This is a genomic window from Lachnoanaerobaculum sp. MSX33 (assembly GCF_000512995.1).
GTDB lineage: Bacteria > Bacillota > Clostridia > Lachnospirales > Lachnospiraceae > Lachnoanaerobaculum.
In genome coordinates, this window is sequence record NZ_AZXX01000082.1 from 1 (window position 1) to 57,671 (window position 57,671).

At 38.7% G+C, this 57,671-nt stretch carries 50 protein-coding genes (1 of these 50 running past the window's edge); 25 read left to right on the forward strand and 25 right to left on the reverse strand.

Translation table 11 applies throughout. The annotated features are described in order from the left end of the window. Window positions 1-67: 67 nt before the first annotated feature. The 4 genes from HMPREF1495_RS09095 to HMPREF1495_RS09110 form a co-directional block, all read right to left on the reverse strand. Window positions 68-709, reverse strand: coding sequence for a GNAT family N-acetyltransferase (locus HMPREF1495_RS09095; protein WP_034214039.1), 642 nt, complete (start codon window positions 707-709; stop codon window positions 68-70). Further along, a complete protein-coding gene (locus HMPREF1495_RS09100; protein ID WP_034214041.1) occupies window positions 687-1,205 on the reverse strand; it encodes a peptidylprolyl isomerase in 519 nt (172 codons plus the stop codon). Before HMPREF1495_RS09100 ends, HMPREF1495_RS09095 begins: the two co-directional genes overlap by 23 nt. A 168-nt stretch (window positions 1,206-1,373) precedes the next feature. Next, complete coding sequence (pyk, locus tag HMPREF1495_RS09105; protein WP_034214043.1) at window positions 1,374-2,810, reverse strand: pyruvate kinase; 1,437 nt, start codon at window positions 2,808-2,810, stop codon at window positions 1,374-1,376. A gap of 115 nt (window positions 2,811-2,925) precedes the next feature. Beyond that, window positions 2,926-3,747: a rhomboid family intramembrane serine protease gene (locus HMPREF1495_RS09110; RefSeq protein ID WP_034214046.1), complete on the reverse strand. Its 822-nt coding sequence runs from the start codon at window positions 3,745-3,747 to the stop codon at window positions 2,926-2,928. Window positions 3,748-4,229: 482 nt separating this feature from the next. Between HMPREF1495_RS09110 and aroF the strand changes: the two genes are divergently transcribed. The 11 genes from aroF to HMPREF1495_RS09165 all read left to right on the forward strand — a co-directional run bounded on the left by aroF (window position 4,230) and on the right by HMPREF1495_RS09165 (window position 18,645). Further along, window positions 4,230-5,243, forward strand: a complete 1,014-nt coding sequence (gene aroF / locus HMPREF1495_RS09115; protein WP_034214049.1) for a 3-deoxy-7-phosphoheptulonate synthase — start codon at window positions 4,230-4,232, stop codon at window positions 5,241-5,243. 1 nt (window position 5,244) lies between these two features. Continuing rightward, on the forward strand, window positions 5,245-6,708 hold the full coding sequence (trpE, locus tag HMPREF1495_RS09120) for an anthranilate synthase component I (protein WP_034214052.1): 1,464 nt from the start codon (window positions 5,245-5,247) through the stop codon (window positions 6,706-6,708). After that, window positions 6,705-7,271 carry an anthranilate synthase component II gene (locus HMPREF1495_RS09125; RefSeq protein WP_034214055.1) on the forward strand — a complete coding sequence of 189 codons (567 nt, stop codon included), beginning with the start codon at window positions 6,705-6,707 and terminating at the stop codon, window positions 7,269-7,271. The genes trpE and HMPREF1495_RS09125 overlap by 4 nt, the downstream gene beginning before the upstream one ends. A gap of 231 nt (window positions 7,272-7,502) precedes the next feature. Continuing rightward, a complete protein-coding gene (gene trpD / locus HMPREF1495_RS09130; protein ID WP_034214057.1) occupies window positions 7,503-8,519 on the forward strand; it encodes an anthranilate phosphoribosyltransferase in 1,017 nt (338 codons plus the stop codon). Beyond that, complete coding sequence (gene trpC, locus HMPREF1495_RS09135) at window positions 8,512-9,315, forward strand: indole-3-glycerol phosphate synthase TrpC (RefSeq protein WP_034214059.1); 804 nt, start codon at window positions 8,512-8,514, stop codon at window positions 9,313-9,315. Before trpD ends, trpC begins: the two co-directional genes overlap by 8 nt. Continuing rightward, window positions 9,302-9,913 carry a phosphoribosylanthranilate isomerase gene (locus tag HMPREF1495_RS09140; protein ID WP_034214062.1) on the forward strand — a complete coding sequence of 204 codons (612 nt, stop codon included), beginning with the start codon at window positions 9,302-9,304 and terminating at the stop codon, window positions 9,911-9,913. The genes trpC and HMPREF1495_RS09140 overlap by 14 nt, the downstream gene beginning before the upstream one ends. Continuing rightward, window positions 9,900-11,090 carry a tryptophan synthase subunit beta gene (gene trpB, locus HMPREF1495_RS09145; protein ID WP_034214064.1) on the forward strand — a complete coding sequence of 397 codons (1,191 nt, stop codon included), beginning with the start codon at window positions 9,900-9,902 and terminating at the stop codon, window positions 11,088-11,090. The genes HMPREF1495_RS09140 and trpB overlap by 14 nt, the downstream gene beginning before the upstream one ends. Beyond that, window positions 11,083-11,853 carry a tryptophan synthase subunit alpha gene (gene trpA, locus HMPREF1495_RS09150; protein WP_007595226.1) on the forward strand — a complete coding sequence of 257 codons (771 nt, stop codon included), beginning with the start codon at window positions 11,083-11,085 and terminating at the stop codon, window positions 11,851-11,853. Before trpB ends, trpA begins: the two co-directional genes overlap by 8 nt. A gap of 229 nt (window positions 11,854-12,082) precedes the next feature. After that, on the forward strand, window positions 12,083-16,345 hold the full coding sequence (locus HMPREF1495_RS09155; RefSeq protein WP_034214068.1) for a 2-hydroxyacyl-CoA dehydratase: 4,263 nt from the start codon (window positions 12,083-12,085) through the stop codon (window positions 16,343-16,345). Between the two features lie 111 nt (window positions 16,346-16,456). Continuing rightward, entirely contained in the window at window positions 16,457-17,881 is a 1,425-nt protein-coding gene (locus HMPREF1495_RS09160; RefSeq protein WP_034214072.1) for a putative DNA modification/repair radical SAM protein, read from the forward strand. Further along, the gene (locus HMPREF1495_RS09165) at window positions 17,881-18,645 is read left to right on the forward strand and encodes a TIGR03915 family putative DNA repair protein (RefSeq protein WP_034214075.1); all 765 of its coding nucleotides are present in this window, start codon (window positions 17,881-17,883) and stop codon (window positions 18,643-18,645) included. Before HMPREF1495_RS09160 ends, HMPREF1495_RS09165 begins: the two co-directional genes overlap by 1 nt. Before the next feature lie 87 nt (window positions 18,646-18,732). On the opposite strand, the gene HMPREF1495_RS09170 is transcribed toward HMPREF1495_RS09165, so the two are convergent. From HMPREF1495_RS09170 to HMPREF1495_RS09200, 7 genes are all read right to left on the reverse strand, one after another. Continuing rightward, window positions 18,733-20,415, reverse strand: a complete 1,683-nt coding sequence (locus HMPREF1495_RS09170) for a peptide ABC transporter substrate-binding protein (protein ID WP_034214078.1) — start codon at window positions 20,413-20,415, stop codon at window positions 18,733-18,735. A gap of 196 nt (window positions 20,416-20,611) precedes the next feature. After that, window positions 20,612-22,264 (reverse strand): peptide ABC transporter substrate-binding protein, encoded by a 1,653-nt coding sequence (locus tag HMPREF1495_RS09175; RefSeq protein WP_034214081.1) that lies wholly within the window; start codon window positions 22,262-22,264, stop codon window positions 20,612-20,614. A 26-nt stretch (window positions 22,265-22,290) separates the two neighbouring features. Then, window positions 22,291-23,952 carry a peptide ABC transporter substrate-binding protein gene (locus tag HMPREF1495_RS09180; RefSeq protein ID WP_034214083.1) on the reverse strand — a complete coding sequence of 554 codons (1,662 nt, stop codon included), beginning with the start codon at window positions 23,950-23,952 and terminating at the stop codon, window positions 22,291-22,293. 45 nt (window positions 23,953-23,997) lie between these two features. Next, window positions 23,998-25,050: an ABC transporter ATP-binding protein gene (locus HMPREF1495_RS09185; RefSeq protein ID WP_034214087.1), complete on the reverse strand. Its 1,053-nt coding sequence runs from the start codon at window positions 25,048-25,050 to the stop codon at window positions 23,998-24,000. A gap of 2 nt (window positions 25,051-25,052) precedes the next feature. After that, window positions 25,053-26,051: an ABC transporter ATP-binding protein gene (locus HMPREF1495_RS09190; RefSeq protein WP_034214089.1), complete on the reverse strand. Its 999-nt coding sequence runs from the start codon at window positions 26,049-26,051 to the stop codon at window positions 25,053-25,055. A 12-nt stretch (window positions 26,052-26,063) separates the two neighbouring features. Continuing rightward, window positions 26,064-27,110, reverse strand: coding sequence for an ABC transporter permease (locus HMPREF1495_RS09195; protein WP_034214092.1), 1,047 nt, complete (start codon window positions 27,108-27,110; stop codon window positions 26,064-26,066). Window positions 27,111-27,165: 55 nt separating this feature from the next. Next, the gene (locus HMPREF1495_RS09200) at window positions 27,166-28,083 is read right to left on the reverse strand and encodes an ABC transporter permease (RefSeq protein WP_034214095.1); all 918 of its coding nucleotides are present in this window, start codon (window positions 28,081-28,083) and stop codon (window positions 27,166-27,168) included. A 440-nt stretch (window positions 28,084-28,523) separates the two neighbouring features. Here HMPREF1495_RS09200 and HMPREF1495_RS09205 point away from each other — a divergent pair, with 440 nt between their 5' ends. From HMPREF1495_RS09205 to HMPREF1495_RS09255, 11 genes are all read left to right on the forward strand, one after another. Then, a complete protein-coding gene (locus HMPREF1495_RS09205) occupies window positions 28,524-28,835 on the forward strand; it encodes a hypothetical protein (RefSeq protein ID WP_034214098.1) in 312 nt (103 codons plus the stop codon). 2 nt (window positions 28,836-28,837) lie between these two features. Continuing rightward, the gene (locus HMPREF1495_RS09210) at window positions 28,838-29,905 is read left to right on the forward strand and encodes a V-type ATPase subunit (RefSeq protein ID WP_034214101.1); all 1,068 of its coding nucleotides are present in this window, start codon (window positions 28,838-28,840) and stop codon (window positions 29,903-29,905) included. Further along, a complete protein-coding gene (locus tag HMPREF1495_RS09215) occupies window positions 29,902-31,827 on the forward strand; it encodes a V-type ATP synthase subunit I (RefSeq protein ID WP_034214103.1) in 1,926 nt (641 codons plus the stop codon). Before HMPREF1495_RS09210 ends, HMPREF1495_RS09215 begins: the two co-directional genes overlap by 4 nt. A 34-nt stretch (window positions 31,828-31,861) precedes the next feature. Beyond that, complete coding sequence (locus tag HMPREF1495_RS09220) at window positions 31,862-32,287, forward strand: ATP synthase subunit C (RefSeq protein WP_007595196.1); 426 nt, start codon at window positions 31,862-31,864, stop codon at window positions 32,285-32,287. 10 nt (window positions 32,288-32,297) lie between these two features. Further along, window positions 32,298-32,606: a V-type ATP synthase subunit F gene (locus HMPREF1495_RS09225; protein WP_007595194.1), complete on the forward strand. Its 309-nt coding sequence runs from the start codon at window positions 32,298-32,300 to the stop codon at window positions 32,604-32,606. 65 nt (window positions 32,607-32,671) lie between these two features. Next, the gene (locus HMPREF1495_RS09230) at window positions 32,672-33,253 is read left to right on the forward strand and encodes a V-type ATP synthase subunit E (protein ID WP_034214106.1); all 582 of its coding nucleotides are present in this window, start codon (window positions 32,672-32,674) and stop codon (window positions 33,251-33,253) included. Beyond that, window positions 33,253-35,019 carry a V-type ATP synthase subunit A gene (locus tag HMPREF1495_RS09235; protein ID WP_009663263.1) on the forward strand — a complete coding sequence of 589 codons (1,767 nt, stop codon included), beginning with the start codon at window positions 33,253-33,255 and terminating at the stop codon, window positions 35,017-35,019. The genes HMPREF1495_RS09230 and HMPREF1495_RS09235 overlap by 1 nt, the downstream gene beginning before the upstream one ends. A gap of 10 nt (window positions 35,020-35,029) precedes the next feature. Then, complete coding sequence (locus HMPREF1495_RS09240) at window positions 35,030-36,457, forward strand: V-type ATP synthase subunit B (protein ID WP_034214108.1); 1,428 nt, start codon at window positions 35,030-35,032, stop codon at window positions 36,455-36,457. A gap of 2 nt (window positions 36,458-36,459) precedes the next feature. Next, complete coding sequence (locus tag HMPREF1495_RS09245; protein ID WP_034214110.1) at window positions 36,460-37,077, forward strand: V-type ATP synthase subunit D; 618 nt, start codon at window positions 36,460-36,462, stop codon at window positions 37,075-37,077. Then, window positions 37,077-37,763 (forward strand): TIGR01906 family membrane protein, encoded by a 687-nt coding sequence (locus HMPREF1495_RS09250; protein ID WP_034214112.1) that lies wholly within the window; start codon window positions 37,077-37,079, stop codon window positions 37,761-37,763. The genes HMPREF1495_RS09245 and HMPREF1495_RS09250 overlap by 1 nt, the downstream gene beginning before the upstream one ends. A gap of 116 nt (window positions 37,764-37,879) precedes the next feature. Then, window positions 37,880-39,556: an alpha-glucosidase gene (locus tag HMPREF1495_RS09255; RefSeq protein ID WP_034214115.1), complete on the forward strand. Its 1,677-nt coding sequence runs from the start codon at window positions 37,880-37,882 to the stop codon at window positions 39,554-39,556. A 55-nt stretch (window positions 39,557-39,611) separates the two neighbouring features. Here the strand turns inward: HMPREF1495_RS09255 and HMPREF1495_RS09260 are convergent, their stop codons facing one another. The 7 genes from HMPREF1495_RS09260 to HMPREF1495_RS09290 form a co-directional block, all read right to left on the reverse strand. Beyond that, the gene (locus HMPREF1495_RS09260; RefSeq protein ID WP_034214116.1) at window positions 39,612-39,950 is read right to left on the reverse strand and encodes a type II toxin-antitoxin system RelE/ParE family toxin; all 339 of its coding nucleotides are present in this window, start codon (window positions 39,948-39,950) and stop codon (window positions 39,612-39,614) included. Further along, entirely contained in the window at window positions 39,940-40,200 is a 261-nt protein-coding gene (locus tag HMPREF1495_RS09265) for a type II toxin-antitoxin system Phd/YefM family antitoxin (RefSeq protein ID WP_007595179.1), read from the reverse strand. Before HMPREF1495_RS09265 ends, HMPREF1495_RS09260 begins: the two co-directional genes overlap by 11 nt. A 93-nt stretch (window positions 40,201-40,293) precedes the next feature. Then, the gene (gene malQ / locus HMPREF1495_RS09270) at window positions 40,294-41,787 is read right to left on the reverse strand and encodes a 4-alpha-glucanotransferase (protein ID WP_034214119.1); all 1,494 of its coding nucleotides are present in this window, start codon (window positions 41,785-41,787) and stop codon (window positions 40,294-40,296) included. Window positions 41,788-41,863: 76 nt separating this feature from the next. Further along, on the reverse strand, window positions 41,864-42,724 hold the full coding sequence (locus HMPREF1495_RS09275) for a carbohydrate ABC transporter permease (protein WP_007595175.1): 861 nt from the start codon (window positions 42,722-42,724) through the stop codon (window positions 41,864-41,866). Further along, window positions 42,724-43,761 (reverse strand): carbohydrate ABC transporter permease, encoded by a 1,038-nt coding sequence (locus HMPREF1495_RS09280; protein ID WP_034214122.1) that lies wholly within the window; start codon window positions 43,759-43,761, stop codon window positions 42,724-42,726. Before HMPREF1495_RS09280 ends, HMPREF1495_RS09275 begins: the two co-directional genes overlap by 1 nt. Before the next feature lie 124 nt (window positions 43,762-43,885). Further along, window positions 43,886-45,238, reverse strand: coding sequence for an ABC transporter substrate-binding protein (locus HMPREF1495_RS09285; protein WP_034214124.1), 1,353 nt, complete (start codon window positions 45,236-45,238; stop codon window positions 43,886-43,888). 56 nt (window positions 45,239-45,294) lie between these two features. Further along, complete coding sequence (locus HMPREF1495_RS09290; RefSeq protein WP_007595171.1) at window positions 45,295-46,959, reverse strand: glycoside hydrolase family 13 protein; 1,665 nt, start codon at window positions 46,957-46,959, stop codon at window positions 45,295-45,297. Between the two features lie 245 nt (window positions 46,960-47,204). Between HMPREF1495_RS09290 and HMPREF1495_RS09295 the strand changes: the two genes are divergently transcribed. The 3 genes from HMPREF1495_RS09295 (at window position 47,205) to HMPREF1495_RS09305 (ending at window position 49,747) form a co-directional block, all read left to right on the forward strand. Then, on the forward strand, window positions 47,205-48,317 hold the full coding sequence (locus HMPREF1495_RS09295; protein WP_034214127.1) for an ABC transporter ATP-binding protein: 1,113 nt from the start codon (window positions 47,205-47,207) through the stop codon (window positions 48,315-48,317). 94 nt (window positions 48,318-48,411) lie between these two features. Continuing rightward, window positions 48,412-49,266, forward strand: a complete 855-nt coding sequence (locus tag HMPREF1495_RS09300; RefSeq protein WP_034214130.1) for a PucR family transcriptional regulator — start codon at window positions 48,412-48,414, stop codon at window positions 49,264-49,266. Further along, window positions 49,259-49,747 (forward strand): hypothetical protein, encoded by a 489-nt coding sequence (locus HMPREF1495_RS09305; protein WP_034214133.1) that lies wholly within the window; start codon window positions 49,259-49,261, stop codon window positions 49,745-49,747. Before HMPREF1495_RS09300 ends, HMPREF1495_RS09305 begins: the two co-directional genes overlap by 8 nt. A gap of 47 nt (window positions 49,748-49,794) precedes the next feature. Here HMPREF1495_RS09305 and HMPREF1495_RS09310 read toward each other — a convergent pair whose 3' ends face one another. The 7 genes from HMPREF1495_RS09310 to HMPREF1495_RS09340 form a co-directional block, all read right to left on the reverse strand. After that, a complete protein-coding gene (locus tag HMPREF1495_RS09310) occupies window positions 49,795-51,744 on the reverse strand; it encodes a PTS beta-glucoside transporter subunit IIBCA (RefSeq protein ID WP_034214135.1) in 1,950 nt (649 codons plus the stop codon). 262 nt (window positions 51,745-52,006) lie between these two features. Further along, on the reverse strand, window positions 52,007-52,903 hold the full coding sequence (locus HMPREF1495_RS09315; protein WP_034214138.1) for a sugar ABC transporter substrate-binding protein: 897 nt from the start codon (window positions 52,901-52,903) through the stop codon (window positions 52,007-52,009). Then, window positions 52,900-53,610, reverse strand: a complete 711-nt coding sequence (locus HMPREF1495_RS09320) for a response regulator transcription factor (RefSeq protein ID WP_007595162.1) — start codon at window positions 53,608-53,610, stop codon at window positions 52,900-52,902. The genes HMPREF1495_RS09315 and HMPREF1495_RS09320 overlap by 4 nt, the downstream gene beginning before the upstream one ends. Before the next feature lie 18 nt (window positions 53,611-53,628). Further along, on the reverse strand, window positions 53,629-55,353 hold the full coding sequence (locus tag HMPREF1495_RS09325; protein WP_034214140.1) for a cache domain-containing sensor histidine kinase: 1,725 nt from the start codon (window positions 55,351-55,353) through the stop codon (window positions 53,629-53,631). Between the two features lie 157 nt (window positions 55,354-55,510). Further along, entirely contained in the window at window positions 55,511-56,557 is a 1,047-nt protein-coding gene (locus tag HMPREF1495_RS09330; RefSeq protein ID WP_034214143.1) for a substrate-binding domain-containing protein, read from the reverse strand. A 73-nt stretch (window positions 56,558-56,630) separates the two neighbouring features. Next, window positions 56,631-57,626 (reverse strand): ABC transporter permease, encoded by a 996-nt coding sequence (locus tag HMPREF1495_RS09335; RefSeq protein WP_007595156.1) that lies wholly within the window; start codon window positions 57,624-57,626, stop codon window positions 56,631-56,633. Between the two features lie 2 nt (window positions 57,627-57,628). Beyond that, window positions 57,629-57,671 carry the end of a sugar ABC transporter ATP-binding protein gene (locus tag HMPREF1495_RS09340; protein WP_034214146.1) on the reverse strand. The gene runs 1,487 nt beyond the window's last position, so only the last 43 of its 1,530 coding nucleotides appear in the window; the start codon falls outside the window, past its right edge — the gene reads right to left on this strand; it ends in the stop codon at window positions 57,629-57,631.

The window sequence follows — 57,671 nt, forward strand, 5'->3', positions numbered from 1 at the left end:
ATTTATGCTTGACACAGTTAGGTTTTTCTAATCTACATATACAATTAAACATCACTCTATTAAAATCCTACTTTTTGCTGAAGCTTTCATTTATTATCACACCAAGTTTTTTAGCAAAATTAATCGATGCTATGTTTGATTTGTCTATTTGTGCATATACATCAATTATTTTTAACGACTCTCTTAAGTAATCCAGTAAGTACCTGCAAACTTTAAATGTATATCCGCACCTTCGGTATCTTTCTTCAGTCATATATGAAATATAACATTTTCCGTCTTTATTGTAAAACCCTGCCATGCCCATAAGCTCATTAACATTTTCAAATACATATAAGCCATAGCCGTAGAAATCATAGTGAAGAGAAATATATTCCAGTAAGTCATTTTTTGTTTTAAAAGGAAATCCCTTAAAACAGGATAAAATTTCAAAGTCGTCGGGTCTCATCTCACGAATATTTATGCCTTCCACTTTGCCTATATCAAAAGGCATACCCAGAGTTCTGTAGGCAACCTTCTTTATATATTCCTCATCAATGTCTTCAAGACTTTCCACTGCATATTTTGAAACCGATATATCTATATCTTCTTTACCGAGTATAGCAATAGTGGCTTTGTGAGAGTTAAATGCCTCCCACAAAGCCACATTTTCATCTGATATCAATATATCACAATGCTGTCCTGAAACATTAACACTTTTCAGGAGCTTCATAAGTCTCGCCGAATGTATCCACTGTCATAGTTGCAATCTTCTGCTCTGTATTCGGTCTGTCATTGTAATCTGTATCTGCAGCCGCTATTTTATCCACTACATCCATTCCCTCAATTACCATTCCGAATGCAGCATATGCTCCGTCTAAATGAGGTGCATCCTGATGCATTATAAAGAACTGTGAACCTGCCGAATTTGGGCTCATAGCTCTTGCCATTGATATAACTCCCCTGCTATGTGCCAAGTCATTTTGGAATCCGTTCTGATTAAACTCTCCCTTAATTTGATAATCCGGACCACCCATTCCGTTTCCCTGTGGGCATCCGCCCTGTATCATAAATCCTGAAATTACTCTGTGGAATGTAAGTCCGTCATAGAACTTCTCATTGATCAGGCTGATAAAATTTCTTACAGTGTTTGGAGCCACCTCAGGATAAAGTTCGATTTTGATTACTGAGCCGTCTGTCATTGTCAATGTTACTATTGGGTTTTTCATGTTTTCTCTCCTTTATAATCCCAATAAAGTCACCCGAATGTATACATTCTTGTGACTTTATTTATAGGACCTCTACGGTCATTCATTTATCTGTATTTTACCATAACTCTACTTATTTTTGTATAAAAAAGTATGATATTTTATTGTATTTTTTATTTTATCTATTAATTATTTTACTATTTCTACCTGCATTGTATTTGTATATTTTGCAGGTCCTCTCTCAATTTTCTCAGGTATGATGCCTGCTGTAATTACTACAAGATCATTTTCTTTAATGTATTTTCCTGATTTTAATGTCTCAACTGAAGATGATATAAGCTCATCCGTAGTATCCGCTCTCTTTGCCCATACAGGAACTACACCGTAGAAAAGCTGCATCTGACGAACCGTTGAAATACTTGGGCTCATTCCGTAAACAGGTATACTTGATCTCCACTTTGAAAGCATTCTTGTTGTAAATCCTGTAATTGAAGGTGCTATTATTGCCTTAGCATCCAATTGGTCTGCTGTATATACTGCAGCATATCCGACCTGATTTGAAATATTCTTCTTGTCCATCTTATTTACTTTTCTGCCTCTGTAAAGTGCATGATCAAGATGTATCTCCGTCTCTTTTGCTATCTTTACCATCATCTTGAGAGCTTCAAGAGGGTACTTACCCATTGCGGACTCACCTGAAAGCATTATTGCGTCAGTACCGTCATATATGGCATTTGCAACGTCTGAAACCTCGGCTCTTGTAGGTCTTGGATTTCTTATCATTGAATCAAGCATCTGTGTAGCTGTAATTACAGGCTTTCCTGCTACAGAACATTTTTCAATGAGCTTTTTCTGTATAAAAGGCAATTTTGCGGCATCTATCTCAACACCCATATCACCTCTTGCAACCATGATACCGTCGCTTGCTTCGATGATGTCGTCCATGTTGTCGATGCCTTCCTGGTTTTCAATCTTTGAAATAATCTGGATAGTTGAACCCTTCTCCTTTAATATTTCTCTAATCTGACGAACTGCATCTCCGTTTCTTATAAAAGAAGCCGCAATAAAGTCAAATCCGTTGTCACAGGCAAACTTTACATCTTCAATATCCTTCTGTGTAAGTGCAGGCAACTTTATAGAAACTCCCGGTACATTCACACCCTTTTTCTCTCCAAGCTCACCGCCGTTTAGAATTTTGGTATGTATATCTGATCCTTCAACAGATATTACCTCAAGCTCGATAAGACCGTCATCTATAAGTATTCTGTCTCCCGCCTTTACATCATCGTTAAGACCGCTGTAATTGATAAAGCCTTTCTTATCATTTCCTACACATTCGTTTATTGTGAGTGTATATTCATTTCCCGCTACTAATGTTACCTTCTGACCGCCTTCAAGTAAACCGGTTCTTATTTCAGGGCCCTTTGTATCAAGAAGAGCCGCAACCTGCTTTCCTGTCTCTTCTCTTACTTCTCTCAATATATTCAGTCTGCCAAGATGCTCCTCATTATCACCATGTGAAAAATTGAATCTGGCAACATCCATTCCTGCAATTGCCATATCTTTCATAAGTTTTTTATCGTTTGTGTTTGGACCCATGGTACAGATAATCTTTGTTTTCTTCATTTCTTTTCCTCTTTATTTTTATAAGCGTAAATACTACCACTCATTTTTAAATGTATCAAGATATATTTAAAAATGAGCGGCAAACCAATAATACTTCAAAATACGGATGTAAACTCTATTCCACATGAATATGTGTATATAAATGATCTGAGCAATACTCCAAATTTCCCTTACATTTAGAACAGAATCTAAACTCCAATGTATCGTCATCTTTTTCGGTTCTTCCACAAACCGCACATTTGTGTATAGACTCCCCTGCCGGTCTTATCTTGGCCGCCTTTTTAAATTTCACCTGTCTGGCTACATTCTTCGGAGATATTCTATACCAATTTCTTGTTAATAAATAGAATATTACAAAGTTTAGAAGGCTGAGTCCTATGGATGCCTTTGTAATGACGCCACCTATTATAAAGCTATAGACTTCAATTAGTAAATATACAAATGCTAAATATTTTGCCTTTATAGGTAATACAAAGTAAACATAGAAACTCATCTCAGGATAAGTTACGGCAAAAGCCAAAAATATCGACATATTAAGGCTGTCCGGTGTTAAAGGATAATAACTTACAAGATCTCCATATATTGCATATAGTACAAATGCTCCAACTATAAGCAAGAAATATCCCATAAACATATATAGGTTAAATCTAAAACTTCCCCAAACTCTTTCAAGATTGCTTCCGAGATTATAATACAAGTACAGCATTATAGCTCCGAAAAATATACTTTGATCCGGTGCATATAATGTCCATGTAAGAATTCTCCACACCTGTCCCGAGAGTATTTTAGGTATATCAAGTGACAAATAATTATAATATATTTCTATATTTATCAAAGATATGGCAAAACCGATACTATATAATACAGTCAGATGCATCATCAAATTTTTGATAGCGTATCTGCCGATTTTTCTTTCCAATTTTTCTAAAAAACCCATCTTACTCCTTTCTAACATCTATCTTTTTTTATGGACTTTATATATCAAAGCTTTCCGCCTGATAATACGCGCCTATTATAACATTTATACTACTTGTATGTAAATGATTTGAGTTTTAGTATACACCTAAAAATATTTTTGTTGACATAAGAAAATTTTTGTATTAGAATTCAGAAAAATAATCAAACCGTTGATATGGAGATAAAGTTAGTCATGACTTCACAGAGAGTCCGGGAAGGTGCGAGCCGGATAAGAAACAGTCTAGCAAATGGACCATGGAGGGTGTAGTCAAATGCTTCGGCAAAGTATACTACAACGTACGCATACGTCAGTTGCAAGGGATATGTAGGTATCTTAAAGTGCACAGGTCATGCTGTGAATCAAGGTGGCACCGCGATTTTTTATTGTTGAAATTTCGTCCTTGACAAATATTAACCTTTTTAGGTTTTTATTTGTCAGGGACTTTTTTATTAGGAGGACTTATGGTTTTTATATTAAAAGCAGGCATCAGTGAAGAGTCAATACAGAATTTCAGAAAAGAATTTGAAGATATAGGATTTGATACAATATACGCACCCGGAACAGAACATACAGCAGTTTGCTTAATCGGAAATACTTCAAAAATAGATATGGACACTATAGTGGAAACTCATCCGATAGTTGCCTATGGCAAGAGGGTTACGGAAACCTATAAGGCGGCAGGCAGAACCGTTCATCCCGATGATACCGTCATAAAGGTAAATGATGTAAATATAGGTACCGGAACTTTCACCGTTATTGCAGGACCTTGCAGTGTGGAAACAAGCGAGCAGATTACAATGGTTGCAAGAAGTATCAAAACAAGTGGAGCTGTAATACTTCGTGGAGGCGCATTTAAACCCAGAACTTCTCCTTATGCTTTCCAGGGACTTGGCAAGGAAGGGATCGACTTTTTGGAAAGTGCCAAGGACGCAGTCAATATTCCGATTATCTCTGAGGTTATGAATCAGACACAGTTACCGCTGTTTGAGAATGTTGACATTATTCAAATCGGTGCAAGAAATATGCAAAACTTTGATTTACTTAAAGAAGTCGGAAAGTTGAAAAAACCTATACTTCTAAAGCGTGGGCTTTGCAACACTATTGAGGAATTCCTTATGAGTGCCGAGTATATCATGGCATCAGGCAATGAAAATGTCATACTCTGTGAGCGAGGTATCAGAACCTTTGAAACAGCCACAAGAAATACTTTGGATCTTGGAGCAGTCGCACTTTTAAAAGAGAAAACTCATCTTCCGGTACTGGTAGATCCAAGTCATGCGGTAGGTATCAGATCTCTTGTACCGCCGCTTGCAAAGGCCGCACTTGCTGTAGGTGCAGACGGTATTATGGTTGAGGTACACAATGATCCCGCAAAGGCATTATGTGACGGTGCACAATCACTTGACCTTGATCAGTTCGCCGACCTTATGGATGAAATCAAAAAAAGAGTTGTACTTGAAGGAAGGACATTATAGTATGTATTACCCTACATTAAATGAAATAGAAAAGATAAAAGAAAATAAAGAATATACTCTTGCACCGGTCAGTATGGAAATATTATCCGACTTTATCACTCCTATTGAAGCGATAAGAATTCTAAAAAAGGCATCTACTCATGCCTATATGTTGGAATCGGCAAAGGCTAACGAAAGTTGGGGAAGATATACCTTCCTCGGATTTGATCCCACACTTTCTATAAGCTGTAATGAAGGCAAAATAAATGTAGACGGTGAAGAGTTTGAGTGTAGCGACCCTACCGGTTATCTAAGAGATTTGTTAAAAAAATACAAAAGCCCGAGACTCACCTATCTACCTCCTTTTACAGGCGGTTTGGTCGGATATTTTTCATTTGACTATATAAACTATAAGGAACCGAGTATCAAAAGAAATGTAGAAGATTCCGAAGGCTTTAAGGATATTGATGTAATGCTTTTTAAAGATGTTATTGTATTTGACCATGTAAAGCAAAAAATTATCCTTATTACAAATATTTCACTTAATGAAGATACTCATATCGCCTATGAGAATGCTGTTAAAAGACTTGAGAAAATAAAAAATCTTTTATTTACGGGTGAGAAATCCTATGAAACAGGAAAACTGCTCTCTGAAGTAAAACCTTTGTTTTCACAAAACGAATTTTCAGAGATGATTGCAAAAGCAAAACATCATATCAAGGAGGGCGATATCTTCCAAATAGTACTTTCAAACCGCTTGCAGGCGGACTTTAGCGGAAGTCTTTTTGACACCTACAGAGTACTTAGAACGGTAAACCCTTCACCATATATGTTTTATTTTTCAGGTACCGATGTCGAGATTGCGGGAGCTTCACCTGAAACTCTGGTAAAACTTGAAGACGGAATACTTCATACCTTCCCACTTGCGGGTACAAGACCGAGAGGAAAAACAGAGACTGAGGATCTGCTTTTGGAAGAAGAATTACTTGCTGATAAAAAGGAACTGGCTGAACACAACATGCTTGTAGATCTTGGAAGAAATGACCTTGGTAAGATAAGTAAATTCGGAAGTGTAAAGGTGGAAAAATTTCACTCTATAGAGAGATATTCACATGTAATGCATATAGGCTCTACTGTAAGGGGTGAAATAAGACCTGAAAACGATGCACTGGATGCACTTGAAGCGGTTCTTCCTGCAGGTACCCTCTCAGGAGCACCTAAGATTCGTGCCTGTCAGCTTATCGGCGAACTTGAAAACAACAAAAGAGGAGTTTACGGAGGAGCTATAGGATATATTGATTTTACCGGAAATATGGACACCTGCATTGCCATCAGACTTGCATATAAGAAAAACGGAAAAGTATTTATCAGAAGCGGTGCCGGTATTGTAGCCGACTCGGAGCCTGATAAGGAATATATGGAAAGCATAAATAAGGCAGGCGCTGTAGTCGATGCGCTAAAAAAGGCACAGGAGATAAATAAATGATTTTATTGATTGATAATTATGACAGTTTTTCCTACAACCTGTTTCAAATGGTAGGTGAAATTAATCCTGATATAAAAGTAATAAGAAATGATGAAATGACTGTGGAAGAAATAAAAGCTCTTGCTCCAAAAAAGATTATTATCTCACCGGGTCCCGGAAGACCTGAGGATGCAGGTATAATTATAGATGTAATAAAGGAGCTTGGACAAAGTATTCCGATTCTTGGAGTTTGTCTTGGACATCAGGCAATTTGTATGGCATTCGGAGCAACGGTAAGCTATGCCAAGGAGCTGATGCATGGAAAAGACTCTCTTACATATTTTGATACCGGCAGTACTATATTTTTAAATTTACCACCGGAAAGTAAAGTTGCAAGATATCACTCACTTGCCGCAAGCGAGGACACAATTCCTGCAGAATTAAAAGTGGTAGCAAGAACAGATGACGGTGAAGTAATGGCGGTAGAACATAAAAGCTACCCGATTTATGGAGTGCAGTTTCATCCGGAATCCATAATGACAGAATACGGGAAGGAAATGTTGAGGAATTTTATACAGAATTGAAATTTTAGCCATACATTATAGGTTTTATTTTGTAATCCCTGTAGCGATTAGTTCTTTCGCAAAAGCGAGATAGGATTAAGCAACCGAGGACTTGTTTGAGTGTAGTTCGCTGTTCTTCAAGCGAACAAACGAGTTCCGCAGGTTGCGTAAAATCCTACGAAGCTTTAAGAAAGAACTGCGATTGGGATTACAAACTTTAAAACCTATAAGATAATGAACTGAAAGGATACTATGATTAAGGAAGCTATTGTAAAGATTGTAAATAAAGAAGATTTAACTTTTGATGAAGCTTATGCTGTGATGAATGAAATCATGAACGGTGAGACTTCGCCTACACAAAATGCCGCATTTCTTGCAGCTCTTTCTACAAAGAGTGCAAAAGCTGAAACTACACAGGAAATCGCAGGTTGTGCTATGGCTATGAGAGAGCATGCCACAGCTGTTGATACAGATTTTGACCTTTTTGAAATAGTGGGCACCGGCGGTGACAATGCATGTAGCTTTAATATCTCCACAACCTCAGCTATAGTTGCTGCTGCCGGCGGTATGAAAGTAAGTAAACACGGAAACAGAGCGGCTTCTTCAAAATGCGGTACGGCAGACTGTTTGGAGGCATTGGGCGTAAATATTGAAGAAGATCCCGATAAATGTAAAGAGCTTTTGGAAAAGGTTGGCATGTGCTTTTTCTTTGCTCAAAAATATCACAGTTCTATGAAATATGTAGGAGCTATACGAAAGGAGCTTGGGTTTAGAACGGTTTTTAATATACTGGGACCTCTTACAAATCCGGCAAAACCGAAGCGCCAGCTCCTTGGAGTATATGATGAATACCTTATAGAACCTCTTGCAAAAGTGCTTGTGGATCTTGGAGTTAAAAGAGGTATGGTAGTATACGGTATGGATAAGCTTGATGAAATATCACTCTCCGCTCCTACCAAGGTTTGCGAAATAAATAACGGTTCACTCACCACCTATGAGATAAAGCCTGAAGATTTCGGTCTTACACGCTGTGAAAAACAGGATTTGGCAGGTGGTGATCCTAAGGAAAATGCAGCCATTACTCTTGCCATACTAAACGGTGAAAAAGGCCCTAAAACAGATGCGGTACTTTTAAATGCCGGAGCGGCTCTTTATATAGGTGATAAGGCAGGCAGTATACAGGAAGGAATAGATCTTGCAAGAAATCTTATCGAAAGCAAAAAAGCTCTTAAGGTTTTGGAAGATTTTATAAGAGTAAGCAATGAGTAAAGAAATAACTATTTTAGATACAATAGCCACATATACAAAATGGCGAATCGAAGAGCAAAAGAAAAATATTCCGCTCTCTTTGATAAGATCTGAGGCTGAAAATATTCAAGCGCCAAAGTTCAGTTTTGAGAACGCTTTAAAAAAACCGGGATTATCTTTTATATGTGAATGTAAGAAAGCTTCACCGTCTAAAGGTATTATTGCAAAGGACTTCCCATATCTTTCAATTGCAAAGGAATATGAGGAGGCAGGTGCAGACTGTATATCGGTGCTCACAGAACCTAAGTGGTTTCTTGGAAGTGATAAGTATTTAAAGGAAATATCAAATACAGTTACTCTCCCACTGCTTAGAAAAGATTTTACCGTAGATGAATATATGATATATGAAGCCAAGGCAATGGGTGCATCCTGTATCCTTTTGATTTGCTCCATATTATCGGTTGAAGAGATGAAGTATTTCAAAGATATAAGTGATGATCTGGGACTTTCCGCTCTTGTGGAATGTCATGACGAGTCTGAAATCGAAAAAGCCTTAAAGATAAATTCCCGTATGATTGGAGTAAATAACAGAAATCTGAAGGACTTTTCCGTAAACACGAATAACAGTAAAAGACTTCGAGACCTTGTGCCTAAGGATATCTTATTTGTTTCAGAAAGCGGTGTAAACTCCCCTGAAGATATAAAAAATATCATCGATATGGAAGCCGATGCCGCTTTGGTAGGTGAAGTACTAATGCGTGCGGAAAACAAGAAATTCGCTTTGGACCGGTTAAAGGGTAGATATGACAAAAATTAAGCTTTGCGGCATAAAAAGTGAAGATGATATCAAGGTAATAAATGAAGTATTACCCGATTATATAGGCTTTGTATTTGCCGAAAAAAGTAAAAGATATATATCATTTGATACGGCAAAGGTACTGAAAAGCAGGCTTGATAACAGAGTAAAGGCTGTGGGTGTGTTTGTAAATGAAGACATTGAGAATATAGCCTATCTTGTCAAAAATAAAATCATTGATATTGTTCAGCTTCATGGAAATGAAGATGACAGCTATATAAATACATTAAAGAAAAAGATAAATGTACCTATAATATATGCCTATCAGATAAAATCAAAGGCTGATATAAAATCAATAAATAAGAACACGGATTTTATCTTATTGGATGCGGGAGCAGGCTGTGGGGAGACCTTTGATGAAGCCTTACTTGACGGCTTTGACAGAGAATATTTTTTAGCAGGCGGACTCTCATTAGATAATGTAAAAGAAAAAATAATTAAGCTAAATCCGTTCGGTGTGGATGTAAGCTCGGGAATAGAAACCGAAGGCAAAAAAGATGCCGCTAAGATAAGAAAATTTGTAAATTTAGTAAGAGAGGTAGACAATGACAGATATTAAAGGAAGATTTGGAGTTCACGGAGGACAGTATATCCCTGAAACTCTTATGAATGCAGTTATAGAATTGGAAAAAGCCTATAATCATTATAAAAATGATCCTGAGTTTAACAAAGAGCTCAATTATCTCTTGAATGATTATGCAGGCAGACCTTCAAAACTTTATTTTGCAAAGAAAATGACTGAGGACCTTGGCGGTGCAAAGATCTATTTAAAGCGTGAGGACCTTACACATACAGGTGCACATAAGATAAACAATGTTCTCGGACAGGCACTGCTTGCAAAAAAGATGGGCAAAACCAGACTTATTGCAGAAACAGGCGCAGGACAGCACGGTGTTGCAACAGCAACCGCAGCGGCTTTGATGGGTATGGAATGTGTAGTATTTATGGGTGAAGAAGATACTATTCGCCAGGCACTTAATGTATATAAGATGAGACTGCTTGGTGCTACAGTTATCCCTGTAACAAGCGGAACAAAAACTCTAAAAGATGCCGTTTCAGAAGCTATGAGAGAATGGACAAGCAGAATAGATGATACTCATTACTGCCTCGGTTCTATAATGGGACCTCATCCTTTCCCTACTATAGTCAGAGATTTCCAGGCCGTAATTTCAAAAGAAATTAAGGAACAAATCCTTGAAAAAGAAGGTAAATTGCCTGATGCAGTACTTGCCTGTGTAGGTGGCGGCTCAAATGCCATAGGCAGTTTTTACAATTTTATTGAAGACAAGGATGTAGCACTTATCGGTTGTGAAGCCGCAGGAAAGGGAATTCATACATTTGAAACAGCCGCTACTATAAATACAGGAAAGCTCGGTATTTTCCACGGTATGAAATCCTACTTCTGTCAGGATGAATACGGTCAGATAGCACCTGTATATTCCATCTCTGCAGGACTTGACTATCCGGGTGTAGGACCTGAGCATTCATATCTTCATGATATAAAAAGAGCAAGCTATGTACCTATAACGGATGATGAATCAGTAGAAGCATTTGAATACCTCTCTAAAATGGAAGGTATCATACCTGCCATAGAGTCCGCTCATGCTGTTGCTCATGCCATGAAAATAGCACCTAATATGAATAAGGACCAAATTATTGTAATCACAATCTCCGGAAGAGGTGATAAGGATTGTGCGGCAATTGCAAGATATAAAGGAGAAGACTTACATGAATAAGATATATGAAGCATTAAAAAATAAAAAAGCGTTTATACCTTTTATCACCTGTGGTGACCCTGATGTTGCAACTACAAAAGCTGCAATACTTGAAATGGTAAAAAACGGAGCCGATTTGGTGGAAATAGGTATACCCTTCTCAGATCCAACTGCTGAAGGTGTGGTAATACAGGGCGCAAATATTCGTGCCCTTGAAGGCGGTATTACCACCGACAAGGTATTTGATATGGTTGCGGATCTCAGAAAGGAAGTTACTGTTCCACTTGTATTTATGACCTATGCCAATGTAGTATTTTCCTACGGTCCTGAAAAGTTCTTTGCCAAATGCAAAGAGATAGGTATTGACGGCATTATACTTCCCGATATTCCTTTTGAAGAGAGAAATGAATTCCTTGATATTTCTGAAAAATATAATATCGATCTCATCTCTCTTATTGCACCTACATCAGATGACCGCATTGCAATGATTGCAAAAGAAGCCAAAGGCTTTTTATACATCGTATCAAGCCTTGGTGTAACAGGAACCAGAAGTGAGATCACCACTGATTTAAACTCCATAGTAAAGATAGTAAGAGAAAACACCGATATTCCATGTGCTATAGGCTTCGGTATTTCAACTCCCGAACAGGCTAAGGAAATGAGTCAGATAGCGGACGGAGTAATCGTAGGTTCAGCCATCATAAAGCTCTTAAAACAATACAAAACCAAAGCTCCTTCTTATATCGGAGCCTATGTTAAAGAGATGAAAGACGCTATTTTGTAATCTTTAATACACTTTTAACCTCTTATTCATTGCCTTATTCCTAGCAATATGCTATGATATAAAATCATGTTTTCACATGTGTGGTTTTGTGTGCAATTTTATTTTTCAAAATAAAAGGCATGTTCAAGCTACTGATTTTAACGGATTGTAAGGTATAATCTTGCAACTGGGTTTCACAGGGGCATAGCCCCATATTACATAATCACAAGCTTATAAAAGAGGTTATAATATGCAAAACACAGAGAAAACCTATGTACTTGGTATAGACATAGGTTCGACTACAGTCAAAATTGCTATCCTTGACAGCAAACATGAAGTAGTATTTTCAGATTATCGCAGACATTATGCAAATATACAGGGGACTTTGGCGGCACAGCTCTCAGATGCCTTTGAAAAAATAGGGGAAGTGAATATCATTCCGATGATCACCGGCTCAGGCGGTCTTACCCTTTCAAAGCATCTAAAGTCAACCTTTGTACAGGAAGTTGTCGCAGTTGCAACCGCACTGAAGGCTGTTGCACCTCAAACCGATGTTGCAATAGAGCTTGGTGGAGAAGATGCAAAAATCATCTACTTCACAGGCGGTATCGACCAGAGAATGAACGGTATATGTGCCGGAGGTACAGGAAGCTTTATCGATCAGATGGCTTCTCTCCTCCAAACAGATGCTATAGGACTTAATGAATATGCAAAGAGTTATAAGTCAATTTATCCTATAGCCGCAAGATGCGGAGTTTTCGCAAAAACGGATGTACAGCCGCTTATCAATGAGGGAGCTACAAGAGAGGACCTCTCCGCTTCCATTTTTCAGGCGGTGGTAAATCAGACTATTTCAGGTCTTGCCTGCGGTAAGCCTATAAGAGGTCATGTGGCATTCCTTGGAGGACCGCTGCACTTCCTTTCAGAACTTAAGCAGGCATTTATAAGAACACTGAATCTTACAGATGAATATATTGTAGATCCTGACAATTCACATCTTTTTGCAGCCATAGGTGCGGCACTTAACTGTGAGAGCAAGGATGCTATGATCGGTATTTCAGATCTTATTGCCAAGCTTAAAGAAGGTATTGAGATGGCGCATGAGATTGCCAGACTTGATCCGCTCTTTGAGACTGAGGCTGATTATGAGGAATTCAGCGGAAGGCATTTCGGCCATAGCGTAAAAACTGCCGAGCTTGAAGATTACAAGGGCAATATATTCCTTGGAATAGATGCCGGTTCCACCACCACAAAGATTGCTTTGGTAGGTGAAGACGGCAGCCTTCTTTGGAATTTCTATTCAAATAACAACGGTTCCCCACTGGCTACAGCTATCTCGGCTATAAAGTCGGTAAAGGAAAAAATCAATCCTGAAGCAAAGATTGTATATTCATGTTCCACAGGATATGGTGAGGCACTTCTAAAAGCCGCCTTCATGCTTGATGAAGGTGAAGTTGAAACAATTGCACACTACTATGCGGCAGCTTTCTTTGAGCCTGAGGTCGACTGTATACTTGATATCGGAGGTCAAGATATGAAATGTATCCGTATCAAGGACGGTACAGTAGACTCCGTACAGTTAAATGAGGCCTGTTCAGCAGGTTGCGGTTCATTTATCGAGACCTTTGCAGGTTCGTTGAACTTCTCGGTTCAAAACTTTGCAAAGGAAGCATTGTTTGCAAAGAATCCTGTAGACCTTGGTACCAGATGTACCGTTTTCATGAACTCAAATGTTAAGCAGGCACAAAAAGAAGGTGCTACCGTAGCCGATATTTCAGCCGGTCTTGCATATTCGGTTATAAAAAATGCTTTATTTAAGGTTATAAAAATCTCAAATGCGGCAGATCTTGGAAAACATATAGTTGTACAGGGTGGTACATTCTACAATGATGCAGTACTCCGTGCACTTGAAAAGATTTCAGGCGGTTTTGTTACAAGACCTGATATTGCCGGAATAATGGGTGCATTCGGTGCGGCACTTATAGCCAGAGAAAGATATGAAGGAAAGCAGACCACCATGCTCTCTCTTGATGATATCATAGCACTGCAGTATGACACATCCATGACCAGATGCCGTGGCTGTAACAATAACTGTGTAATGACGGTAAACAAATTTGAAGGTGGAAGAAACTTCATATCAGGAAACAGATGTGAAAGAGGTCTTGGTAAGGACAGAGTTAAAAAGGATGTTCCAAACCTCTATGAATATAAATATAATCGTATGTTCGGCTATGATCCGCTTACAGCCGACAAGGCATTCAGAGGTACTATCGGTATACCGAGAGTTTTAAATATGTATGAGAACTTCCCGTTCTGGGCTGTATTCTTTAGAAACCTCGGATTCAGAACAGTGCTCTCTCCTATGTCAACAAAGAAGATATATGAGCTTGGTATTGAATCAATCCCAAGTGAGTCTGAATGTTATCCTGCAAAGATTACACATGGACATATTTCATGGCTTATAAAGAATGGTGTTCGTACTATATGGTATCCATGTATACCTTATGAAAGAAATGAGCAGCCGGATGCCGGAAACCATTTCAACTGCCCTATCGTTACTTCATATGCTGAGAATATCAAGAATAATGTGGAAGAAATCCGAGAGACAAATACTAGATTCTTGAATCCTTTCATGGCATTTACAAATGAAGAGGTACTTACAAATCAGCTTATCAAGGTAATGAAGCAGGAATTTGACATAAATGAAAGAGAAGTAAAGTTCGCTGCACATGCGGCATGGACAGAGCTTATTCAGTCAAAGAAAGATATCGAAAGAGAAGGTGAAAAGACTATAGAGTGGCTTCATAAGAACAACCGCCACGGTATAGTTCTTGCCGGAAGACCATATCATGTGGACCCTGAAATGCATCATGGTATTCCTGATATGATCACTTCATTCGGTATTGCCGTACTTACAGAGGATGCGGTTTCTCATCTTGCCAAGATAGAAAGACCTGTTATCGTAAGCGATCAGTGGATGTATCATTCCAGACTCTATGCTGCTGCAAGTCTTGTAAAGCAGGATGATTGCCTTGACCTTGTACAGCTAAACTCCTTTGGTTGCGGACTTGATGCCGTTACCACAGATCAGGTAAGTGATATACTTACAGGTTCAGGAAAGATCTATACGGTACTTAAGATCGATGAGGTGAACAATCTCGGTGCCGCAAGAATTCGTATACGTTCGCTTATCGCTGCACTTCGTGTAAGAGATAAAAAGAACTTTGAGAGAAAAATACACTCTTCCGCTTATCACAGAAAAGTGTTTACAAAGGAGATGAAGGATGAATATACAATTCTTTGTCCACAGATGTCTCCTATACATTTTGACCTTTTGGAGCCGGCGCTCAATGCCTTCGGCTACCATGTAGAAGTTTTACAAAATGATTCACGTTCAGCTATAGACTGCGGATTAAAGTATGTAAACAATGACGCCTGCTACCCTTCACTTATAGTTGTAGGACAGATAATGGAGGCACTTCTTTCAGGAAAATACGATCCGAATAAGACAGCCATTTTTATGAGTCAGACCGGTGGCGGATGTAGAGCCAGCAACTATATCGGCTTTATCAGAAGAGCTCTTGAAAAAGTTGATATGGAACAGATCCCGGTAATCTCAGTAAATGCCAACGGCATGGAGACAAATGAGGGATTCAAAATGACTCCTGCAATGATAATAAAAGCAATGCAGGCTGTTGTATACGGCGATCTATTTATGAGAGTCTTGTATGCTACAAGGCCTTATGAAAAGGAAAAAGGCGCCGCCAACAGACTTCATAAAAAGTGGAGAAATCGTGTTATTGATTCACTTTCTGTAAGAAAGCCGAACTTCGGTGAGTTTAAAAGAAATATAAGAGCTATTGTAAAGGATTTTGATAATCTTCCAAGACTCAATATCAAAAAGCCTAGAGTAGGTATTGTAGGAGAGATTCTTGTTAAGTTCTCTCCTCTTGCAAACAACCATATAGTTGATTTGCTTGAAAAAGAGGGTGCTGAGGCTGTAATGCCTGACCTCTTAGATTTCTTACTATACAGCTTCTATAACAGTAACTTTAAAGCTGAGAACCTCGGTATGTCAAAGAAATCTGCATTTATGGCAAATGTAGGTATCAAGGTACTTGAGGCACTAAGAAGTGATGCAAGAAAGGCACTTGAAAAGAGTAAGCATTTCATTGCTCCTTCAAGAATCGATCATCTTGCAAATATGGCAAAGGACTATGTATCTGTCGGAAATCAGACAGGTGAGGGTTGGTTCCTTACCGGAGAGATGCTTGAGCTTATAGAGACCGGCACTCCAAATATTGTTTGTACACAGCCTTTCGGTTGTCTGCCAAACCATGTCGTGGGTAAGGGTGTTATAAAAGAGCTTCGCCGTTCACATCCTGAAGCAAATATCATAGCGGTAGACTATGATCCGGGTGCTTCGGAAGTTAACCAGCTCAACAGAATTAAGCTGATGCTTGCAACAGCACAGAAGAATTTGAAAGAACAAAATAAGAAAAGCATATCATAAAGAAGGGAAGCTACCGGATATCATATCCGAGTAGCTTCTTTTTTGGATAAATATTTGAGAAGAAAATACCGCCTTAAATATCCATAAAAACCCCTGTTGACACACGAACGTATGTTTGTGTATAATTTATTTATGATAAACATATGTTCTAATGATGATATTTTTAAAAAGCTTGAAATACTATCAGACGCTGCTAAATATGATGTTGCCTGCACCTCAAGCGGAGTGAATAGAAAGGGAAAAGGAGGATTGCTTGGTAACAGTGTAGCCTCAGGGATATGCCATACTTTCAGTGGCGACGGAAGATGTATTTCCTTGCTTAAGATACTTATGACAAACCATTGTATTTTTGATTGTAAATACTGTATTAACAGAAAAAGTAATGACATACACCGTGCATGCTTTACTCCGAGAGAAATCTGTGAGTTGACTGTGGAATTTTACAAAAGAAATTATATTGAAGGCTTGTTTTTAAGTTCCGGTATAATTAACAGTCCGAACTTTACTATGGAAAGGATCTGTGAAACTCTCATGCTGTTAAGGAACGAATACATGTTTAACGGCTATGTCCATGTTAAGGCAATACCCGGTGCTTCTGATGAATTACTTTTACAGGCCGGCTCTCTTGCAGACAGAATGAGTGTTAATATTGAATTCCCTAGTGAATCAAGCCTTAAAAAATATGCTCCCAATAAAAGCTTTAATCTTATATCAGATCCCATGAAAAAAATAAAAGATTCCATAGAGATGAATAGGTTAAGTATCGGAAAGAGTTCAAAACTCCCAAGAAGTAATATAAATAAATATCTTCCCGGAAGTATATTTAATGATGTAGCCCAAATCGAAGGAGATAATATTTTAAAAACGTCACTCAGCACTAAACAAGCTAATATTCGCCCGTTTGTACCATCCGGACAAAGCACACAAATGATTATCGGTGCCGGTGATGACAGCGACTATACCATATTGATGACTGCACAAAATCTGTATAAAAGCTTTGATTTAAAAAGAGTATTTTATTCCGCATATATTCCTATTAATGAGGATTCATCCCTGCCAAATCTCGGCACACCTGTGCCGCTTTTAAGAGAGCACAGGCTTTATCAAGCTGATTGGCTTATTAGATTTTACGGTTTTAATGCACAGGAACTTCTAAGTAAAGATAATCCGGACTTTAACACCTATATGGATCCTAAATGTAATTGGGCTGTTAAGCATTTGGAGCTCTTCCCTGTAGAAGTACAGACAGCCGACATGGCAAGTTTACTTAGAGTACCGGGTATTGGTCCTAAGGCGGCAAAAAGAATTGTAAATTCTCGCAGATACTCACTTCTTGACTTTAATTCCATTGCCAAGATGGGTGTAGTCTTAAAAAGGGCACAGTACTTTTTAACCTGTAACGGGAAAATGATGTACAAAACCTTATTGGATGAAAAATATATAACAAATAGACTTATCGGCTTAACCGGTAATGAGAACTATCAATACAGCACCGAAAAACAGTTGTCTCTATTTGATGATTTTGGGTTGAAATAATGAAAATATTTACATACGATGATAACTTCTACGCCTTGGCATCATGTATATACACAGCTTGGGAATACAGTCTTTGCCACAAGGATGAAAGTATAAAACTGCAAAAACATTTATTTACACAGCAAGATCTGTTTTCTGAAATTATATATGTAAGCACAGATATTGATAAAGCAAAAAAGGTTATAGAAAGTATTAAATACAAGCTTTCCATACAGACATATGAGACTGTTTATATGGCTTTTTTGTATTATAAAGATACGGGAAATGATGTTTATAATTACCTGAGGCTTGCTTTTAAACATGGCAAAAAAATCAACTATATGTCGGGTGAGGAAATTGTTATGAAGCTTTTAAAGTTTCAAACAGCAGTAAGTCGTGAGATTCACTCCTATAAGGAGGTGACAAGATTTAAAGAGGTGGATAAGGATCTGTTTTTGGCAACTATAGAACCGAAGCATAATATACTTGCCGAGCTCTCCTACCATTTTAAAGATAGAATGCCTTCTCTTAACTGGATCATTATAGATTCTTCAAGAAGCATTGCTCTGATTCACCCAAAGGACAGTGAATGTTATCTTCAAATCGTTGAAAAAAATGAACTTGAAGCTGCTACGAAATTAAATGACATTAAAAATCCTTATTCAAAACTGTGGAAAGTATTCTTTGAAAACATTTCAATAGAGGAAAGGGGAAATGTAAATCTACAAAGACAAAATTGTCCTCTAAGAAAAAGAAAGTATATGACCGAATTTATAGATGAATGACAATACCGAAATTCAAAACCGGGTTGTCGTTTAAAATTAACGACAACCCGCCTTTTATACTAAAATGTATGCTTTACTATTCAATTCTTACTCCGCTATATCCGCATACTCAAAGTGCCAGAAGCCGTCAGGTGAATGCCAGCTGCCTGTTATCTTATCACTCTGAAGATAGAAATCATTGTAATAAAGAAGCGGAACCATAGCTGTATCCTTCATTATGAAGTCTTCAGCCTGATGTAAGTATCCGAACCTTGTCTGTGGATCTTTCTCTGTAGCCGCCTTGCTCATAAGAGCATCGAACTCAGGATTGCTGTACTTGGCATTGTTGTTTCCGTTTCCGGTTAATGCAAGCTCCAAGATATTTGAAGGGTCATTGTAATCCATTACCCAACCGTCTCTTGCTATCTGATAGTTACCCGATCTTCTCTGTGGTGTAAATGACTTCCACTCAACGATATTTACCTGTACCTTAAGACCAAGCTCACCCCATGCCTGCTGTAAATACTCGGCAATCTTTTTGTGATAACTTGCATCATTGGTTGAGTAAACCATCTCAGGTAAGCCGACACCGTTCTCATATCCTGCTTCTTTTAAAAGCTCTTTAGCCTTTGCAAGATTACCTGCATGATCGTCGATATTTATATAAGCTGATTTATCTGTTATATTATCCTGCCATGCTGTTCCGTTCCAGTCTGTTACACCTTCACTTACAAAGCCGCTTGCAGGAGTATATGTACCTGCTGTAATTGTCTCTGAAATATATTTTCTGTCTAAAGCAAGTGAAAGTGCCTCTCTTACTTTAGGATCCTTGAACTCATCTAAGGTAGTGTTTAAATCAAGATAATATGTTCCAAGTATAGGATCTATATGGAAATCCGATCTATCCTTTAATGTTGTAATCTCCTGTGTAGGAACATCCTTAATCATTAAAGCATCACCTGATTCATATGCACTGAATGTCGCATTCTGGTCCTGCATAAGAAGACATTTGATACCGTCAAGCTTTATGGAATCCGCATCCCAATAGTTCTCATTTTTCTCAAACATAAGGTAACTTCCCGGTTCCCATCCTGTAAGTTTGAAAGGACCTGTTGAGATATATGTCTTAGGATCGATACTCCAACCGTCAGGATTTGCCTCTACAACATCCTTCTTAACAGGTGAAAGAGAAACAAATGCGGCAAGCTTATCAAAGTATGGTGTAGGCTTTGCCATATGTACAATCAAAGTCTTTTCATCCGGTGCCTCTACTTTTAACTTTGTAGGATCCGGATCTACTGTGGTATTGCCGTCAGCGTCAGGTCTTCCGATAGCATCGTCATAGCCTTCCACCATTCCGAGTACTGTCTGTGCATAAGGTGCGGCAACACTCGGATCAACCAATCTCTGCCAACTGTATACAAAATCATCAGCTGTAAGAGCTGAACCGTCAGACCACTTTAAGCCGTCTCTTAAGTGGAATGTCCATGTAAGCTGATCATCACTTACTTCATACTTCTCGGCAAGTCCCGGTACAACTTTTCCGTCTTTGTCCATCTTTAAAAGATTGTCAAAGGCAAACAATATATAGTTTGCTCCGTCTACGGCAGAGTTGAGTGCAGGATCAATTGACTCTACATCAGGTCCGAGCTGAATTGTAAGTATCTTCTTACCTGCAGCTGTTTGTGTAGTATCACCACTTTTTGCACCGCCTGATTTTGAACCGCCACATCCTGACAGGGCCATTGCACCGGCTATTGCCAATGCGGCAACAATAATTCTTTTTTTCATTAATTCCTCCTCCATTTTTAACTTTATTCAATTGTTTGAATAAATATACCATAATTGAATATCTTTGTCTACCCTAAAAATTAAATAAATGATATATTGACAGGTTAAAACATTCGAAAATCAAATTTATACATCAAAAAAATCAATATTTATACAAAAAGAGCCGGAAGAAAAATTCCGACTCTAAATAAATACTTTATTCTGCTATATCGGCATACTCAAAGTGCCAAATACCGTCTGATGTATAGAAACTGTCTGTTATCTTATCGCTCTGAAGATATGTCTCATTTTGATACATTAGCGGAATAACTCCGGCATCTTTTAATAGAAGTTCCTCAGCCTGATGGAAATATCCGAATCTTGTCTTTGCATCAGACTCTTGTGCAGCCTTATCAAGGAGCGCATCAAACTCAGGGTTTTTGTATTTTGAGTTGTTGTTTCCGTTTGTACTGTATACACACTCAAGAAGATTTGAAGGATCATTGTAATCCATTACCCATCCGTCTCTTGCTATCTGATAGTTTCCTGATCTTCTCTGCGGTATAAATGACTTCCACTCAACGATGTTTACTTCAACATTTATTCCAAGCTCTTTCCAAGCCTGCTGTAAGTACTCTGCAACCTTCTTGTTGAGACCTGCATCGTTGGTTGTGTATGACATTGTAGGAAGGCCTGCACCGTTCTCATGTCCTGCCTCTGCTAAAAGCTCCTTAGCCTTTGCAAGGTTTGCAGCAAAATTGTCATTGTCATAGTATACAGACTTATCTGTGATATTGTCAGCCCATGCGCTTCCGTCCCAGTCCACTACACCTGTCGGAATAAAGCCTGTTGCAGGTGAATTTATACCTGCTGTAATAGTCTCAGCCATATACTTTCTGTCAAGTGCAAGTGCAAGCGCCTCTCTCACCTTAGGATCTTTAAACTCTTCCAAATCATTGTTCACATCGATATATGCTATTCCAAGCTTAGGATCGGTCTTGAAATCAGGTCTCTTCTGCATTGTTGTTATCTCCTGTACAGGGTAATCCTTAATCATTAAGGCATCGCCTGACTCATATGCGCTGAAAGCGGCATTCTGATCCTGCATAAGGAGACATTTGATACCGTCAAGCTTTACAGCATCCTTATTCCAGTAATTTTCATTCTTTGTAACCAATAAATAACTTCCCTGCTTCCACTCTGTAAGCTTGAAAGGACCTGTAGAGATATATGTCTTAGGATCAAGACTCCATCCGTCAGGATTTGCCTCCACTACGTCTTTCTTTACAGGTGAAAGTGCTGCAAATGCCGCAAGTCTGTCAAAGTATGGTGCAGGATGTGACATATGAACAACCAAAGTCTTGTCATCCGGTGCCTCTACCTTAAGCTTTGTGATGTCAGGATCTATAGTAGGATTACCGTCCGCATCAGGCTTACCGATAGCCTCGTCATATCCCTCTACCATTCCAAGTACGGTCTCTGCATATGGAGCGGCAACTTCAGGGTCAACCATTCTCTGCCAGCTGTATACAAAGTCTTCAGCTTTAAAATCTGAACCGTCAGACCACTTAAGTCCGTCTCTCAGATGGAAAGTCCATGTAAGTCCGTCATCACTTACTTCATATTTCTCAGCCAAACTTGGCGCTATCTTACCGTCCTTATCAAGTCTAAGCAAATTGTCTGATATCATTGTCAGATAGTTTGCACCGTCAGCTGACTGATTAAGTGCAGGGTCAATTGTTTCAACATCAGGTCCTTCCTCGATAGTAAGGATCTTTCCGCTCTTACTTGCGGACTTTGAACCTCCACATGCTGAAAGTGCTACTGCTGCAGCAATTGTCAGTGTAGCCAAAAACAATCTTTTTCTCATAAATTCTCCTAAAATTCTAATATTTTTTATTCTGCAATATCGGCATACTCAAAGTGATAGATACCGTCAGCTGTATGATAGCTGTCTTTTACCTTATCGCTCTGAAGATACATCTCATTGTAGTAAAGAAGCGGTGTTACACCCATATCTCTCATGAGCATCTCCTCAGCCTGATGAAAATATCCGAATCTTGTCTGCGGATCAACCTCTTTAGCCGCTTTTTCCAAGAGTGCATCGTACTCAGGGTTCGAGTACTTTGAGCTGTTGTTTCCGTTTCCTGTCTGTGTAAGCTGAAGGATATTTGAAGGATCGTTGTAATCCATTACCCAACCGTCTCTTGCAATCTGATAGTTTCCGGATCTTCTCTGTGGTGTAAATGACTTCCACTCAACTATATTAACTTCCACATTAACTCCGAGCTCTTTCCATGCCTGCTGTAAATACTCGGCAATCTTCTTGTGATAAGCCGAATCATTTGTTGAGTATGTAAGTGTAGGAAGTCCTTCACCGTTCGGATGTCCGGCCTCAGCCAAAAGCTCTTTAGCCTTTGCAAGGTTACCCGCGAAATCGTCAACATTTATATACACTGAAGGGTCTGTAATATTATCTGTCCAAAGCGATCCGTCCCAGTCTGATGTACCGGCACTTACAAAACCTGTTGCAGGAGTATATGTACCTGCTGTGATAGTCTCTGAAATATACTTTCTGTCAAGTGCAAGTGAAAGTGCCTGACGAACTCTTGCATCTTTGAACTCATCCAATGTGTTGTTCAAGTCGATGAAATATGTTCCAAGCTGTGGATCAAGGTGATAGTCGGCTCTCTTTTGCAATGTTGTGATTTCCTGTGTAGGAATATCCTTAATCATTAAAGCATCTCCCGACTCATATGCACTGAATGCGGCATTCTGATCCTGCATAAGAAGACATTTGATACCGTCAAGCTTTACGGCATCCTTGTTCCAGTAATTCTCATTTTTCTCAAGCATTAAATAGCTGCCTGATTTCCACTCTGTAAGTTTGAACGGACCTGAAGAGATATATGTCTTCGGATCAAGTGTCCATCCGTCAGGATTTGCATCTACTACATCTTTCTTTACAGGTGAAAGTGCGGCAAATGTTGCAAGCTTGTCAAAATAAGGTGTAGGTGATGACATATGAACTACCAAAGTCTTGTCATCGGTTGCCTCAACACCGAGTTTTGTAACATCGGGGTCTATTGTAGGGTTACCGTCGGCATCAGGTTTACCTATAGCCTCCTCATAACCTTCCAACATTCCGAGAGTTATCTCCGCATATGGTGCGGCAACCTCAGGGTCGATCATTCTCTGCCAGCTGTATACGAAGTCATTAGCTGTAAGATCCGAACCGTCAGACCACTTTAATCCGTCTCTTAAATGGAATGTCCATGTAAGTCCGTCATCGCTTACTTCATATTTTTCAGCTAAACTTGGAGCCACTTTACCGTCCTTGTCAACTCTTAACAAGTTGTCAAAAAGATATGTGAGATAGTTTGCTCCGTCATTTGTTGTATTGAGTGCAGGGTCAATTGACTCCACTTCCGGTCCCAATTCGATAGTAAGAATCTTGCCTCCCGCCTTTGCAGCCGACTTTGCTCCTCCGCCGCCGCAACCTGAAAGCACAAGTGCACCGGTAAGAACCAATGTAGCTAAAACCAATTGTTTCTTCATAAATCCTCCTAAATATTTTTTATCAAAACCGACAGGTTCTAATTTTTAATTTATCCTCTCGATATTGTGGCAGGCTACAAAATGTCCTTTTTCCACTTCTCTCCACTTCGGAACTTCCATTGCACACTGCTCTGTAGCATATTTACATCTGGTTCTAAAATGGCATCCGCTTGGCGGATTAAGAGGTGAAGGTACTTCACCCTCAAGTACAATTCTCGATCTTTCTCTTGATACCTTAGGATCCGCTACAGGTATAGCTGAAATAAGGCTCTTTGTATATGGATGAAGCGGTCTGAAAATAATCTCTCCGGACTCTGCAAGCTCAACCATTCTACCAAGATACATAACACCGATTCTGTTACTTATATGATTTACAATAGACAGGTCATGGGCGATAAACAGATAGGTAAGCCCTCTTTCCTTTTGTAAATCCTCAAACATATTTACAACCTGAGCCTGAATGGAAACGTCAAGTGCGGATACAGGCTCATCCGCAACGATAAAGTCGGGATCCACTACAAGCGCTCTTGCAATACCTACTCTTTGTCTCTGTCCTCCCGAGAACTCGTGAGGATATCTGTTGGCATGCTCGGAGTTAAGACCTACAGTCTTTAAAACCTCAATAATTTTGTCCTGTCTGTCTTTTTTTGAAGCCGCAATCTTATTGATATCGATAGCTTCACCGATAATATCTCCGACCGTCATTCTCGGGTCAAGTGATGCATAAGGATCCTGGAAAACTATCTGAAGTTTTTTTCTGTAAGGATACATATTTACCGCAGTCTTTTTTCCAAGCTTAGGTACACCGTTTTCGATAATATCGTTACCGTTCTCATCAACAAGAGGTACTTTTCCGCTGTCAAAAAGCACTTGGTCTTTGTATATTATTCTTCCGTCTGTAGGCTCATAGAGTCTAAGCAAAGATCTACCTGTTGTGGTTTTACCGCAACCCGACTCTCCTACAAGTCCCAGAGTTTCTCCCTTTTCAATATAGAAAGAAACATCATCCACAGCTCTTACATATTTCTTATTTTTACCAAAACCTCCAACAGGGAAGAATTGTTGTAAATGTTCAACTCTAATTATTTTTTCAGACATACTTATTCTCCCTCTGTATTATTATCTTCTTCCAACTCATTTAACCAACACTGTGAATAATGAGTTTCACTGAAATTCTTAACAGGCGGCATTTCTCTTAAGCATATCTTCATACAAGAATCACATCTGGAAGCAAAAGGACAACCCTTCGGCGGATTAAGCATATCCACAGGAGTACCCTCGATAGGTACAAGTCTTTCATAATCAGCCTCATACATCTTTGGGATACTCTTTAAAAGTCCCTTTGTATATTCATGCTTCGGATTGTAAAAAATATCGTCTGTAAGACCGCTCTCTATAATTTTTCCCGCATACATAACCGCTATTCTGTCACAGATATTTGCAACCACACCAAGGTCATGTGTAATCATAATAATCGCCATGCCAAGCTTATTCTTAAGCTCAATCATAAGCTCTATAATCTGTGCCTGAATAGTAACGTCAAGCGCTGTTGTAGGCTCATCCGCTATCAGAAGCTTAGGCTCGCAGGCAAGCGCCATAGCGATCATAACTCTCTGTCTCATACCTCCTGAGAGCTCGTGAGGATATTGCTTAAGTCTCTTATCAGGCTCGTTTATCCCTACCAAAGTAAGAAGCTCTTTTGCTCTTTCCTTTGCCTCTTTTTTATTCTTATTTGTATGCAGAAGTATAACTTCCATTATCTGGTTTCCGATAGTATATACCGGATTCAAGCTGGTCATAGGATCCTGGAAAATGATTGAAACTTCATTTCCACGGATTTTTCTCATTTCTTTTTCACTCATTTCATTGATGTGATATCCGTTGAAGTATAAATCTCCACCTATGATCTTTCCCGGATTTGCTATAAGCCCCATAAGAGAATAGCTTGTAACACTCTTTCCGGAGCCTGACTCTCCTACTACTCCCAGCACTTCTCCTTCGTTTACATAGAAGGAAACATCATCTAAGGCTTTCACCTCTCCTGCCGGAGTAAAGAAGGAAAGTCTCTCATGTTCTATATCTACAAGATGTTTACTCATAATTACCTTCCTTTAATTCTTTAGCTTAGGATCAAATGCATCACGGAGTCCGTCTCCCAAAAGGTTAAGACTAAGTATTATCAAACTGATAAGTATTGCCGGTGCGAACAAAAGATGTGGATATGACTGCAATCCTGTTATGGCATCGGAAGCAAGTGAACCGAGAGACGGCATAGGAACAGCCACACCAAGTCCCAAAAATGACAAATAACTCTCTGTAAAGATAGCAGAAGGTATTTGCAATGTAGTTGTAACAATCAATGTACCGATAGTATTTGTAAGCAAGTGCTTTCTGATAATCTGACCGCTCTTTGCACCGAGTGCCCTTGCAGCTGTAACATACTCCTGCTCTTTTAATACAAGAATCTGTCCACGGACAATTCTTGCCATACCTACCCAGTAAAGAAGGGCAAAAACTATAAATATACTTATAAGATTTATACCGAGAACATTGATCCATCCGAATCCCGGCGCAGACGCCAAAAGCTTCATAGGCTTCTTAAGCGCAAAAGTAAGAAGTATTATAAGTAATATATCAGGAACTGTATATATTACATCTACAATTCTCATCATTATAAGGTCAACCCATCCGCCGGTAAATGCCGCAACGGAACCGTAAATCGAACCGATTATAAGCACGATAAATGATGCCAAAAGTCCTACTATAAGTGAAATTCTGGCTCCCATCATTACTCTTATTGCATAGTCTCTTCCAAGACTGTCTGTTCCGAGTATATGTGGAAATACCTTCTCTCCTGCGGCAATTCTTGCAAGTTCTCCTGCAGAATACTGCATAGGCATAAGTCTCTCGCTGCCCTTTAACTGTATTGCATAGTTATATGGGTAAAATATCGGCACTATAAATGCAAGTATCAATATAACAAAAAATACTGCCAAAGATGCAAGTGCCACTTTATTCTTTAAAAGTCTTCGAAATCCGTCCTGCCAGAAGCTGACACTCTGACGCATCACTACCAGACTTTCTTTTTCTTCTTTGCTGGCGGGCAAAAAATCTTCAGGCGATAAATTTAAATGCCCTGAAATAATATGTTTGCTCATTATATATAGGGATGCCACAAAAAACTTGTGACAACCTTCTCCTTTCTTATAGGCTTTACTTAAGTTTTATTCTAGGATCTACGATCGTATATGCAATATCTACCACTACGTTCATAAAAATAATAAGAGTTGCCAGGAATATGGTAGTTCCCATGATAACTGTATAGTCCTGATTTATAACAGAACTTACAAACTCACCTCCAAGTCCCGGAATGGTGAATATCTTCTCTACAACAAAGCTTCCTACAAGTGTATACGCTACAAGCGGACCCATATATGTAATGATAGGCAAAATAGCATTTCTGAGTGCATGCTTAAACAAAATAACATTCTCTGAAAGACCTTTTGCTCTTGCTGTTCTCATATAGTCCTGTCCAAGTACGTCAAGCATTGAAGATCTCATCTGTCTTGCAATATAAGCTGTAGGATAAAATGAAAGCGCCAGTACCGGCATGATATAGTTTAACGGTGATGTAAGACCGTATGTAGGCAAAAGTTCAAGCTTTACGCCTAAAAAGTACATTAGAATAGTACAAACAACGAAACTCGGTACCGCTATTCCCAAAGTTGCAAACATTATTATAAGTCTGTCAAGTACCTTCCCTCTGTTAAGTGCGGCAACAGAACCCAAAGGCACTCCGAATATTAATGCAAGGACTATAGATATTCCACCCACTCTGGCAGAAACAGGAAATTTTGTGGATATTATCTGAGCTACATCTCTTCCCCTTTGTTTTATACTTATTCCAAAATCACCTTTCAATGCATTTTTAAAATAGTTGATATACTGCACTGTAATAGGCTTATCAAGGCCATATTTTACCTCCAATGCTTTTTGAGCCGCTTTTGAAATTGACTTATCCGCAGCGAAAGGTCCTCCCGGAACTTGCTGCATCAGGAAAAAAGTCAAGGTTGATACGATGAATATTGTTGCTATTCCGAATATCAACCTTTTGATAATATACTTTAACACGATTTCCTCTCCTTTACTTTTTATTTTTTCTATAAGTTATTAAAGTATCTTGCCAATATTTTATGCTTTTAGATATTTTCACATAGAAATAAAAGCTTGTACAAAAAAATAGCAGGCAAGCACCGTTGCTAAATATTGCCTACTTCCTACACAATTATACACTATTCTATTATCTTTTTCAAGACTCTGTTCGTATAGCGTGCACTTATGTTTGTCGATAGAACACATAATATTTTTTTGTAATTTCAGCTTTATATTTCTTTATATTTTCTTTATCTTCTTTATGCAATATATCCCTTTACTTTTTTCAAAAAAGGTATATGATATTTTAGACAAATGTGTTTCTTCCTATTAAATGTACCACATAAGTAGCCTGAAATATATTTGAGTGGTTTGCCTTACATGGTATATCACATAATACTATTTACTAAGGAGGTTTTATGGATGATATAATAAGCAGGCTTTCTGAAATAGAAGACTCATCTCAAAGTCACGTTGATGATGCCGTTCAAAAGAAAAAGGAAATCGCTGCTGAGATTAACGCCAGGAAAGAGCTTTGGAAGCAAGATCTTGATGCTAAGACAAAGGCCCGAATTGCCGAGTTGCAGGAATCTATGAACTTGTCGAAAGAAAAAAAGATTTCCGAACTCAAACAACAGTCTGAGAAGGCCTTTAAGAATCTGCAAGACATGTATGACACTCACCATGATAAATATGTGGATATGCTATTCTCAAACATGATTAAGGAGTAGCCATGGGAAATTTATTTAAATACTCTTCCCTTACCACTAAGATTCGTTCTATGTCAAGTGACTTAATAAGTATTGACGGTTTCAAATCACTCTGTGAATGTGAAACCATCACTGATGCAATGAATGAACTTATGCATTATAAATATTACCGTGATGCATTTAAAAAAGTTGATATTTCTACATTACATCGTGAGGACATAGAGCAAATATTATTGTTAAGTAATCTGGAAGAGTTTTCAAGGCTCTACAAATTTAACTCGGGTACTCCGAGAAAATATCTGAATTTAGTATCTATGTACAATACAATCTATGTCTTAAAGCGTATACTGCGAGACATTCTCAGTCATAGACCAACATCTTTGGATTTAAAATCGTATTCCAAATATATGGGTGCAAAGACAAATCTGAACATCGATGAGCTTATGTCTGCACAAGACGTTTCACAATTTGTTGATTCCCTGAAAAATACAGAATATTATGATTGTACAAATCAGGTATTGTCTACCGGAAGTACCAATATATTTGACTATGCTCTTGCTCTTGACTCTTACTATTTTGAGATTTGTTTCAAATTTGCACAAAAAGAGCTTAAAGGTGATGAAAGCAAAGAAGTACTCTCAATCCTCGGAACAAGATGCGATTTCCTTAATATGCAATGGATATACAGAACCAAGAAGTATTATAAAGTAAGTAATACAAAGGTATATGCCACTCTCATCCCGCATTACTACAAGATAAGCGTAGATGAAATAAAGCAAATGGTTGAGGCCGAAAATCTTGATGAGTTTTTTGTAATATTTGACAATTCATACTATGGAAAATTGTCTGCAAAGCTTTTCAAGTACAAACCCGGCATAGAAGAATTTTATATGAGGACGTTGGAATATCTGTATAGTAAACATAAAAAGGATAATCCGTATTCTTTGGCAAGCCTCAGCTACTATCTGTATTCCAGGGAACTTGAGATAAGCAGAGTTATAGAGATAATAGAATCCATCAGATATTCGCTTCCTCCGGAAGATATTGTCTCTAATATTTTAAAACTTGAAACAAGGAGGTCTTTCGCATGATTGAGAGAATGGAATTCTTGAATATCACAGGCCCGAAAGACGATATTGACAGAATCATAGAAACCTATATCAGTAAGTATGATTTTCAATTGGAAAATGCTCTTTCAGAGCTTAAAAATGTCAAAGAGTTGCATGCCTTCAATGAAAGCAATCCTTATAAAGACATCTTGGCAAGATCGCAGGAACTGAAAGAATACTTTAAAGATACCGGTTTACACACGAATCGTCACATGAGTATCGAGGAGGCCGACAAAATAACCCGGAATATTTCAGACAAGGTCTATTCTTTATCACAAAAAAAGAGTGAACTTGAATCGGAACTTGCCGGATACGAGGAAAAGCTTAAAAATGTCCACTATTTTATAGGACTGGATTATGACACCGAAAAGATTCTGCACTTTAAGTATGTAAACTTCAGATTCGGTTCCATGCCGACGGAATATTATGAAAAGTTTATGACCTTTGTGTATGAAGGTATTGACACTATTTTTTACAAGGCAAGAGAAATAGATGATAAGGTATGGGGTGTATATTTTGTACCGGATGCCATTTCGGAGCAAATAGACGCTATATATTCTTCAATGCATTTTGAAAGATTTTTCCTGCCTGATGAGTACCATGGTACACCTGAATATTCAAGTGCCAAGCTTCAGGAAAAGATTAAAGAATTGCAGGACAATATACTTAATATCGACAATAAGATAATAAGTGTACTTGAAAACAGCCGTGAAGATTTTCTTTTGGCTAATCAGGTACTTTTCAGATTCAACAAGGTTTTTGAGGTCAGAAAGTATGCGGCAGCCACCAGAGATAACAGAAAAGATAAGAAAGTCTTCTATATCATATGCGGATGGCTTACAAAAGATGATGCCGAAAAACTGGCAAAAGAGCTTGAAAACGAGCCGAGTACTTTCTGCATTGCGGAAAGAAATTTATCAAAAATAAGCAGTACTCCGCCTATAAAGTTAAAGAACAATGCCCTTTTCAAACCTTATGAAATGTTTGTTGAAATGTACGGCTTGCCGAATTATAAGGAATTTGATCCTACAATACTTATAGCTCTGACATATTCCGTTTTGTTCGGTTTTATGTTCGGAGATGTCGGACAGGGTCTTGTGCTTTTAATACTCGGAAGTATTATTGCCTATAAGAAGAAATCAAGGCTTGCGGCAATTATTGCCAGATGCGGATTCTTCTCTACAATATTCGGATTCTTATTCGGTTCGATATTCGGATTTGAAGATATAATACAGCCGCTTTGGGTAAGACCCGCAAAAGCAATGACTGCACTTCCTGTTATCGGAAATTTAAATACGGTCTTTGTGGTAACTATAACACTGGGTATGTTCATAATAATACTTATGATGATCTTAAGTATTTTGACAAAGCTTAGGTTTAATGAACCGGGTGAAGCATTGTTTGATGCAAACGGTGTGGCAGGACTTGTATTCTATGCATCGGCACTTATTACCATAATACTGTTTATGACAGGTAATCATATGCCGGCGGCAATTGTGCTGTTTATAATGTTTGTACTTCCTTTAATTTTAATTTTCTTAAAAGAGCCTTTATCGGCTGTATTGGAAAAGAAAAAGATACATCTTGAAGGAGGTGTAGGCATGTTTATTCTGCAGGGATTCTTTGAGCTTTTTGAAGTGCTTTTAAGCTACTTTTCAAACTCTCTTTCCTTTGTCAGAGTGGGTGCGTTTGCAGTCAGCCATGCGGCAATGATGGAAGTAGTGCTTATGCTTTCAGGTGCTGAAAGCGGCAATATCAACTGGATAGTTGTTGTCCTCGGAAATATCTTTGTAATGGGTATGGAAGGTTTAATTGTAGGTATACAGGTATTACGTCTTGAGTATTATGAGTTGTTCTCAAGATTTTATACAGGTGACGGTAGAGAATTTAAACCTTATTCATAGTAAATAATTTTTATGTTTTAGTTAGGAGAAAAAAATGAATACATTAGTAAAAGTAACACTTGCAGCAGCCCTTATTTTAAGTATCGCAGTTCCTTATATCGCATTTATGATAGGCGAAAAGACAAAGGGTCGTTATAAAAAAGCCCTTGCGGGAAATGTTGTTATGTTCTTCGGTGTTATGGCAATCACATGCGTATTTTTCTTATCGGGAAATGCTTACGCGGCTTCTGAAACCGCAGCTTCATCAGCCACAGGTTTAGGATACCTCTCAGCAGCTCTTTCAGTAGGTCTTGCATGTATCGGTGGCGGTATCGCGGTATCCGCAGCAGCTTCAGCAGCACTTGGAGCTATCAGTGAGGACGGTTCAATCCTTGGTAAGTCACTTATCTTCGTAGGTCTTGCAGAAGGTGTTTGCCTTTACGGACTTGTAGTTGCATTCATGATTCTCGGTCGTTTATAAAGGCGATTTTATGAAAATGTATCTTATAAGTGATAATGTGGATACTCTTACAGGTATGAGACTTGCAGGGGTGGAAGGAGTGGTGGTTCATGAAAAACATGAACTTGCAAATGCCCTTGATTTTGTTATAAAGAGCAAAGATATCGGCATTGTGCTTCTTACGGAAAAGTTTTCAAAGGATTATCCCGAGCTTGTAAATAAATATAAGATGGAATCACATATACCACTCTTTATTGATATACCGGACAGACATGGTACCGGAAGATCCGAGAACTTCATTACAGACTATGTAAATGAGGCTATCGGCTTGAAACTGTAACAGTTTGCATGATTATAATCTTGCGAAATGAACTTTAGATTAAGATTAAAAAGGTAGGTATTATCTTGACAATAGAAGAAAAACTACAGCATTTTAAAGAGGCTTGCACTGCTGATGCCATTGCCACCGCTGAAAAAATACTTTCAGATTATAAAAATGCTTTAGAGAAGGACTTTTTAGACTACCAAAACAGTGAGACGCGACTTGCTGATATGGAAGTCAAAACTGAAACCACAAGGATTGACAAAGAGATGAACAAAGAGCTCGCTCTTGAACAGATAAAACTACGAATGGAGCTTGGCAAAAAGGCTGCCGAGCTCAAGGAAAAGATTTTTGCACAGCTTGAGGAAAGACTCGCAGAGTATCAGGAAACTCCCGAATATGTAGCTTTGATAGATTCACAAATTGAAAGAGCATTGGAATTTGCGGGTAATGATGAGGTGAAAATATATATAGACCCTAATGATGAATCTCTTGCACATGATCTTTCCGTAAAGCATGATATTGATATAGCCATCAGTAAATATCCTTTTCATGGCGGTATGAGAGCCGTTATACCGGCAAAAAATATTCTGATTGACAATTCTTTTGAAAAAAAGATTTCAGAAGCAAAGGAAAAATTTGATGTAGATATGGAGGTACTATAATGGCAACTACAGGTATTATATTTGCAATAAACGGACCTATAGTAAAGACATCAAATGATTCCGGTTTTGAAATGCATGAGATGGTATATGTAGGAGAAGAAAATCTTGTGGGTGAGGTAATCGGACTTACTTCCGATGCAACCGTCATAGAGGTTTATGAGGAAACCGGCGGCATTAAGCCGGGTGAAATTGTAACAGGTACAGGTGCTCCCGTTTCCGTAACTCTTGCACCCGGTATCCTTAACAATATCTTTGACGGTATTGAAAGACCTTTAAGTGAAATTGCAAAGGTTGACGGAACCTATATTTCCAGAGGTGTAAGTGTGGATTCACTTGATACAAAGAAACTCTGGAAAACACATATAACCGTAAAACCGGGACAGGCTATAGACGGAGGAACCATAATTGCCGAGGTGCCTGAAACACCTGCAATATTACATAGAGTAATGCTCTCTCCAAACCTTAAGGGTTATGTTTTGGATGTGGTTGAAGACGGTGAGTATACGATAAATGACAAGATTCTCACATTGCAGCTTGAAGACGGAAGTGAGATTCCGATCACCATGACACAGCACTGGCCTATTCGTGTTCCGAGACCTATAAAGAAGAGATTCCCGGCAAGCGTTCCGCTTATTACCGGTCAGAGAATTCTTGATACTCTCTTCCCTCTTGCAAAGGGAGGTACTGCAGCTGTTCCGGGAGGATTCGGTACAGGTAAGACTATGACACAGCACCAGATTGCAAAATGGTCCGATGCAAATATTATTATTTATATCGGTTGTGGTGAGCGTGGAAATGAGATGACTCAGGTTCTTGAGGAGTTCTCAGAACTTATAGATCCTAAGACCGGAAATCCTTTGATGGATAGAACAACCCTTATCGCAAACACTTCAAATATGCCGGTTGCCGCCAGAGAGGCATCTCTTTATTCAGGGCTGACACTTGCAGAATATTACCGTGATATGGGTTATGATGTTGCAATCATGGCGGACTCAACGTCAAGATGGGCGGAGGCTCTTCGTGAGATCTCAGGTCGACTTGAGGAAATGCCTGCCGAGGAAGGTTTCCCGGCATATCTGGCATCAAGACTTTCCGCATTCTATGAGAGAGCCGGCATGATGCAAAACTTAAACGGAAGTGAAGGATCGGTATCAATTATCGGTGCGGTATCTCCACAGGGTGGTGATTTCTCCGAGCCTGTAACACAAAATACCAAGAGATTTGTACGCTGTTTCTGGGGACTTGATAAGAGACTTGCATATGCAAGACATTTCCCTGCTATACAGTGGCTTGACAGCTATTCGGAATACCTGACAGATCTTGCGCCTTGGTATGCGGAGCATGTAGATAAGAACTTTGTAGAATATAGAAACAGGCTTGTATATATACTCAATCAGGAAGCATCTCTGATGGAAATAGTAAAACTTATCGGTGCTGATGTTTTGCCTGACGATCAGAAACTTGTACTTGATATAGCGAAGGTTATAAGAGTAGGTTTCCTTCAGCAAAACGCCTTCCACAAGGATGATACTTGTGTTCCGCTGATAAAACAGTACAAAATGATGGATGTCATACTCTATCTCTATCAGAAATCAAAAGCTCTTGTTCATCAGGGTATGCCTATGAGTGTTTTGCATCAAGACAGTATCTGGGACAGAGTTTCTTCCATAAAGTATGATGTTCCTAACGATAAGCTCGAGATGTTGGATCAATACAAAAAAGATATTGACACATTCTACGAAAAAGTACTTGAAAAGAATGCATAGGAGGTAAAACATGTCAATAGAATACCTTGGACTTAGTTCCATAAACGGACCACTGGTAGTTCTTGAGGGTGTCAAGGGTGCTGCCTATGATGAGATTGTAGAAATGACCGTAAACGGTAAAGAAAGACGTCTTGGCAAAATCATTGAAATAAACGGTGACAAAGCGGTAATACAGGTTTTTGAAGGAACCGACGGTATGGCACTTAGAAATACACATACAAAGCTTACAGGAAAGCCTATGGAAATAGGCGTTTCCGAGGCAATGTTCGGAAGAACTTTTAACGGTATCGGAGAACCTATCGACGGACTTGGAAGTGTGGAGGCTGAAAAGACCATAGATGTAAACGGAAAACCTCTAAATCCTGTCACAAGGGAGTATCCGAGAAACTATATCAGAACCGGTATTTCCGCAATAGACGGACTTATGACTCTTATCAGAGGTCAAAAGCTCCCTATATTCTCAGGAAACGGCCTTCCACATGATGAGCTTGCGGCACAGCTTGTGCGTCAGTCTTCTTTGGGTGACAGCAACAATGATGATGAGAAGTTTGCGGTTGTATTTGCAGCCATGGGTGTAAAGCATGATGTGGCCGATTTCTTCCAGAGAACATTTGCAGAGAGCGGTGTCAGTGACCATGTTATCACATTCATCAATCTTGCAAACGATCCTGTTGTAGAAAGACTTATTACTCCGAAGGTGGCTCTTACCGTTGCCGAGTATCTTGCCTTTGAAAAGGGCATGCATATACTTGTAATACTTACTGATATGACTTCTTTTGCGGAGGCAATGCGTGAGGTTTCATCTTCCAAGGGTGAGATTCCTTCAAGAAAAGGTTTCCCGGGATATCTTTATTCAGAGCTTGCCACCATATATGAGAGAGCGGGTATTGTAAACGGTGTGAACGGTTCCGTTACACAGATTCCGATACTTACCATGCCGAATGACGATATCACTCACCCGATTCCCGACCTTACAGGATATATAACCGAAGGCCAGATAGTTCTTGACAGAGACTTAAACGGTCAGTCAATCTATCCTCCTATCTCAGTACTTCCTTCTCTTTCAAGACTTATGAAGGACGGTATCGGTGAAGGCTTTACAAGAGCGGACCATCAGGATGTGGCAAATCAGCTCTTCTCTTCCTACTCTAAGGTGGGTGATGCCAGAGCTCTTGCATCCGTTATCGGTGAGGACGAATTGTCCGATACGGATAAACAATACCTTATATTCGGTAGAGCATTTGAGCAGATGTTTATAGGTCAGTCTGTTAATGATAACAGAACAATATTTGATACCTTGGAAATCGGTTGGAAACTTCTCGGTCTCATGCCAAGAGGCGAGCTTGACAGAATAGATACAAAGGTACTTGATCAGTATTATAAGCCTACAGTACTTGATGCGAACGGTGATATAGTTCCTGCTGCAGTAGAGGATTAATTATGAATATTAATACATTCCCGACAAAGGGTAATTTGATAGCCTCAAAAAACTCTCTGGCACTGGCAAAACAGGGCTATGGCTTGATGGATAAGAAGAGAAATATTCTTATCCGCGAGCTTATGGGATTGATTGATGAGGCTAAGGAAATCCAAAAACAAATAGATACAACCTTTAGTGCCGCTTACAAGGCACTGATGTATGCAAATATAGAACTTGGTATCGACTTCGTATCAGATATCGCCGGTTCGGTGCCTGTTGAAGACAGTATACAGATAAAGACCAGGTCGGTAATGGGTACTGAAATACCTCTTGTAAGATTTGATGATTCTCCTATGGAGCCTACATATGCTTATTACGCTACAAGAGAGTCACTTGATAAAGCCAGAGAATGCTTCAATGAAGTAAAAAGACTTACTGTAAGGCTTTCCATGATAGAAAATTCCGCTTATCGTCTGGCAAGAAATATTAAAAAGACTCAAAAAAGAGCCAATGCCTTAAAGAATATCACTATTCCAACCTATGAAAATCTCACAAAGAATATCACCAATGCTTTGGAAGAAAAGGATCGTGAGGAATTCACCAGGTTGAAGGTTATAAAGTCTTGGAAGGATGCATAATGAAAATACTTAGATTCTTTTTGGGAATTATTTTAAGCTTTTCACTGATGTTTATCGTGCTGGTTACATCCATTGAAATTGCGGCATATTCAGATTTTACATTTTATGAAAAAGAATACAACAAATATGCCGTAACAAACTATGTGGATATTTCAATGTCCGATCTTATGAATGTTACAAAGGATATGATGAGCTATCTAAAAGGTGACAGAGAAAAACTATCCGATATAAAGGCAAATATCGCAGGAATCCCCGATACGGCTTTCTTTAATGAAAGAGAAGTTGCACATATGGAGGATGTACGAGGTCTTTTTGTAGGAGCAGTTTATCTTAGATATATACTTATAGCGGTCAGTATTCTTTGCATTATAGCGGTAAAATTATTAAAAGGTAAAATATTTTGCTTTCTGTCAAATGTACTTACATTCGGCACTTTATTTACTCTGGTTATAACAGCCGTTTTGGTATTTCTTATTGCCGGAGATTTTGAAAAATATTTTATAATCTTCCACCATATCTTTTTTAACAATGATTTGTGGATGCTTGACCCGGCTACCGACAATTTGATAAATATAGTGCCACAGGGCTTCTTTATGGATATGTCTAAAAGAATTATGATAGTATTTTCCACTTTTATCCTGTCTATGATAGGTAGCGGTGTGGTTTTAAAGAAAATTTTTAAATAATTTTTAAAGAATAAGGTGTATGTGGACTTTACAAGCACCTTATTTTTATATTTGCATATAATTTGATATTATGATAAATTATGACTTTAGAAAAATGTTTTCTTAGGAGGTTATTTATGAAGAAAAAATGGTGGCACGGTAAAGTTGCTTATCAAATATATCCAAAAAGTTTTAATGATACCACAGGAAGCGGTATCGGTGACCTGAGAGGTATTATAGAAAAACTCGACTATCTAAAAGATCTGGGAGTTGACATAATATGGTTGTCTCCTTGTTATTGCTCTCCTTTTGCAGATCAGGGCTATGATATTTCAGACTATTACAATATAGATCCGGTATTCGGAAATATGGACGATATGGATGAACTTTTGGCGGAAGCTAAAAAAAGAGATATGTACATTCTTATGGACCTTGTAGTAAATCACTGCTCAGATGAGCATGAGTGGTTTAAAAAGGCTATGGAAGATCCTGACGGAGAATATGGTAAGTACTTCTATATCGAAGAAGGTAATGACGGCAAGGAGCCTAACAACTGGCGTTCCTACTTTGGCGGAAGTGCATGGGAAAAGATCCCCGGTACAAACAAGTATTATCTTCACCTCTTCCATAAAAAGCAACCTGACCTCAACTGGGAAAACAAAAAAGTTCGTGAAGAAATATATACAATGATTAACTGGTGGCTTGAGAGAGGACTTGCAGGCTTTAGAATTGATGCCATTATAAATATAAAGAAAGCTCTCCCTATAATTGACTATTGCTACTCACCGGATCGAGAAGACGGCTTTGTAGAGCCGCATAGAATGCTTAAGGATGCTATAGGTGTAGGTGACTTCCTTACAGAACTTAAAAATGAGACCTTTGCCAAGCATGACGCTTTCACAGTCGGCGAAGTATTTGATGAGCGTGAAGAGGATATCCCGCTTTTCATCGGTGATGACGGCTATTTCTCAAGTATGTTTGACTTCAATGAGACAATATTCGGAAAAAGCAGGAACGGTTGGTACGATTGCAAGCCTATAACCCCTGATGACTATAAGAGATGCTGCTTTGAGACTCAGGAAAAGCTTGGCGATATAGGTATGATTTCCACCATAATTGAAAATCATGACGAGCCAAGAGGTGTAAGCCACTATATCCCTGCAGACGAGCTTAGCGAAACCGCAAAAAAATTCCTCGGTACAATGCAGTTTATGCTTCGTGGACTTCCGTTTATCTATCAAGGCCAGGAAATAGGTATGGAGAATGTAAACTTCACCTCTATGGATCAGATAGATGATATATCAACCCGTGACCAGTATAAAGTTGCAATAGAAGCCGGACTCTCTCCCGAAGAGGCATTTGCAGCCGTAAAGCATTACAGCCGTGACAACAGCCGTACTCCTTTCCAGTGGGATGACAGCAAAAATGCCGGATTTACTACAGGAACACCGTGGCTTATGGTAAGCCCTGACTATAAGAGAATCAATGCGGCATCACAAATAAATGATCCTAATTCGCTTCTCTCACACTACAAAAAGCTCACCGCTCTCAGAAAAGACCCTGAGTATACTGAGACTGTAGTATATGGTAAGACCTTACCATACCTCCCTGAGGTGGAGAAACTTATGGCATTTAAGAGAGTTTCAGATAATCAGACATTACTTGTACTCGGCAACTTCGGGATCAAGCCGCAGACTGTAAAACTTCCTTCAAAATGTAAAAAGGTTGTTTTAAACAATGTGGAAAATGTTGATTTCGTATCAGATACAGAGATCAAACTTGAAGGATACCAGGCTTTAGTTATAGAAATTTAAAAACATTAAAAAGAACCTGTCGGAACAAACACCTCCGACAGATTCTTTTTTAATACTAAAAAATATCTTTTTTCCAAAAGAGTCTTATCTTATTTTCATAATTTTCTAAAGTATGAAAAATTCCTAATATATAGACATTTTTATCAACGATCTTATATATGATTACATAATCCATTCCCGTAACCTTGGCTTCATGATACTCGAACGATTTCATAAAATAATCTTGACTTATTTTATATACATATGGATTTGTCTCCAACATATCATATATTTGAGAAACTCCTTCAAGTAAATGTTGGGCAGCACCCTTATTCTTAAGCTTAAAAATAAGATATCTAATACATTCATCCAACAATATTTCCATCTCTTCAGTAGAAATAATATTATAAATCATACTTATTCCTCACTGTATTAAGAGCCTCTCTTGCATCACGTACTTTTCCCTCTTTGATTTGCTGTTCTGAGTTTATAAGACTTTGATACATATTCATCTTATTGGATATTCCTTCAAAGGTATCAATACTCATAATTACCATATCACCATATCCGTTTTTTGTTATAAAAACAGGTTCTGATGTACTATGGCATAAATCTGAAATCTCTGAAGTGTTTTTCAAATCTTTAATAGGAATAATTTGTGGCATAATCTTCACCCCCTTTTTTAATATTATGAGGTATATTATACCATAATTATATGATAATTAGTAGTATCAAGTTGGAATTATTAAACCAATCTCTCACCCTCTGCCATACAACTCTGTCAGATACTTGATATTCTTCCAGGTATTCTCATCTATCTCATTCTCTGTAAGTCTGAACATCCAGTTTTTACCTATTGTGGAAGGTGTGTTCATTCTGTACCTGTGGTCATAGTGAAGATAGTCCTGTATAGGTATAATACAGGTATCCGAGACACTTCCCATTGCCGCTCTGATAAGTGCATCGCAGACTTCGGTCTTCTTGTCGGACTTCTTTAAATTAAAGTATGCAAGCACCATATCATACTCTTTTTCCGTAATATCATCAAGCCATCCCATCACAGTCTCATTGTCATGAGTTCCGGTATATACCACGCTGTTTCTTGTATAATTGTGAGGTAAGTAGTCATTTGCGCTTCCCGTATCTCTGGAATCGAAAGCAAATTCAAGGACTTTCATTCCGGGATAGCCGCTGTCGTTTACAAGTCTTCTTACACTGTCCGTCACATATCCAAGATCCTCCGCTATAAGCTTACAGTCACCAAGTCTTTCCCTTATCTTATTGAAGAGTTCAATACCCGGACCCTTCTCCCAGTGACCGCCTGCCGCAGTCTCATTCTCTGCAGGGATGGAATAGTATTCATCAAATCCTCTGAAATGATCTATTCTGATAACATCATAGTTTTCAAAATTCTTTCCAAGTCTTTTTATCCACCATTTATAGTCTGTATCTCTGTGATATCCCCAATTATAAAGCGGATTTCCCCAAAGCTGTCCGTCAGGAGCAAAACCGTCGGGCGGACAACCTGCCACCGCTACAGCATTACCCTCTTCATCCATCTGGAACAGCTCTCTGTGCGCCCAGGTGTCCGCACTGTCCATAGCCACATAAATCGGAATATCGCCGATAATCTCTATACCGTTTTCATTGGCATATGCTTTTAATTTCTTCCACTGTTCATCAAACTTATATTGTAGGAACTGATAAAATTCTATATCAAAGTAAAGCTTCTCCCTATAATAATTGATGGCATAATCATATCTTTCTCTTATATCCTTCGGCCAGGTATTAAAAGGCTCTCCGTTAAAATAGTCTTTAATCGCCATAAAGAGTGCATAATCCCAGAGCCATTTGGAATTCTCATAAACAAAATCTGCAAATTTATCATCTTCATAAACTTTTGCTCTCTCATATGCCTTATGTAAAAGATCAAATCTGCCTTCATAGAGCTTTTTATAGTCAACTCTCTTTAAATCTGTGCCGAAATCTACACCGTCACATTCCTTTTTGGTCAAAAGTCCTTCTTCTATAAGCTGTTCAAGATCTATAAAGTACGGATTTCCTGCAAATGTAGAAAATGACTGGTATGGCGAATCTCCGTATCCTGTGGCTCCAAGAGGCAGTATCTGCCAGAATGATTGCTTTGCCTCTTTTAACTTGTCAACAAAGTGATATGCAGCTTTTCCAAAACTTCCTATTCCATATTTACCGGGAAGGCTGCTTATATGAAGTAATATTCCACTTTTTCTCATTTTCTCCTCCTTATTTTTTAAGCCATGCAAAATCGGATTCGCATGGCTTATATTTAGGGTTTACCCCTTTAACATCTTATTTAATAGCTCCGTCTACCATTCCCTGAATAATCTGCTTTTGAGCAATCAGGAATAATAATACTATAGGAATCATAGCAAGGAATGCGGCGCTAAGAATCAAATCCCACTGCTTTACATAAGAGCCTACAAAGCTGCTTACCGCGATAGGCAGTGTTTTAATCTTACCGTTAAGTCCAAGCATAATGGACGGAAGCAAATAGTCATTCCATATCCACAAACCGTTCAGTATAAGAACCGTCATCTGTACCGGACGAAGAAGAGGCATTATTATTCTGAAGAATGTGCCTTCAGGAGAGCAACCGTCAATCCATGCAGCCTCCTCAAGCTCCTTTGGAATACCCTTTATAAATCCGTGCAATACAAATATTGACATGGAACCTCCAAAGCCGAGGTAAGCAAATACTACACCCTTATAGCTTGAAAGCATCTGTATTCCTGTAAAGTTTCCTATATTCTTGAAAACTGTAAGTATAGGAAGCATAACTACCTGGAAAGGAATAACCATAGCCGCTACAAACATCATAAAGATGAAGTTTGACCAACCCTCTTTATGATGACGGCTGAGTACCCATGCAGCCATTGATGAGAACAATGTCAAAAGCACAAGTGAAACCACTGTAATTATCAAAGAGCTTCTGAAAGAGCTCCAATAACTGAAGTTGTCATTGTTTATAACACCCTTAAAGTTTGCAAGCATCTGTCCCCAGTTCTTAGGTAAAGATATAGGACTTATTACTATATCCGCACTGGTTTTTGCAGAGTTTATAATTACCAGGAAGAAAGGGCATAGTATAAAGAATGCGATAATAAAGCCTATAATACTGCCGATTAAATTTCTTGTTTTCTGTGCCTTCATTATAGCTCTACCTCCCTCTTCTTACTGATTGCAACCTGTGTCAAAGATACTGCTGCAAGTATTATAAAGAATACAACCGCCTTGGTCTGACCAAGAGCATAATTGTTCTTTCTGATAGCTGTATTATAAATATTAAGAGCCAAAAGCTCTGTAGCCTGAATAATCTTCGGTCCCATAATACGGCTCGGTGCACCGTTTGTTATCGCAAGGTTTAAGTCAAACTGCTTAAATGAGTTTACCAATGTAAGGAATATACATACTGTAAATGTATTTGCAATCATCGGTATTTTTATTTTAAACAGTGTTGTAAGTGCTGAAGCTCCGTCAACTCCCGATGCCTCAAGTACATCCTTCGGTACAGTCTGAAGACCTGTAAGATAAATAAGCATTATATATCCGGCATACTGCCATGTATTTACTATCAAAATAGCAAGCAGTGCAAGGTTTGCATCTGTAAGCATTGACAATGAACCTGCAAATATGGTTGTAAATACCTTATTGAAGATAAATTGCCATACATAACCGAGTACAAGACCACCAATCAGGTTCGGTAAAAAGTAAGCTGAACGGAAAAACGATGTACCCTTTATCTTTGATGAGCATACAAGTGCCAGCACAAATCCGACAACATTAACCAAAACCATATTTATAACTGTATATATAAGTGTAATTACGAATGAATATACATAGTCCGACTGCTTAAACATTGTAATGTAATTTTCAAATCCGACAAATCTTGTAACCTGTATTCCGTTCCAATCTGTAAATGAATATATAATACCCAAAATAAAAGGAATTATAACCGTCACTGCAAAAGTAAATACCATCGGAAATAAAAATACCATATTTACTATCTTTGTGTGCTTCTTATGCGGCATTTTAAATACGCCCAATATGAGTAAAATAACACCCAAAATAAGTATATATCCTCTAAGCTCTCCTGAAGCCCCGGTCAAGTCTAAAATCAATGCATAAATTGTAAGTATTGCTCCAAGAGCCAGCATTGCCAAAGGAATTATTTTCTTATCTGTATTCAATTTTCACTCCTTTCAATAAACTTAGTTTAAAAAATCTTTCTATAAAAAAATGGCGACTTTAAAAAGTCGCCATCAAAACTTCAAAGACTCGCTGTTCTATAATTTGCGAAGCATTTTAAAAATATTATTTCTTATTGTTTGCTATGTAGTCAGCCATTGTTGACTTCATCAAAGTTACAAAATCATCTCTTGTAATGCTTCCCTTTGCAAATGAATCAAATACAAGTCCAAGTGCGTTCTGTGCAAGTCCTTCAGGCATATTTGACCATGCCCATGAAGATGTCTCACCTGCATCTACATACTTCTTAAGGCTAACCGCAAGTGGAGTCTCAGGCTCTATTGTACTTGTCTTATATGGTGAAATCATACCTGCTTCTTTTACAAGAATCTCCTGTGCATCAGGATCTGTAGCAAGGAAGTCAAGGAAAGCCTTAGCCCCTTCTACATTCTTACCGTCCTTATATACACACCACCATGACGGGCAGTCTGCAAGAATTCTTGTCATATCTGACTTTGTGAAAGCAAGTGGTAAAAGACCTGCCTTAAATGACACATTGTATGTTGGGAGTGAAGGATCAATCCAGTTACCCTGTGTAATGAATGCTGTCTTACCCTGTGCCCAAAGTGCAAGCTGATCATCATATGTTCCTGAAACAAGTACCTGAGGATCTGCATATTTGAAAAGAAGCTCTGTCATATCAGCAAACTCACCAAGTCTTGCATCATCAAGCTCACCCTTCATAGCCATATCAAAATACTTGTTGTCGCCTCTCTCAAGACCACCTGTATAGTAATAACCGAATATATGGTTACCTGTTGACCAGTACATCTGTCCTGCCTCTGCAGCAACTGATGCTACTGCCTGAATACCAAGCTCATCCTTCATGCCGTCAAGCTTCTCAAAAGCGGCCTTGAAAGCATCATAGTTTGTAAGTGTTGCAGGATCGATACCTGCCTTCTCCAAGATATCGGCATTGTATGTGATTCCATATCCCTCTACCGCATATGGGAAACCTACAACCTTACCTGTTGTCTTATCCTTGTAAGCAAAGTCTGTATTCTTTGCAAACTCTGTATCGCTAAGATCCGCAACCATATCTGTCCAGTTGGCGTAATCTCCGTCACCACCGATAACGAACAAATCAGGCATATTGTCGGCAGCCTTGTAGCTCTTTATCTGACCCTGGATATCAACACCGCCACCAAGTGACTCGATAACAACTTCCTGTCCGGTCTTCTCTTTGAACTTCTCTGCAGCCTTCTTTAACTGCGCATCGATCTCAATCTTACCGTTGATAAGTCTAAGGGCATCTCCGCTTGCAGCACTGTCGGCCTTGCTCTCGCCTGCCTTAGTCTCTGCAGCACTGCTCTGATTATCTGCACCGCCGTCGCTCTTTGCAGCACCTGAACCGCAACCTGCCAAGATAGCAGATACGGCTAAAACACCTGCCGCAACACTCAAGAATCTTTTTTTCATTTTATTCTCCTCCATTGAGTATCTTTATTATATTTGTCAACATTTTATCACGTTTTTCATGTATTTTCAAGTAATAAAACAGTCACCTCATATGGCTTTAATATGCCGTCTTTCCTGGCATCTCTGTTATAATTTGATATCAGAACCTCGGCATTTTCATAGCCTTGGAAGTCAAATTTTTGCTCGCTCTTACTGAAGTTGCACACTGTTAAAAGTTTCTTTCCGTCAAGACTTCTTACATATGCAAAAATATTTTCATCTTCCGGAAGTAAGAGTTCATAATTTCCGTATACTATTATCTCATTTTCTTTTCTGAGTCTGATGAGTTTCTTATAATAGTTAAATACGGAGTCTTCTCTCTTTAACTGATCCGCCACATTGATCTTTTTATAGTTCGGATTAACGGCTATCCAAGGTGTTCCTGTAGTAAAACCTGCATTCTCGCTTGCATCCCACTGCATAGGAGTTCTTGCATTGTCTCTGCTCTTGTGTGCAATCTTCGGGAACATATCTTCCTTAGTATACAGACCGCTCTCTATAAGCTCCCTATATGCATTGATTGATTCAAGGTCTCTGAAATCGTCTACAGACTTGAACACGGTATTTGTCATACCGAGCTCCTCACCCTGATATACATAAGGTGTACCCTGCATCATATGTAGACAGGTAGCTATACACTTTGCCGAAACCTCTCTGAACTCGTCACTGTCATCCCCAAGTCTTGAAACAATTCTCGGCTGGTCATGATTACAAAAATATAAGCTGTTCCATGCAACCTCATCAAGTCCAAGCTGCCACTTTGTAAGGTTCTCCTTTAAAGGTACAAGAGGGATGTGCTTTGTTGACCACTTGAAGTCTCCTTCACCGTCAAGTCCCATATGTTCAAACTGGAACACCATATTGAGCTCACTGCCCTCACTGTTTGCATACTTTTTCGCCTCATCAAGCGTAACGCCTGCAGTCTCTCCGACAGTCATAATATCAAACTTTGAAAGCACCTTTTCATTCATCTCTTTGAGATAGTCATGTACCTTAGGTCCGTTGGCACAGATGTTCATATCTCCGTAAAGCCCGACTACCTTTGCATCAGGATACCCTTCAGGCTTTGATATAAGACTTATAACATCCATTCTGAAACCGTCGATGCCCTTTTCGCACCATCTTGTCATCATATCAAAGACTTCTTTTCTGACCTTAGGATTTTCCCAATTCAAATCCGGCTGCTTTACAGAGAAAAGATGCAGATAATACATATCCGTTTTCTCATCATACTTCCATGCCGGACCCGAGAATGCGGAACCCCAGTTGGTAGGCTCTTTACCGTCTTTACCTTCCTTCCAGATATAATAATCTCTCTTTTCATTATCCTTTGAACTGCGGCTCTCCACAAACCATGGATGCTCATCCGATGTATGATTTACCACAAGGTCCATCACTATCTTGATACCTCTCTCATGCGCAGCGGCGAGCATCTTGTCAAAGTCGTCCATATTACCGAACTCGGTCATTATATCCTCATAATCGCTAATATCATATCCGTTGTCATCATTTGGTGACTTATATACGGGTGAGAGCCATATTACATCTATTCCAAGCTCTTTTAAATAGTCAAGTTTACTTGTAATACCGTTTAAATCGCCTATTCCGTCTCCGTTGCTGTCACAAAAGCTTCTCGGATATATCTGGTATACTACCGCTTCCTTCCACCATGCCTTCTTCATTTTCTTACCTCGCTATATTATTTACACCTATCGTATACTTTCTTTATCATATTAAGTTTTTTACGGTCGATATATTTTTCTTAGCATAGCACAATGCCGATTTTATGTAAACCATATAGGGCACTTTCTCAATTCGTTATTTTGACGAAAGAATGTATGTATTTTTGGTCATGCATGCGATTGAAAGCCTACGCTTTATTTAATATACTTGAGACATAAAATTCGTATAAATTTTAGGAGGTAATATGGCTAGTTTATCATTAAAGAATATTGAAAAAGTTTATCCTAACGGTTTTAAGGCTGTTCAGGATTTCAACCTTGAAATCGCAGACAAAGAGTTCATCATCTTTGTAGGACCTTCAGGTTGTGGTAAGTCTACAACACTTCGTATGATCGCAGGACTTGAGGATATCTCAGGCGGTACACTTGAGATTGACGGCAAGGTAGTTAACGATGTTGAGCCTAAGGACAGAGATATCGCCATGGTTTTCCAGAACTATGCTCTTTATCCACATATGTCAGTATATGACAATATGGCATTCGGTCTTAAGCTTCGTAAGAGACCTAAAGATGAGATAGACAGACTTGTTCGTGAAGCTGCAAGAATACTTGACCTTGAGAAGCTCCTTGACAGAAAGCCAAAGGCTCTTTCCGGCGGTCAGAGACAGAGAGTTGCGATGGGACGTGCTATCGTTCGTAATCCTAAGGTATTCCTTATGGATGAGCCTCTTTCAAACCTTGATGCAAAACTTAGAGTGCAGATGCGTATCGAGATTTCAAAGCTTCATCAGAGACTCGGTGCTACTATCATCTACGTTACTCATGACCAGACAGAGGCTATGACACTCGGTACAAGAATCGTAGTTATGAAGGACGGTATTGTACAGCAGGTTGATTCTCCTGCAAATCTTTACAATGCTCCTTGCAATCTCTTCGTTGCAGGATTCATCGGTTCACCACAGATGAACTTCATGGATGCAGTTGTTGAGAACAGAGGTGAGGATGTATTCTTAAAGGTTGGAGCCAATACTCTTAAGCTTCCTATCTCAAAGATTGCCAAGTTCAAAGACGGTTCTTACAACGGTAAGACTGTAGTACTTGGTATTCGTCCTGAGGATATGCATGATTCCGAGCTCTTTATCAACAGCTCACCTGACAGCGTTATCGAATCCGATATCAAGGTTTATGAGCTCTTAGGTGCAGAAGTATTCTTATACTTTGATGTGGAAGGCTTCCAGATGACAGCAAGAGTAAATCCAAGAACAAATCTTAGAACAGGCGACCATGCCAAGTTCGCTCTTGATATGGAAAAGGTTCATATCTTTGATAAGGAAACAGAGCTTACAATTACAAACTAATTTGTTTTTATGATAAGGGGGTAATTATTACCCCTTTATTTTATTATGGCAAAATACTTTTGACCAAGTCATTATTTAAAGCTATAATAAGCTTATGAATAATGACTTTAAAAACGAATTAAATAAAATATATAAACTGACGGGAATAAAGCTTCGTATTGAGAATGAAGATGAAATAGATCTTATAGATTTAAAAAAACTTTCCACTGCATACAAGGAGAAATATTCAAGTGCAAATCTTCTTTTGAATATACTTAGCAGATTTTATCCTTACAAGGAACAGGTAAATGCAATCAAGGCACTGGGTATAAAACCTGAAACCAAAATGCGCCTGTATCTTATATATGTGCCTACAAAAGTCGATGATAATATTACAAAGATAATCACCTCTCTATATCCCGGAAAGAGCTCCGAATATCTTTGTATAACGGATTCCACTCATATATGCTTTTTATATCTTGGTGAAGACAATATTGCACACCCTCTTATAGATGTTATAGAGACGGAAGGAATGACCGGAGCATATATTGCATACAGTGATATATTTACCGATTTATCTCTTTTGACAAAGGAATATTCAGAGCTCAGTCAGGCCCTGACTATAAGCCGGATCTTTTATTCGGACAAAAAAATAATCGGTCCCGGTGATCTTGGAGCCGGTGAGCTTATTTATAATATTCCGAAATCTGTATGTGAAAAGTTTCTGAAAAATCATATAGGTGAAGTAATAGATGAGGAGACAATGCAGCTTGTGACTACCTTTATCCGTCACAATTTAAGTATTGCGGAAACTGCAAGATATATGCATATGCATAGAAATACTCTTGTTTACAGAATAGAGCAAATAGAAAAAAAATACGGTATTGATATAAAGACCTTTGAAGGTGCAAATATATTTAATACTGCTATACTTATTACAAATTTTTTGAAGGTGAAAAACAATGAATGATACATTTTATGAATTACTTATAAAAAAGAATAAACCTGATACTACAGCAATTATTCTCTCGGCAGTAAATATTGTTGCAATAGTATTCACACTTATACTCTCACTATATATCCAGTTTGCCCTAATACTTGCCGTAGGACTCGGTTTTGTATTTTATTATATGGTTTATCCGAGAATATCCGTAGAGTATGAATATTCTTTATTGAATGCCGATCTGACTATTGACGCTATATACAATAAGACAAAACGAAAAAATGTACTTAATGTCGATCTTAAGACATTGGAAGTAGCTTTCCCTACTTCATCACCTAAGATGAACGGCCAAAGAAACGGTAAGAAAACAGACTGCTCCACAGGAGATATGGCATCTTCCTATTGTCTTATCTTCCCGAATAACGGTGAGAATATTTTGCTGTTTGTCACACCTGATGATCATATGCTCGATATGATAAAGCGTGTAGCTCCAAGAGCATTTATGTAAAAAGAGGTTGTCGAAAAATAATTTCGACAGCCTCTTTTATTATAATACTATTTTACTGCAGTCAACACTTTATCACCCACTGACACATCCCCAAAAGGAGCGCAAGTTACATCACTGTATTCAAAACTGTTTGTTACAAGTACAGGTGTGGTCATAAGATATCCGGCCTCTGAAATTGCCTTTGAGTCAAACTTCATAAGTGCCTGACCCTTCTTTATCTTATCTCCGTTTGCAACCAATGCTTCAAAATGCTTTCCGCCAAGTTCCACCGTATTTACACCTACATGCACTATAAGCTCCACACCGTTATCAAGCTTCATACCTACAGCATGTCCCATAAGAGCGATTACAGTACCGTCATCAGGTGCATATACAGTATCACCGTCAGGTATAATACATATACCCTTTCCAAGTATTCCTGCTATAAAAGTCTCATCCTTGGTCTCTTCCATAGAAACTATCTTTCCGCTAAGCGGTGATTCAACTTCTACAGGTGCATTCTCATCCTTCTTAATCTCTACTCTTACTCCTGTATCCACTTCTGCAGAATTTACACTTCCAAGAGCTTTGGCATTCTTATTTTCTTCCACAGGTTCAGTAGCAAGATTTGCATCTATCAGGCTTGACGGAGTAAGTACCCAGCTTGCCGCAAATGCAACCGCCATTGATATAATAAACATCAGTATATATCCTACAGGATTTGAGAGTGTAAGTAAAATTCCGAATATTCCGGTAACGCCTGTTCCTGTTGCTCCAAGCTTAATAATGGAAACAAACATAGCACCTACAGCACCTCCAAGGCATCCTGCAAGGAAAGGTCTGAAGAATCTGAGGTTAACACCGAATATAGCCGGCTCCGTTATACCCATAAATGCTGAAAGTGATGAAGGGAAACAAAGGCTCTTTATCTTAGGATCCTTTGACTTAACAGCTATTGCAAGACAAGCACCGCCCTGTGCTATATTGGCTGCAGATGCAAGAGGTAACCAGTAGGTTACACCGTATTTTGCAATCTGTCCTAGGTCTATAATGGTATACATATGATGAATACCCATAACAACTGTAGGAGCATACAAAGCACCCATTATAAATGAACCGATTCCAAGAGGTATTGCTATAAGAAGCTGTACCGCATTTAAGAATCCGTTCTCAACAAACACAAATACCGGTCCGATAGCTGCAAGTGCAAGATAACCCGTTGCAAATACCGAAACAAGAGGTGTAACAAACAAATCAAACATTGCAGGTACAACTTTGTGAAGTCTCTTCTCTATCTGACACATTACCCACACCGATATCATAATCGGAATAACATGTCCCTGGTATCCTACCATCTTGATTTTCCAAAGACCGAAAAATACACTTTGAGTTGCTATATCTGTAGCCGTTGCCACATTCCATGCGTTTGTAAGATTCGGATGAATCATTATCATACCGATAACCGCACCAAGGTACTGATTTCCACCAAATACTCCCGCTGCCGAATATCCTATAAGTATAGGCAGGAATATGTAGGCAATATTAGAAAACAGATTTGCAAACACATATATTGATGATGAAGTATCAATATTCAAAAATCCGTTAGCCACCATGAAGTCCAATGCATTCATGATTCCCATCAAAAATCCTGAAGCAACGATTGCAGGTATTATCGGAACAAAAATATCTCCAAGAGTCTTTATAAATCTCTGAAATATATTTGTATTGGCTGCAGCAGCCGCCTTAGCCTCTTCTTTTGTAGCTCCGGATATTCCGGCCACTTGTATGAACTCATCATAAACCTTATCTACAGTACCTGTACCGTAGATGATTTGTAACTGTCCGGAAGCTTCAAACACGCCTTTTACACCGTCAATGTTTTCAATGGTCTTTTTGTCAACCTTACCGTTATCAACAATTACAAGACGTAATCTTGTAGCACAATGTGCGGCTGAAGCAATATTTGAACTTCCTCCTATCGCCGCCAGTACTTCTGTGGCGGATTTGCGATAATCCATAGATATCCTCCATATTCTAAACTATCATTTTTCTTAAATTTCTTTGTATATTATAAATTAAATAAATCCGTAACGCAATCTTACACAACGACCACATATACAACTTGCTGTTTTGTATATTATTTTCATGTTTTTATTAATTTATTTTGTTGCTTTATATTTAAATTTTATTTTCAATATATCTGTAACAGAAAAAATGAATTATAAATAAACCGTTATTTATTCTAAATTTACATTTTGATTGAATACAGGTATTATCAGCTTACATCTCCCCTATTTCAATCTTTTTTTCAACTTCTTTTCCAAGATACAGCTCTTCTCCCACATCAAGTATTTTCTTTGCCATGCTGTTATATACTACCCAATGAAAGTCTCCGTCACTAATCTTATTTATACTCATCTCATTATCTATGCCGTAAAATTCCATATCAAAATTTCTGAATTTTACAGCCGCCAGATATGCACCGTATAATGTCTGTGAACTCAGCCCCGCCACCGCTTTTATACCTGTATTTGAAATAAGAAAATATTTCATGGCTCTCTCCGCCTCGTCTCTGTTTTGTCCGACTTCAAGTATCGTCAAGCTTTCTCTCTGCTCCTTAGTAAGACCGGCTAAAAAAGCTTCCTCCCTTTGTCTGCTTACAGGATCATAATCAGGACCTCTAAGCAGTAAAATTCCATCAGAATGTTCATTAAAAATCATATGACTCAGAGCTCTTCCGCCCCAAATGCCGTCATACTCCATATACACACTGCCTGCATCAAAAAATTTCGGATTTTCCAAGATAATCACCGGCATATTTAGTTCCTTTATAGCCTCTCTTACCGCTTCCGAATCTATCGGTGAAATGACCATCACATCCACACCGTAGGCAGCCAGCTGCTTAATATCCTTACATTGTTGCAGGAAATCTCCTCCTGCTTCTTTCATTATCATATTAAGATCACGATTCTTCATTTCAGAATGTAATTCTTCCATCAAAGCTCCATGTGAAGGATTCTCCACCTCAGGCAAGCTAAGTCCTATCAGGCAGGAGTATGATTCCACCTTTTCATAAGTTTCACCGTATAATTTTTCCGATAAAAACAATCCTAAAATGCAAACAAGTATAAAAGCTAAAAGTATCAACTCTTTTGGACGGGCAAGAATCTTTCTCATACTCCTCCTCCATATTGCTTCGGTGATTTCCCCATATACTGTTTAAATACCGTTGAGAAATAATGCTGGTTTGCAAATCCCACCATATCGGCAACCGCATTTACGGAATACTCTCCGGTCTCTAAAAGTTCAGCCGCTCTTTGAATCCTAAGCTTTACCAGCCACTGTGAAAAAGGCAGTCCCGTTTCTTCCTTCAGCTTATGTGAAAGATAATCAGGACTTACAAAAAGCTTTTCCGCCGCATATTTTAAGTCCATATCTCTGTTTGTATATTGCTCTTTTAAAAGTTCCAAACAGTCCGACACAAAACCTTTCTTCTGCTTTTTTATCTCCTTAAAAGGTACTTGTAATCTTTCAAGAACGGATTTTAACTCCTCTTCTTTGATAGGCTTTAAAAGATACTCCCTTACACCCAGAGAAATAGCCTGTCTGGCATATTCAAATTCATGAAATCCTGAGATAATAATAATATCTGTTTTGGTCTGTTCGACTTCACGAAGCTTACTTATAAAATCCAGTCCTGAAAGCCTCGGCATACAAATATCCGCCAGTATAATATCCGGTCCTAAAGTTTTGGCCATACTGAGGGCTTCCACTCCGTTCTTTGCTTTACCTACAATATTTAATCCAAGATCAAAGGACATAAGCATTTCTGCCAATCCTTCTCTGATCATAGGTTCATCATCCGCAATCAATACTTTTTTCATTCTCACCTCCGGGCTTTTTTACTCATCTTCTTTTAAAATCAGTAAAGTTGCCACTGTATAACCGTTTTCATCTTTTGAGTAATGCAATCCGCTACCCTTTGCAAAGCTGTGCCACAGCCTTCTTCCTACATTTTTTACACCGAATCCGCCCTTCCAGTTTTCCCAGTCATTTGCCTTTAAACAAGAGTTTAGCTGCTCCATGACCTCCTCTCCCATCTCACATCCGTTATCTCTTATCTGTATACGCATTCCTCCTCTAACCGCCTCTGCAGATATCATTATTTTTGCATGTGGATTGTCCGATTCTTTAATACCGTGATACAAACAGTTCTCAACCAATGGCTGAAGACACATCCTGAGTATAAGCTCATCTCTTATATCCGGTGAGCAGAAAATCTCATAGGAAAAAAGATCCTGATATCTCATACTTTGAATCTCCAAATAAGCCTGTATCATTTTAAGCTCCTCTTTTAAAGGAATCATCTCCTTACCCTTGCTGAGACTTATGCGGAAAAACTCGGACATGGTTTCAATCAGATGCACTATATCCCCTGCTCCATGTTTCCTTGCCATCCAGGCAATCATATCCAAGGTATTATATAAAAAATGAGGTTTTATCTGTTCCTGCATTACCAAAAGTTCCGCTTCACGCTTTTGCTTTTGTTCAAGCTTCATCATTTCCATCAGAGTTTTAAGCTTCTCCACCATCTTATTGAAAGCATCTCCCAGAATTCTTATATCCTCTTTGGATTCTCTCTTAAATCTGACATCAAGATTTCCATCAGAAGCCGACTGCATCAAATCCGAAAGCTCCGTTAAGGGCTTAGTTATTTCCAAAAGATAACACACCGACCATATCATAGCAGCTACAAAGCAGACTCCCGCCATAAATATTGAAATCCTGGTCATACGAAGAGGAATTTTACTTTCCTCCTCCGTATCATATGCCCCTACTATCAAAAGTTTGTTATCACGAAAACGATTAAACACAAATTTATAGTTTTTATCACCAATTGAAGAAACCACAACGCCTTCATTACCTTTAAACCACTTCGGATCAACTCTGTATACTATCCTGTTTACAGGACTTAGAATTATCTCTCCGCTATCATCCATTAAAAAGAAAAAGTTTTCCGTATCGGCTTCCAGATTCTGATAGGCCTCTTTGAATTCTCCCACAGAAACATCCACCATCAGCACTCCAAGAGTCCTGTCACCCTCCTGTACCGATCTTGCAATAGAAATGTAGCTGTCACTGTCATAATGCTTCCAGCTTTGGAGATTTCTAAGTCCGCTGTCAAAGCGGTAGGCGCTTCCCTCCTGTATCGCCTGTAAAAACCAAGCCTCTCCATAGAAACTTTCATGCACCGGTCTGTACATATCATTTGAGATATAATCTTCTCCGTCCCCATATACAAGGATCATATTTAAATAATCACCATGAATTTTCTCATAAGCATCAAAAATATCACGTACAGCCTGCTCACGATAGATTTTGGTTTCTTTATCTTTTGTGTAAAGACAATTTTTAATCTCTGATGTTTCCGACAGAATCTGTAATGTATCATCCACAGATTGTATCTTCACCTCAAAAGAATGCGCAAGTTGCCTTTGTAATTCTGTAATATACCCCATTCTTGAACGGAGCATCTCTTTTTTGTAAATATAGTTTCCTGCCAAAGTCAGCATTACCGCCACAAATAAAATCATGGCCCCCTGAAATATCAGAAGATCTCTTTTCATACTACCACCTCTTATTAATTGTATCATATAAACCGTAAATTTATATCAGTTTTTAAGTACTGAATATGACAACAAAACCGAGGATACAAAAAGGGGGAGCGTAATCTGCTCCCCCTTTCTTGGATTCATTATTTACTTTTAAGATGTTACACTTTGCTTATTTTCCGCCGTATTTTGTCAAAAGTTCTTCAGCATTTTCAGGAACTACAACCTCCGACTTTAAAGTGATGTTTTTCTCAAGCTCCTTGCCTTCAACGAGTAACTCATATGCACTCTGAATAGCCTCTGCACCACCTGTAGGATATACCTGTGTCATGCTGATTCTCTTATCGATAACACTCTTTATTCCACCGTCAGGAGTCGGCAAACCGTCAAATCCTACAAACATGATATCCTTCTCTCTTCCTGCCTGCTTTGCCGCAATATATGCACCCTCAGCCATAGGATCGTTTAATGCTATGAAAAGATCGATTTCCTTATTTGTCTGTAACATTTCTTCAGCTACTGTTATAGCTTTTTCTCTTAACCAGTCCGCATTGTTTACCGCAACAATCTCAACCTTAGGATTTGATGCAATACCTTCTCTAAATCCCTTATCTCTGTCGATTCCGCCTGAAGTACCTTCAAGACCCTTGATCTCACAAACTTTTCCACCGTCTTTTAATAGAGTATTGGCTACATATTCTCCTGCAACTCTACCCATATCCACATTGTCGGCACCTATAAACTGAGTATATGTATCTCCGTCAATCTTACGGTCCAAAAGTATTACGGGAATTCCGGCTTCATAAGCTTCCTTAACTACATTTGTAAGCGGTGTTGCCTCATTTGGTGAAGTAATGATAAGATCCACTTTCTGCTGTATAAAGTTTTGAATATCAGCTATCTGCTTTGAGTTATCCTGAGCCGCATCGGCATAGATAACCTTGAATTCAGGATGCTTTTCAGCCGCCATCTTAATCTGGTCATTCATTGCTACACGCCATGGCTCACCAAGATTACACTGTGACATACCTATCACAAATTCCTTCTTCTGTGCTGTTGCCCCCTCGCTCTTACTCTCTCCGGCCTCACTCTTTGCCTCCTCGCTTTGAGCCGCCGTTGTAGAAGCACTCTGTCCTCCACCGGCACAAGCAGTCAATCCGAATGCACAAACTGCCGCCAAGCTGAGTCCTAACATTCTTTTAAACCCTTTTTTCATCATACGATTCTCCTTCCTATTATGTCTGTCATTTTCAGACTGTATTTTTTAATACCGATTCTCGGTATAAAGAGTTCTAATCAGATTTTCTTTCAGATTGCATAAATACTGCAACAATTATAATAAGTCCCTTTACCATCAACTGTAAATTTGAATTGACTCCCTTAAGTCCAAGCACATTGTCAAGTAATCCGAGGATTATCGCACCTACCAAGGTGCCTATCATTGTTCCTTTTCCGCCGGCAAGTGAAGTTCCGCCTATAGCACAGGCCGCTACAGCATTGAGCTCATATCCTATACCTTCATTAGGTCCGCCCTGACTTATCTGTGCCGCATGTATCATAGCCGCTACCGCAGATAACATACTGCAAAGCATAAATGCTATTATCTTTATTCTGTCTACAGGTATACCTGCAAGATAGGATGCATTTTTGTTTCCGCCGATTGCATAAACCTTTCTTCCGAAAGATGTCTTTGAAAGCACACACTGAAAGATCAAAAGTAAGCTTATAAATATAATTACAGGTGCCGGTATCACTCCGAAGGCCTTTTCCTGCAACAATCCGAATGCAGGAGGTGCAAATCCCTCTCCTTCACCATATGCCAAAGGAATTCCGACTCCGTTTGACCAAAATCTTGCCAAACCTCTTGCAATATTCATACTTGCAAGCGTAACTATAAAAGCCTGAAGTTTAAGCTTTGTAACACATAATCCGTTAAATAAACCGTATAGAGCGCCTATAAGTAAACTTAAAAGCACTGCCGGAAACATTCCAAGTCCGTTTCTTACCATAAGTGAGGCACAGCCCGTGGATACCAGTCCCACAATCGAACCTACAGACAAATCGATGTCTCCTAATATAAGTATCATTGTCATACCTATGGCAATAATACCGGTTTCTGAAACTGCACGAAGTACATTCATAAGGTTTGGAACACTTAAAAATACATTTTCTCCGTCCTTGATATTTATAAGTGTAGCCACTACTACTATAATTATCAGCGCAATATAGCTTTGAAATTGTTTTAAAAAACTTTCTATTTTTTGAATCTTTAATTTATCAGCATCCATGATTAAGCCTCCACTACTTCCTTTCTATTGGTGGCTGCCGCCAGT

What these genes read in the sequence shown, in the direction of transcription:
- malQ (WP_034214119.1), bottom strand. Translation starts at nt 41,787, where the DNA reads ATGAGAAAAAGTGGAATATTACTTCATATAAGCAGCCTTCCCGGTAAA.
- HMPREF1495_RS09265 (WP_007595179.1), bottom strand. Translation starts at nt 40,200, where the DNA reads ATGCCACAAATTATTCCTATTAAAGATTTGAAAAACACTTCAGAGATT.
- HMPREF1495_RS09140 (WP_034214062.1), top strand. Translation starts at nt 9,302, where the DNA reads ATGACAAAAATTAAGCTTTGCGGCATAAAAAGTGAAGATGATATCAAG.
- HMPREF1495_RS09155 (WP_034214068.1), top strand. Translation starts at nt 12,083, where the DNA reads ATGCAAAACACAGAGAAAACCTATGTACTTGGTATAGACATAGGTTCG.
- HMPREF1495_RS09215 (WP_034214103.1), top strand. Translation starts at nt 29,902, where the DNA reads ATGATTGAGAGAATGGAATTCTTGAATATCACAGGCCCGAAAGACGAT.
- HMPREF1495_RS09185 (WP_034214087.1), bottom strand. Translation starts at nt 25,050, where the DNA reads ATGTCTGAAAAAATAATTAGAGTTGAACATTTACAACAATTCTTCCCT.
- HMPREF1495_RS09320 (WP_007595162.1), bottom strand. Translation starts at nt 53,610, where the DNA reads ATGAAAAAAGTATTGATTGCGGATGATGAACCTATGATCAGAGAAGGA.
- HMPREF1495_RS09245 (WP_034214110.1), top strand. Translation starts at nt 36,460, where the DNA reads ATGAATATTAATACATTCCCGACAAAGGGTAATTTGATAGCCTCAAAA.
- trpC (WP_034214059.1), top strand. Translation starts at nt 8,512, where the DNA reads ATGAGTAAAGAAATAACTATTTTAGATACAATAGCCACATATACAAAA.
- HMPREF1495_RS09190 (WP_034214089.1), bottom strand. Translation starts at nt 26,051, where the DNA reads ATGAGTAAACATCTTGTAGATATAGAACATGAGAGACTTTCCTTCTTT.
- HMPREF1495_RS09310 (WP_034214135.1), bottom strand. Translation starts at nt 51,744, where the DNA reads ATGGATTATCGCAAATCCGCCACAGAAGTACTGGCGGCGATAGGAGGA.
- HMPREF1495_RS09195 (WP_034214092.1), bottom strand. Translation starts at nt 27,110, where the DNA reads ATGAGCAAACATATTATTTCAGGGCATTTAAATTTATCGCCTGAAGAT.
- HMPREF1495_RS09255 (WP_034214115.1), top strand. Translation starts at nt 37,880, where the DNA reads ATGAAGAAAAAATGGTGGCACGGTAAAGTTGCTTATCAAATATATCCA.
- HMPREF1495_RS09300 (WP_034214130.1), top strand. Translation starts at nt 48,412, where the DNA reads ATGAATAATGACTTTAAAAACGAATTAAATAAAATATATAAACTGACG.
- HMPREF1495_RS09220 (WP_007595196.1), top strand. Translation starts at nt 31,862, where the DNA reads ATGAATACATTAGTAAAAGTAACACTTGCAGCAGCCCTTATTTTAAGT.
- HMPREF1495_RS09240 (WP_034214108.1), top strand. Translation starts at nt 35,030, where the DNA reads ATGTCAATAGAATACCTTGGACTTAGTTCCATAAACGGACCACTGGTA.
- HMPREF1495_RS09205 (WP_034214098.1), top strand. Translation starts at nt 28,524, where the DNA reads ATGGATGATATAATAAGCAGGCTTTCTGAAATAGAAGACTCATCTCAA.
- trpA (WP_007595226.1), top strand. Translation starts at nt 11,083, where the DNA reads ATGAATAAGATATATGAAGCATTAAAAAATAAAAAAGCGTTTATACCT.
- trpD (WP_034214057.1), top strand. Translation starts at nt 7,503, where the DNA reads ATGATTAAGGAAGCTATTGTAAAGATTGTAAATAAAGAAGATTTAACT.
- HMPREF1495_RS09290 (WP_007595171.1), bottom strand. Translation starts at nt 46,959, where the DNA reads ATGAAGAAGGCATGGTGGAAGGAAGCGGTAGTATACCAGATATATCCG.
- HMPREF1495_RS09330 (WP_034214143.1), bottom strand. Translation starts at nt 56,557, where the DNA reads ATGATGAAAAAAGGGTTTAAAAGAATGTTAGGACTCAGCTTGGCGGCA.
- HMPREF1495_RS09335 (WP_007595156.1), bottom strand. Translation starts at nt 57,626, where the DNA reads ATGGATGCTGATAAATTAAAGATTCAAAAAATAGAAAGTTTTTTAAAA.
- aroF (WP_034214049.1), top strand. Translation starts at nt 4,230, where the DNA reads ATGGTTTTTATATTAAAAGCAGGCATCAGTGAAGAGTCAATACAGAAT.
- HMPREF1495_RS09250 (WP_034214112.1), top strand. Translation starts at nt 37,077, where the DNA reads ATGAAAATACTTAGATTCTTTTTGGGAATTATTTTAAGCTTTTCACTG.
- HMPREF1495_RS09260 (WP_034214116.1), bottom strand. Translation starts at nt 39,950, where the DNA reads ATGATTTATAATATTATTTCTACTGAAGAGATGGAAATATTGTTGGAT.
- HMPREF1495_RS09175 (WP_034214081.1), bottom strand. Translation starts at nt 22,264, where the DNA reads ATGAGAAAAAGATTGTTTTTGGCTACACTGACAATTGCTGCAGCAGTA.
- HMPREF1495_RS09285 (WP_034214124.1), bottom strand. Translation starts at nt 45,238, where the DNA reads ATGAAAAAAAGATTCTTGAGTGTTGCGGCAGGTGTTTTAGCCGTATCT.
- HMPREF1495_RS09170 (WP_034214078.1), bottom strand. Translation starts at nt 20,415, where the DNA reads ATGAAAAAAAGAATTATTGTTGCCGCATTGGCAATAGCCGGTGCAATG.
- HMPREF1495_RS09125 (WP_034214055.1), top strand. Translation starts at nt 6,705, where the DNA reads ATGATTTTATTGATTGATAATTATGACAGTTTTTCCTACAACCTGTTT.
- HMPREF1495_RS09110 (WP_034214046.1), bottom strand. Translation starts at nt 3,747, where the DNA reads ATGGGTTTTTTAGAAAAATTGGAAAGAAAAATCGGCAGATACGCTATC.
- pyk (WP_034214043.1), bottom strand. Translation starts at nt 2,810, where the DNA reads ATGAAGAAAACAAAGATTATCTGTACCATGGGTCCAAACACAAACGAT.
- HMPREF1495_RS09160 (WP_034214072.1), top strand. Translation starts at nt 16,457, where the DNA reads ATGTTTGTGTATAATTTATTTATGATAAACATATGTTCTAATGATGAT.
- HMPREF1495_RS09180 (WP_034214083.1), bottom strand. Translation starts at nt 23,952, where the DNA reads ATGAAGAAACAATTGGTTTTAGCTACATTGGTTCTTACCGGTGCACTT.
- HMPREF1495_RS09225 (WP_007595194.1), top strand. Translation starts at nt 32,298, where the DNA reads ATGAAAATGTATCTTATAAGTGATAATGTGGATACTCTTACAGGTATG.
- HMPREF1495_RS09210 (WP_034214101.1), top strand. Translation starts at nt 28,838, where the DNA reads ATGGGAAATTTATTTAAATACTCTTCCCTTACCACTAAGATTCGTTCT.
- trpE (WP_034214052.1), top strand. Translation starts at nt 5,245, where the DNA reads ATGTATTACCCTACATTAAATGAAATAGAAAAGATAAAAGAAAATAAA.
- trpB (WP_034214064.1), top strand. Translation starts at nt 9,900, where the DNA reads ATGACAGATATTAAAGGAAGATTTGGAGTTCACGGAGGACAGTATATC.
- HMPREF1495_RS09235 (WP_009663263.1), top strand. Translation starts at nt 33,253, where the DNA reads ATGGCAACTACAGGTATTATATTTGCAATAAACGGACCTATAGTAAAG.
- HMPREF1495_RS09315 (WP_034214138.1), bottom strand. Translation starts at nt 52,903, where the DNA reads ATGAGAAAGATTCTTGCCCGTCCAAAAGAGTTGATACTTTTAGCTTTT.
- HMPREF1495_RS09295 (WP_034214127.1), top strand. Translation starts at nt 47,205, where the DNA reads ATGGCTAGTTTATCATTAAAGAATATTGAAAAAGTTTATCCTAACGGT.
- HMPREF1495_RS09165 (WP_034214075.1), top strand. Translation starts at nt 17,881, where the DNA reads ATGAAAATATTTACATACGATGATAACTTCTACGCCTTGGCATCATGT.
- HMPREF1495_RS09275 (WP_007595175.1), bottom strand. Translation starts at nt 42,724, where the DNA reads ATGAAGGCACAGAAAACAAGAAATTTAATCGGCAGTATTATAGGCTTT.
- HMPREF1495_RS09100 (WP_034214041.1), bottom strand. Translation starts at nt 1,205, where the DNA reads ATGAAAAACCCAATAGTAACATTGACAATGACAGACGGCTCAGTAATC.
- HMPREF1495_RS09325 (WP_034214140.1), bottom strand. Translation starts at nt 55,353, where the DNA reads ATGAAAAGAGATCTTCTGATATTTCAGGGGGCCATGATTTTATTTGTG.
- HMPREF1495_RS09305 (WP_034214133.1), top strand. Translation starts at nt 49,259, where the DNA reads ATGAATGATACATTTTATGAATTACTTATAAAAAAGAATAAACCTGAT.
- HMPREF1495_RS09095 (WP_034214039.1), bottom strand. Translation starts at nt 709, where the DNA reads ATGAAGCTCCTGAAAAGTGTTAATGTTTCAGGACAGCATTGTGATATA.